Genomic DNA, 56949 nt, shown 5'->3' on the forward strand with positions numbered 1-56949 from the left:
CTTCGAAGGCGCTACGGGCGTTGCCTGTGGCGGTGACGGTTATTTCATCTGCGGCAGCAAACGCGGCGCCAGGCAGGGTGCTGACAATCGCCAGCGCCAGAAGGGACGGGCGTAAACGTTCGGTATGCAGGTGTAGCATAGCAACTCTCCATAAAGTATCGAAAGCGCTGGCTGCCTGGGGATCACCTGGGTGGCTGGCGAAAGTTTTGGTTTATTTTGTGAGGATCAGTTTTCCGGCATTCGTCTGGCGCAGCAGATACTGCTGGCCGTCATGCTCAATAATCACCCGGCCTTCCTCACCCAACAGGCTTTTGCTGTCGATGCGGCGATCGGTGGAAGCAGGGGATGGCGCTGTGTGTGTTTTTACTGGCGTTGCCGCGCTGTTATCGGTCGGTGACATAATGTTTATAAATAACAATCAATGTAACAATGATAATCATTATCAATAAACTGCAAATTCACGGCAAGCGTTTTTGTGAAAATTGTGTGACGGGATCAAATTCAGGGGAAGGAGATGCGGCCTGATGCCCTCACCCCAACCCTCTCCCACCGGGAGAGGAAGAAGGGCGCGAACCGTAGGTCGGGTAAGCGCAGCGCCACCCGACAATAACATCAGAAGCGAGAATCAACCGCAGCTGCCAGCTTCTCCAGCAGCAGCTCGCTGTCTTCCCAGCTCAGGCACGGGTCGGTGATCGACTGGCCGTATACCATCTGCTGGCCGGCAACGATTTTCTGCGTGCCTTCTTTGATAAAGCTTTCGGCCATGATCCCGGCAACGGCGGTCGAGCCGCTGCGGATCTGCTGACAGACCTCATCGCAGACGTCCAGCTGGCGGCGATGCTGCTTCTGGCAGTTGCCGTGGCTGAAATCCACCACCAGATGTTCCGGCAGGTCGAATTCGGCCAGCGTTTCACAGGCGGCAGCGATGTCTTGTGCATGGTAATTAGGCTTCTTCCCGCCGCGCATAATGATATGCCCATACGGGTTACCGCTGGTCTGGTAGATGGTCATATGGCCGTTCTTGTCCGGCGACAGGAACATATGGCTGGCACGCGAGGCGCGGATCGCATCGACCGCAATCCGGGTGTTGCCGTCGGTCCCGTTTTTGAAGCCGACCGGACAGGAGAGGGCTGAGGCCATCTCGCGGTGGATTTGGCTTTCGGTAGTGCGCGCGCCAATCGCGCCCCAGCTGATCAGATCGGCGATAAACTGCCCGGTCACCATGTCGAGAAACTCGGTGGCCGTCGGCACGCCCAGCTCGTTGACCTGCAACAGCAGCTTGCGCGCCAGCTCGATGCCGTGGTTTACGCGATAGCTGCCGTTAAGGTCAGGGTCGGAAATCAGCCCTTTCCAGCCCACCACGGTACGCGGTTTTTCAAAGTAGGTGCGCATCACAATCTCAAGGCGATGCTGGTATTTTTCCCGCAGCCCCTGAAGCCGTTTTGCATAATCCATCGCTGCATCCAGATCGTGGATGGAGCAGGGCCCAATCACCACCAGAAGACGCTTGTCTTCACCATTGAGGATTTTTTCAATGCGGCGGCGGGAGGCCGTCACATGTTCCGCGACCGCGGCGGAAACGGGGTGCCGCTCGGCCAGTTCAGCCGGGGTGACCAGACTGTCTATGCGCGCCGTGCGGAGTTCATCGGTTTTATTCATGACTTGTCTCAGAAAATTTTTGCTTCATCGGCAGACTACCGGGAAGTGATGGGCATCACATTAAACCAATCCCTGCTGATTTCAAGTTCGGGGCGACACCGCCCCGCTGTTGAAAAGGATGATACATGAATCTGAGCTAATGTACTAGCTTGTTAGTACATGCGGCGGTTAAGCCCCATGATGTCGAGAATTTTGGTGGCAATTTCTTCTACCGAATAGTTCGTGCTGTTCAGCCACGGGATCTGGTTTTTGCGGTACAGCGCTTCCACTTCGGAAACCTCCATGCGGCACTGGCGCATCGAGGCGTAGCGGCTGTTCTCGCGGCGCTCTTCGCGGATCGCCGCGAGACGTTCCGGGTTAATCGTCAGGCCAAACAGCTTGTGCTGCAGCGGCTTGAGCGCAGCGGGCAGCACCAGGTTATCCATATCGTCGGCAATAAAGGGGTAGTTTGCGGCGCGGATGCCGAACTGCATCGCCAGATAGAGGCTGGTCGGCGTTTTGCCGCAGCGCGACACGCCGAGCAAAATCACCTGCGCCTGGTCGAGGTTGCGCAGCGAGATCCCGTCGTCGTGCGCCAGGGTGTAGTCGATGGCGGCAATACGCGCGTCATATTTGGTCAGGTTGCCGGGGTTCAGCCCGTGGGTGCGGTGCGCGATAGGCGTCGGGTCAAGCTTCAGTTCGCTCTGGAGCGGGGCCACCAGCGCCTGCACGATATCCTGGCAAAAGCCTTCACTTTGCAGAATGATGTGGCGAATCTCTGGAATAACGATGGAGTAGAACACCAGCGGGCGCACGCCGGTCTGCTGGAAGATGGCGTCAATCTGGTCTTTCACCGCTTTGGCACGGCTCTCATTTTCCACAAACGGCAGCGTGATGCTGTTAATCGAAACGGGGAATTGCGACATCACCGCGTGGCCCAGCACCTCGGCGGTGATCGCCGTACCATCAGAAATATAAAAAACGTGACGATCGACAGCATTATCCATTTTACCCACCCTGAATATCATACCTAATTGTCTGAAAGCATAAATTAAAAAAGTTAATTGCACAGCAAAGAAGTTATCTGAATTTAAAATGAAATGATGTTTTTGATTTTCCTGAAAAGCGGATTTCATTTTTCAAATAGCGACTTTATTTTTGTGGTTTCTGGCTGAATATAGAGGAATCATCAGCTTATTGACTGGTGGGAAACTATCCGAAAAGTTGAAAATTTAAATTGCTTACACGATTCACCGTTTTTTTAGCGCAAATAATTATGCCAGTATAAATACGTAGTCAGGTGTTACTTACTCCGATCAAATATCACAAAAGGATTGTTTCGATGTCCAACAATGGCTCGTCACCGCTGGTGCTTTGGTATAACCAACTCGGCATGAATGATGTAGACAGAGTTGGGGGCAAAAATGCCTCCCTGGGTGAAATGATTACAAATCTGTCCGGTATGGGTGTCTCCGTACCAAACGGGTTTGCCACGACCGCCGACGCGTTTAACCTGTTTTTAGACCAGAGCGGTGTAAACCAGCGCATTTACGACCTGCTGGATAAAACGGATATTGATGACGTCACCGAGCTTGCCAAAGCCGGGGCGCAGATCCGCCAGTGGATCATCGACACACCTTTCCAGCCGGAACTGGAAAAAGCTATCCATGACGCGTACAACCAGCTCTCCGCTGACGACGCGCAGGCCTCCTTTGCCGTACGTTCTTCCGCGACCGCAGAAGACATGCCGGACGCGTCGTTTGCCGGACAGCAGGAAACCTTCCTGAACGTTCAGGGCTACGATGCGGTGCTGGTGGCGGTGAAGCACGTATTTGCTTCCCTGTTCAACGACCGCGCCATCTCCTATCGCGTGCACCAGGGCTATGACCATCGCGGCGTGGCGCTCTCCGCGGGCGTGCAGCGCATGGTGCGCTCGGACGTGGGTTCCTCCGGCGTGATGTTCTCCATTGATACCGAATCCGGCTTCGACCAGGTGGTGTTCATCACCTCCGCGTGGGGCCTGGGTGAGATGGTCGTGCAGGGCGCGGTGAACCCTGACGAATTCTACGTACACAAGCCTACGCTTGCCGCGGGCCGTCCGGCGGTGGTGCGCCGCACCATGGGCTCGAAAAAAATCCGCATGATTTATGCCCCAACCCAGGAGCATGGCAAGCAGGTTAAGATTGAAGATGTGCCGCAGGAGCAGCGCGACCGCTTCTCCCTGACCGACGCCGAAGTGCAGGAGCTGGCGAAGCAGGCGGTGCAGATTGAGAAACACTATGGCCGTCCGATGGATATCGAATGGGCGAAAGACGGGAACACCGGCAAGCTGTTTATCGTTCAGGCGCGCCCGGAAACCGTTCGCTCTCGCGGCCAGGTGATGGAGCGTTATACGCTGCACGCGCAGGGTAAAATCGTGGCGGAAGGCCGCGCCATCGGTCACCGCATCGGTGCCGGTCCGGTCAAAGTGATCCACGACATCAGCGAGATGAACCGTATTGAGCCAGGCGACGTGCTGGTGACCGACATGACCGACCCGGACTGGGAACCGATCATGAAGAAAGCGTCGGCCATCGTCACCAACCGCGGCGGCCGTACCTGCCACGCGGCGATCATTGCCCGCGAGCTGGGGATCCCGGCGGTTGTCGGCTGCGGTGACGCCACCGAGCGCATGAAGGACGGGCAGAACGTGACCGTCTCCTGTGCCGAAGGCGACACCGGCTACGTCTACGCCGATATCCTTGACTTCAGCGTGAAGAGCTCCAGCGTGGATACCATGCCGGATCTGCCGCTGAAGATCATGATGAACGTGGGTAACCCGGACCGCGCGTTTGACTTCGCCTGTCTGCCGAACGAAGGCGTTGGTCTGGCGCGTCTGGAATTCATCATTAACCGCATGATCGGCGTTCACCCGCGCGCGCTGCTGGAGTTTGACGACCAGGACGCGAAGCTGCAGAACGAAATCCGCGAGATGATGAAAGGTTACGACTCGCCGAAAGAGTTTTACGTCGGCCGTCTGACCGAAGGGATCGCCACGCTGGGTGCAGCGTTCTACCCGAAACGCGTGATCGTGCGTCTGTCTGACTTTAAGTCTAACGAATACGCTAACCTTGTGGGCGGCGAACGCTACGAGCCGGAAGAAGAGAACCCGATGCTGGGCTTCCGCGGGGCCGGACGCTACGTGTCCGACAGCTTCCGCGACTGCTTCGCGCTGGAGTGCGAGGCGGTGAAACGCGTGCGCAACGACATGGGGCTGACCAACGTCGAAATCATGATCCCGTTCGTTCGTACCGTGGATCAGGCGAAAGCGGTGGTGGACGAGCTGGCGCGTCAGGGCCTGAAGCGCGGCGAAAACGGGCTGAAGATCATCATGATGTGTGAGATCCCGTCCAACGCCCTGCTGGCCGAGCAGTTCCTGGAGCACTTCGACGGCTTCTCTATCGGCTCGAACGACATGACTCAGCTGACGCTGGGCCTGGACCGCGACTCCGGCGTGGTTTCCGAGCTGTTCGACGAGCGTAACGAGGCGGTGAAAGCGCTGCTTTCCATGTCCATCCGCGCGGCGAAGAAGCAGGGTAAATACGTCGGGATTTGCGGTCAGGGACCATCCGACCATGAAGACTTTGCCGCCTGGCTGATGGAAGAGGGGATTGACAGCCTCTCCCTGAACCCGGACACGGTAGTGCAAACCTGGCTGAGCCTGGCGGAACTGAACAAGTAACGGCAACACGATCGCAAAAAGGCGAGGATTTTATTCCTCGCCTTTTTTATTTCACCTCTAATTTGCTCCCCATCACAAATAATCTAAAAAACCAAATATCATAATTTGTCTGTTAATTAAGACAATTGTTAGTGCGCAACGCGTTGCTAATACTTGAGCCTTACTGCGCATTTCCCTTTAGATGATGCGCAACTGGTTGAAATACGTTTTAACCTGATAAAAAGGCAAATAACAATGACACTCTCCTCTGTATTGCGTACCAAAGATAAAATAGGTTATGGCTTAGGTGATATGGCCAGCGCGCTGGTCTGGCAAACGGCCACATTATTTCTTGCTTATTTCTATACCGACGTTTTTGGTTTGCCTGCCGCGATCATGGGTACCATGTTTTTAGTGGTGCGCGTGGTTGATGCGTTTGTCGACCCGTGTATTGGCGCGCTGGTTGACCGCACGCAGACGCGTCACGGCCGTTTCCGGCCCTGGCTGCTGTGGTTTGCTATTCCCTTTGGCGTAAGCTGCCTTATTACCTTCTACGTACCGGACGTCGGGCCGACGGCAAAAATTGTTTATGCCTGCGCGACCTACGCGATTTTAAGTCTGATTTACTCCGCCATTAACGTGCCTTACTGCGCCATGCCGGGCGCGCTGACGCTGGATCCGCGCGAGCGTCACTCCCTGCAGTCCTGGCGTTTTGGCCTGTCATTTATTGGCGGGTTGATCGTAACGGTTATCGCTCTGCCGCTGGTCTCATTGTTGGGCCAGGGCAACGTGCAGAAAGGCTATTTCTTTGCCATGAGCCTGATGGGGCTGCTGGGAATTGTGCTGTTCTTTTGCTGTTTCCTGATGACCCGCGAGCGTTATTCCCCGCGCAATGATACCTCCGGCTCCATGCTCACCGATTTAAAACTGCTGGCCGGTAACAGCCAGTGGCGCATTGTGTTTGTGTTTAATATTTTGCTGTTAACGGCGGTGGTGACGCGCGGCTCTGCCACCATGTATTACGTCAACTATGTACTGTTGCGCCCGGAGCTGGTTTTTGCCTTTATTGTTTCTGGCATGGTGGCCTCGTTAAGCGGCGCGTTATTATCTGAACGCCTGCTGGGGAAATTTGACCGCGTACGCGCCTATCAGTGGACGATAATGTCCTTCGTCATTTTCGGCGCGCTGATTTTCTTCCTGCCGCCTTCGCAGGTGTGGCTAATCTTTGGCCTTAACATCGTCTTTAGCTTTATTCAAAACCTCACCACGCCGCTCCAGTGGACCATGTTCTCTGATGTGGTCGACTACGAAGAGCATCGTAGCGGCCGCCGTCTGGACGGGCTGGTCTTCTCTACCGCGCTGTTCGCCATCAAGTTTGGCCTTGCGCTGGGCGGGGCGGTGGTCGGCTGGGTGCTCGGCATGGTGGATTACGCCCCGGGCCAGGCAGCCCAGGCGCCGCACGTGCTCTCCACCATCAACGCCCTGTTCACCCTTATTCCGTGCGCGCTGTTCCTCTGCATGGTGGCGCTGCTTTCCATCTACAAGCTCAACAGCCGGCTGGTGGATTCCATCGCCCGGGAGCTGGCCAGCAAGCGTGAGGTAAGACCCGACGCGGGGCAGCTCAGCCCGGCAACCCCTTCCGCACTACAGGAGTAAAATATGACTGCTATCTATAAGGACGCGGGACGTCCCGTGCACGAGCGCGTCGCTGATTTACTGGCGCGCATGACCCCGGAAGAGAAGTTCGCCCAGATGCACGCCTACTGGCTGATCCTTGATGAAAACGGCAACCACCGGGAGCGCAGCGATTTGAGCGACGAATTCGCCGGCGTCAGCCAGCAGGCGGCGCTGTGCGAACGGCTAAAACTGGGCGTCGGGCAGATCACCCGTCCGCTCGGCACCCACATCGTTGACGCGAAAACTGGGGTGCGCGCGGCTAACCGCCTGCAGCGCATGATGATGGAAGAGACGCGGCTTGGCATTCCGGCGTTGTTCCACGAGGAGTGCCTGGTGGGGCTGCTGTGCAAAGACGCCACGCTGTTCCCGTCCTCGCTCAACTACGGCTCGACCTGGGACCCGGAGCTGGTGCAGCGCGCGGCAGAGCAGATCGGTAAAGAGGCGCGTTCCGTCGGTTGCCAGCAGGGGCTGGCCCCGGTGCTGGACGTTTCCCGCGACGTCCGGTGGGGGCGAACCGAAGAGACCTTCGGGGAAGATCCCTGGCTGGTGGGCGTGATGGCAACCGCCTGGGTGAAAGGGTTACAGGGCGACAAGCGCGATCTGCTGGCGACGCTCAAGCATTACGTGGGCCACTCGTTCAGCGAAGGGGCGCGCAACCACGCCCCGGTGCATCTTGGCTTTAGCGAGCTGAACGACACCTTCCTGCTGCCGTTTGAAATGGCGGTCAAGCTGGCAAATGCCGGTTCGGTCATGCCCGCCTACCACGACATCGATAACCAGCCGGGGCACAGCGACAGCCTCCTGTTGACCACCGTCCTGCGCGAACAGTGGGGCTTCGACGGCATTATTGTGGCGGACTACGGCGGAGTCAGCCTGCTGCACCAGCACCACGGGATTTCCCACGACGCAGCGGAGTCCGCCGCGCTGGCGTTTAACGCCGGGCTGGACGTTGAGCTGCCGAAAGATGACTGCGCACGCCATCTGGCGGAAGCGGTAGAGCGCGGGCTGATTTCCATGGCGAAAGTCGATGAGATCGTGGCGCGTACGCTGACCGAAAAATTCCGTCTCGGCCTGTTTGAGAACCCGTATGCCGATGAAAACGGCATCGATCTGCAAAATGAGATGACCCGCCAGGTGGCGCGGGAGGTGGCGACAAAATCGATCACGCTGCTGGAAAACAACGGCATTCTGCCGCTGAACGGTAAACCCCGCGTGGCGGTAGTAGGGCCGACGGCAGACGATCCGCTGGCGTTACTCAGCGGGTATAGCTTCCCGGTGCATCTGATCATCAGCGATATGGTTGAGGAGACCTCGCAGGTGACGACCCCGCGCGCGGCGCTGGAGCAGTACCTGGGTGCATCGAACGTGCGCTACGCGAAAGGGTGCCACATTATTGAAAAACGGATGGCGGGCGCGCCGGTCTTCCCGGGCGACAGCGGCGGCAAGCCAATGCAGCAGTCTCCGGTGTCGCAAAGTACCGCACTTATCCCCGAGGCGGTCAGCGCCGCACAGGAGAGTGACGTGGTGGTGTCCTGCGTGGGCGATCTCGCCGGGCTGTTCCAGAGCGGCACGGTAGGGGAAGGCTCCGATACTGACTCCCTGAATTTGCCGGGCGTGCAGCAACAGCTGCTGGAGGCGCTGGTGGCGACGGGCAAACCGGTGATCGTCGTGATGACCGGCGGGCGTCCGTACAACCTTCAGGGGCTGGAGGAGAAGATTGCCGCGCTGATGATGGCCTGGGCGCCGGGACAGGAAGGGGGCTGGGCGATTGCCGATGTGTTAACTGGTCGCGCGGAGCCGCAGGGCCGGCTGGTGGTCAGCGTGCCGAAAAGCGCCGGGGCGATGCCGTTCTACTATAACCACAAGCTGAAAAGCGGCGGCACGCCGTTCGCGTTCCATTTCGGTGCGCGTTACCCGTTTGGTTTCGGCCTCGGCTGGACGCAGTTTAGCTGGGGCACTGCCCGCGTCGCTGAAAGCAGCGTGCCGGTCGACGGGGAGGTGACGCTGAGCGTGGATATCACCAATACCGGCGAGCGCAGCGGCAGCGAGGTGGTGCAGGTCTACGTGCGGGACAAGGTCGCCACCCAGGTGCGGCCGCTTCAGGAGCTTAAGGCCTTCCAGCGCGTCACGCTCTCGCCGGGCGAAACCGCCACGCTCACCTTCATGCTGCCGGTTGAGATGTTCAACTTCACCCGCCGTGACGGCAAGCGCATCGTTGAGCCGGGCGAGTTTGAACTGCAGATTGGCGCATCGTCGGCGGATATCCACCAGGCGGTGACGGTCAATGTGACGGGGGAAACGCGGGTGCTGCCTGATGAGTGGCGGATGCTCAGTACCTGTGAGGTTAAGCGCGCGTAGTCAGGATAAAAAAAAGCCCATCGTGGGAGATGGGCAAAGACTACACACAGCAATTCGTTGTTTCACTCAGGGGATTTCCATGCTTATAAATCAAGGTGTTGATTTATAACCGTGAGCTAATAGTAGGCATTGTAATTTTTAGCGTCGATCAGATTCGTCTCAATAGTTAAAGAGACGTAAAGATTTCTTGAGAATAATAGCGGACTTAGTGCTGAAATGGCGGGTCTGACCAGTGTGCAACGAATAAATACTTTAGCGGTGTTAAAGTATTGTGCGGGATAATGTAGGCCGGGTAAGCGTAAGCGCCACCCGGCAGCAAGGCTTAATGGGTATTCTTTTCTTCCAGCTCTTCCAGCTCGCTCAGAATCACGTCCGGGTCGGTACCAGGCGGCGGCACTTCATGAACCCAGGCGGAGAACAGACGCCAGGTAACGGCAAGCAGCACCGGGCCAATGAACAGACCGATCATCCCGAAAGCAATTAACCCGCCGATAACCCCGGAGAGGATCAGGATCAGCGGCAGGTCTGCGCCCATGCGGATGAGGATGGGGCGAATCACGTTATCCATGGTGCCAACCACGCAGCTCCAGACCAGCAGAACCGTTCCCCACGTGGTATCACCCGTCCAGTAAAGCCAGATAATGCTCGGAACCAGTACCAGCAGCGGCCCCAGTTGCGCAAGGCAGGTCATCAGCATGACTACGGTAAAGACGGTGGCGTACGGTACGCCGGAAATCGCCAGGCCGATACCGCCCAGCACCGCCTGCACCAGCGCCGTCACCACGACGCCCAGGGCGACCGCGCGCACGGCCTGCGCGGCCAGCAGCACCGCGGCGTCACCCCGTTTTCCCGCCAGGCGGGTGGCAAAGTGACGAACGCCTAAAGCTACCTGCTCTCCGCGCCAGTAAAGCAGGGCGCTGAAGACCAGCATCAGGGTACAGTGCATCATAAAGCGGCCGATATGTGCGGCCTGACCGACAAACCAGGTGGTGGTGGTGCCAATATACGGACGCACTTTCGCCATCAGCGCGCTGCCGCCCATCTCCAGCAGGCTATGCCAGCCGCTGTAAAGTTTAGCGCCCACGACCGGAATGCTGTTCAGCCAGCCGAGGTCCGGCAGCGTCAGGTCGCCGCTTGTCACGGCGCGGATCACCGGGCCGCTGGAGTCGACAAGGCTGTTTACCAGCAGCGCAATTGGAATAATAAACAGCAGGAACAGCAGCAGCGTCATCACCAGCACGGCCAGCCCGCGGCGGCCAAACAGCAGTTTCTGCAAGCGCAGCAGCAAAGGCCACGTGGCGACGACAACGGTCGCAGCCCAGGCGAAGCCGAGAATAAAGGGTTGAACAATCCACAGACACGCAATAATCATAAGGGCCAGGAACAGCACCGACAGCAGAATTTGCGCAACATCCCTGGGCTGGCGAAGATTGACCATAAATGAAACTTTCCTTAAAAGAACGCCAGTACCACTGGCGGGAATGGAAAACCGCGTCTCTCTTATCATTAGCGATCGCAGCGGTTTTTGACAGGCGAATTCTGCCTGTAATTCAGCAGAGATTATAAGAAAAAAATGTGATAAAACTTTTAAGATACACGCAAACGATTCCCACAACTCTAATTAGGGTCGACAGTAATGATCCCACAGATTTCTCAGGCACCTGGCGTCGTTCAGCTGGTGCTTAATTTTTTGCAGGCACTGGAGCAACAGGGTTTTACAGGTGATACCGCCACGAACTATGCCGACAGGCTGACGATGGCAACCGATAACAGTATCTATCAGCTTCTTCCCGATGCGGTCGTTTTCCCTCGTTCCACGGCCGACGTGGCGCTTATCGCCCGGCTGGCAACGCAGGAGCGGTTTGCCTCTCTGGTCTTCACGCCGCGCGGCGGTGGCACCGGAACCAACGGTCAGGCGCTGAACCAGGGCATCATTATTGATATGTCGCGCTATATGAACCGCATCATTGAGATCAACCCCGAAGAGGGATGGGTGCGGGTTGAGGCGGGCGTTATCAAAGATCAGCTTAATCAGTACCTCAAGCCTTACGGCTACTTTTTTGCCCCTGAACTCTCCACCAGCAACCGAGCAACCATCGGGGGGATGATCAACACCGATGCTTCCGGGCAGGGGTCGCTGGTCTACGGTAAAACCTCCGATCACGTGCTGGGCGTGCGGGCAGTATTGTTAGGCGGCGATATCCTTGATACCCAGCCGATGCCGGTCGAACTGGCGGAAACGCTGGGTAAAGATAACACCACCAGCGGGCGCATCTACCGCACCGTGCTGGAGCGCTGCCGCGACAACCGCCAGCTTATTCTCGACAAATTCCCCAAACTGAACCGCTTCTTAACGGGCTACGACCTGCGCCACGTGTTTAACGATGACCTGACGCAGTTTGATTTAACCCGCGTGCTGACCGGCTCCGAAGGAACGCTGGCGTTTATTACCGAGGCGCGGCTGGATATCACCCGCCTGCCGAAGGTGCGTCGCCTGGTGAACGTCAAATATGACTCCTTCGACTCCGCGCTGCGCAATGCGCCGTTTATGGTGGAAGCGCAGGCGCTGTCGGTGGAAACCGTCGACTCTAAGGTGCTGAATCTGGCGCGGGAAGATATCGTCTGGCACTCCGTGCGCGAGCTGATTACCGACGTGCCGGACAAAGAGATGCTTGGCCTCAACATCGTGGAATTTGCCGGTGATGACGCGGAGCTGATTGAAAGCCAGGTGACGACGCTCTGCCAGCGCCTGGATGAGCTGATTGCTCATGGCGAAGGCGGCGTGATTGGCTGGCAGCTTTGTCACGATCTGGCCGGTATCGAGCGTATTTACGCCATGCGTAAAAAAGCCGTGGGCCTGCTTGGCAATGCGAAAGGGGCGGCGAAGCCGATTCCGTTTGCCGAAGACACCTGCGTGCCGCCCGAGCATCTGGCGGATTATATCGTGGAGTTTCGCGCCCTGCTGGACGGCCACGGCCTGAGCTACGGCATGTTCGGCCACGTGGATGCCGGGGTGCTTCACGTGCGTCCGGCGCTGGACATGTGCGACCCGCAGCAGGAGATCCTGATGAAGCAGATCTCCGACGACGTCGTGGCCTTGACCGCCAAATACGGCGGTCTGCTGTGGGGGGAGCACGGGAAAGGATTCCGCGCGGAATACAGCCCGGCGTTCTTCGGGGAGCAGCTTTACGCGGAGCTGCGCATGGTCAAAGCGGCGTTCGACCCGGATAACCGCCTCAATCCGGGGAAAATCTGCCCGCCTGAAGGGGTGGACGCGCCGATGCTCCGGGTGGATGCCGTTAAGCGCGGTACGTATGACAGACAGATCCCGATTGCGGTGCGCTCGTCCTGGCGCGGCGCGATGGAGTGTAACGGCAACGGCCTGTGCTTTAACTTTGACGTGAAAAGCCCGATGTGCCCGTCAATGAAAATCACCAGCAACCGCATTCACTCGCCGAAAGGGCGTGCGACGCTGGTGCGCGAGTGGCTGCGTCTGCTGGCGGACCGCGGCGTCGATCCCCTGAAGCTGGAGCAGGAGCTGCCGGAAAAACGGGCCAGCCTGCGCTCGCTGATTGAGCGCACCCGCAACAGCTGGCATGCCAATAAGGGCGAGTATGATTTCTCCCATGAGGTGAAAGAGGCGATGTCCGGCTGTCTGGCCTGTAAAGCCTGCTCTACCCAGTGCCCGATTAAAATCGACGTGCCGGAATTCCGCTCGCGCTTCCTGCAGCTCTACCACACCCGCTATCTGCGCCCGGTGCGCGATCATCTGGTGGCGACGGTGGAAAGCTACGCGCCGCTGATGGCGCGCGCGCCGAAGACCTTTAACTTCTTTATCAATCAGCCGCTGGTGCGCAAGCTTTCCGAAAAGCATATCGGCATGGTCGATCTGCCGTTGTTGTCGGTGCCGTCGCTGCAGCGCCAGCTCGTCGGCCACCGCTCGGCGAACATGACCCTGGAACAGCTCGAAACGCTTACTCCTGAGCAAAAAGCGAAGATGGTGCTGGTGGTCCAGGATCCGTTCACCAGCTACTACGACGCGCAGGTGGTCGCTGACTTCATCCGCCTGGTTGAAAAACTGGGCTATCAGCCGGTAGTGCTGCCGTTCTCGCCAAACGGCAAGGCGCAGCATATTAAAGGCTTCCTGAACCGCTTTGCGAAAACGGCGCAAAAAACCGCTGATTTTCTCAACCGGATCGCCGAACTTGGGATGCCGATGGTCGGCGTCGATCCGGCGCTGGTGCTTTGCTATCGCGATGAATACAAGCAGACGCTGGGTGATAAGCGCGGCGATTTCCACGTCATGCTGGTGCACGAGTGGCTGCCGGCAGCCCTGGAAGAGAAGGCCATTCAGGAGGTGGGCGGTGAACCGTGGTATCTGTTCGGACACTGTACGGAAGTGACGGCGCTGCCCGGCGCCCCGGCGCAATGGGCGTCTATTTTTGCGCGTTTCGGCGCGAAGCTGGAGAGCGTTAGCGTGGGCTGCTGCGGCATGGCGGGCACCTACGGCCACGAGGTGAAAAACCACGCCAACTCGCTCGGCATCTATGAGCTGTCGTGGCATCAGGCGATGCAGCGATTGCCAAGAAACCGCTGCCTGGCGACGGGCTACTCCTGCCGCAGCCAGGTGAAACGGGTTGAGGGTAACGGCGTACGCCACCCATTACAGGCTTTACTGGAGATAATTGGATGATCTGGAAACGTGCCGTCACGCTGCAGGCGCTAAACGCCATGGGCGAGGGGAATATGGTGGGGCTGCTGGATATCCAGTTCACCCGCATTGGGGAAGACGATCTGGAGGCGACGATGCCTGTCGATAGTCGCACCCATCAGCCGTTTGGCCTGTTGCACGGCGGGGCTTCCGTCGTGCTGGCGGAAACCCTGGGCTCCGTCGCGGGATATCTCTGCACCGAAGGCGAACAGAAGGTGGTCGGGCTTGAGGTGAATGCCAACCACATTCGCTCGGTGCGCAGTGGGCGCGTGCGCGGTATCTGCCGCGCGCTGCACGCTGGCAGCCGCCACCAGGTGTGGCAGATTGATATTCTCGACGAGCAGGACCGCCTGTGCTGCTCGTCGCGTCTGACGACGGCGGTCGTGTAAAGTTTTCAGATGAATTGCCTTTGGTCAAAAACTAGCCAGCATGTTGTGATATACTGGTCAGGATTTGTACATAAGCGAGGACATCATGGATACTGAAATAACCCCAACACAGCTGGCAATTGAATATTTACGTCGCGATAAGAGCAACCTGTCTCCGGCGCAGTACCTGAAAAAGCTGAAACAGCTTGAGCTGGAGTTCACGGATCTGCTGGCGCTCTCTTCGAATGAACTAAAAGAAGAGATCTACTTTGCCTGGCGGTTGGGCGTTCACGTCCATTGAGTGAGTGATGTTGAACAGGCCGCGAGTGCGGCCTTTTTTGTGTCTGACATTCAGTATTTAGCGGGAAGCTTGTTGATTTTAATAAGCCTGCCTTCTTCCATTTCGATAAATCCGCCGGTTTTTAAATCCGCCAGAATGCGCATCACGCCGCTGCGGGAGAGCTGGGTTTTCTCCCGAATATACCTTTCCGCCGTTACGCTGCTGCGATAACTTTCATCTTCCTCCATCAGCTTTATGAGCTGCTGGCGAATCATCTCATACGCCGTCGGTGCGCCCTGCGGCATCACGTTGTTATAAAGCCGGCTATAGACAAACATCAGTTGTCTGGAGAGCAGGCCCCATAGCCCTTTTTCTTTGATAATGTCAGCCACCTGTTCAGTAGGGATACTGCCAATCAGGCAAGGGCTTACCGTGACGAGGTAATCATTGAAATAGATGTCCGTCAGGTTAGCAAGACCAAACAGGGCAGGGCTGCGGGCGGTAGAAAGCATCATGCTATCGCTGCTGCGGTAGATGGCAATCGTCCCCTCCAGGATTAAATAACAGAGCCCCTGACCGTTAACCTCAAGGTTAAGTCGTTCACCGCGGCCCGTTCGACGCACGGTGCAATAAGGCTTCAGATGCGCGATCAGTTCCTGGGCGTAAGGGGAGCCGCGAGACGATTTATCTGTAGAGGACATAGCCGTAAACCTGGAAGATAATCTTATGCTTATAGTTTCGCTCTTCTCTCGCGCTATCTCCAGATATTATTGTGCTTTCAGTACTTCCGGGGTAAATGGTTAACTTCTATCAGCACGCCACGGTCCATGGTGATGTATTTCCCCGTACGCAGTTCTGCCAGAATCCTCATAATTCCGCTGCGGGAAAGGTAGGTACGGCTTTTAATGTAAGCCGCTGCGGTGATGTTTTGTCGAATTGCCTCAGGCTCCTGCATTAATTCAACCAGCTGAAAGCGGATGATATCGTAGGCGGACATCTGTGATATTTGCGCGCAGTGCTCGTACACCCGCGATGCCGTGTAGATCAGCAATTTAGAAAAGTGTTCCCAGAGATCGTGCTGTGCAACCACGTTGTTAAACGTTTCCAGCGGTACGCTTGCTAATTCGGATGTCTCCAGCGCCCTAACGTAAAGATGTTCCGATGAAAACTGACTGCTGACACCCAGTATAAAAGGCGCTGATTCTGAATTTAACACAATGCCGTCGCCGCGGCGGTGCAGCGCCACGCTGCCGTGTAACAGCATAAAACATTGGCGTTCGTCATTTCGGTAATATTGTACGACTTCGCTTTTCGAAAGAATGATTTTCTCTGCACCAGGAAGGACATTATCAATTATACGCTCTATGTGCCTTAAGGGTTTTAATCCCAGCACTGACGATTTCTCATTGTCTAATACGGCTGCAATTCGCGTGTTCATAATATACCTCACTTCAACAGATGCGATCGTTTTTCAATCAGCGTGGAGAATTATCTTAAAAAGCAGCGAAGCAGGGAATAATACTCGGAAGTCTAATAATAGACCGGAAGGGTTGAGTATCTTAACGTTATGAATTTTATCGTTAAAGGGCGAAAGTCTAAAAGTAGACTGGCGATAAAGTGAACGATCTAAATGTTTGTTTTTTGTTAAACTCCAGTCTACAGCTAGACCTGAAAATAGATTGTCTCGCACAAAAGAGTTGTATAAATTTTGACTCGTCGACAGAAACACCCATCTGAAACGCTCGACACGATGAGAGTGATATTTTGTTTCTGATGGCCTCTAAAAAAAGAATGGCAGAATGAGGAACGTCTGTTTTGCCTGAATATCAGTAATAAATAAAGTAATACAGGAAATGGCTTTATGAAAAAGAAAATTATTGTTGCCATGTTTGCGGCAGGCTCTGCATTGACAATGACTCAGGCTTTCGCGGCGGCAGGTACGGTTAATTTTAACGGTAATATTTTGGATAATGCCTGCGATGTGGATGTGGCATCCCAGAATCAGGTTGTGGTCCTCGGCGATTATTACAAAACGGAATTCCCGACAACGGGTTCCCGAACCGCAGCGACGCAGTTCAATATCGTACTGAAAAACTGCCCGGTGACCGTTACCTCCGCGAAGGTGCGTTTTGACGGCACGCCAGATTTAACCAACGCAAGCCTGCTGGCGATTGATTCCTCCGTTGTGGGAGCAGCAACGGGCGTGGCCATCAACCTGATGACGGCGGATAAGGCCGATCTGCCGCTGCATGGTAGCAACAGCTATACCTATGCGCTGAGCAGCACCGCTGATAATACGCTCAACTTCTATGCCCAGTATATTTCGACTGCGGCATCAGTGACCGCGGGCCCGGCTAACTCGGTTGCTAACTTCTCTGTGATTTATAACTAAGTCTTTTGCAGTAATCAGTATGGGGCCACCCGGCCCCTTTGTTTTATGAGGTATTCAATGCGTTTTATCACAACAATCGGTCTGGCCGCAGCAGCGTTACCGCTGACATTTTCAATCGCCAATGCCGGGGTCATTATTGGCGGCACCCGCGTTATTTTCGACGGTGCAAAAAAAGAAGCAACCATTAGCGTGGACAATGCCGATAGCGCGCCCTTTTTAATTCAGTCGTGGATTGATGCGCCGGAGGGAAAAACAGATAAAGCGCCTTTTATCATTACGCCTCCGCTTTATCGACTGGATGGTGGCCAGAAAAATATCGAACGCATTGTTATGACTGGTTCACTCCCTCAGGAACAAGAAAGTTTATTCTGGCTCAATATAAAAGCCATTCCTTCTGCAACGAAACAGGCTAACGCACTGCAAATTGCGGTGAAAACGCGTATCAAGTTGATTTATCGCCCGGCTAATCTTCACGCGTCAACGCCTGAAGGTCAGGCCGGAAAATTAACGTGGCAACGCAACGGGAATGAAATTCAGGTTACGAATCCGACACCTTATGTCATCAATTTTAATGAAATATCTGTGGGCGGAAAAAAGCTGGATGATGTTTCGTATGTATTACCTGGCGCGTCGGCCCGGTTCCCGTTACCTCATGGAACCAGCGGAAATACGTTGACGTTTAAAGTTATCAACGATTATGGAAGCCCCGGCGCGTTGCATCAAGCCAGTTTGTGATTTTGACAAACGGTAATACCCGCATTACTCAGGTTATCAGCAATGAAAATACAGCAATATAAAGTACGTCCTCGACGCCTGGCGACACTCATCGCCCTGGCAATGACGGGGTCTTCTCCCACGCTTTATGCCAGCGAAACGTTTAATACCGAACTGGTCGAGCTGGATAACCCAGGGATGGGGAAAGCCGATTTATCCGCATTTGAATCAGGCTCTCAGGCACCGGGGACGTACCATGTTGATATTATTCTTGACGATCAGCTCATGGAGACCCGAGATATTACCTTTGCCGCAGCAAAAACGCCTGATGGAAATGACGTATTACAGCCATGCCTGAGCATTGAACAATTAAAACAGTGGGGCGTTAAGACAGCGCTCTTTCCAAAGCTGGTCTCAGCGAAAAGCGACTGTGCCAATCTTAAGGCCATTCCACTGGCCTCGACGGATTTCCAGTTCAACGCGCAGCGTCTGGTTATCAGTATTCCGCAGGCGGCTATTGATATACCGGCGCGTGGCTATGTGCCACCAGAAATGTGGGACGAGGGCATCAATGCCGCCATGCTCAATTACAGCCTGAGCGGGGCCAACTCCTGGGCGAAGACCGGAGGGGCTGACAGAACGGACAGCCAGTATGCCAACCTGCGTCCGGGGATCAACATTGGGCCGTGGCGCCTGCGCAACTACACCACCTGGTCCCGGGATGCGTCGGGTCAGGATAAATGGGACACCGTTTACACCTATGCGCAGCGGGCCGTTATTCCCCTGAAAGCGCAGCTGACGCTCGGCGACAGCTCCTCCCCGGCTGACGTGTTTGACAGTATCCCTTTTCGCGGCGGCCAGCTGGCGTCCGACGATGACATGCTGCCGGATTCCCTGAAAGGCTACGCGCCCGTGGTTCGCGGTATTGCGCGCACGAATGCGCAGGTGGTGGTGCGCCAGAATGGCTATCAGATCTACCAGAGCTACGTCGCCCCGGGGGCGTTCGAGATAACAGACATGTACCCGACGGGCGGTGCCGGGGATCTGGATGTGACAATCAAAGAAGCGGATGGAAGCGAACAGCATTTCACCCTGCCTTACGCCTCTCTGCCGGTGCTGCAACGCGAAGGGCGTCTGAAGTATGCCATCACGGGTGGCCAGTATCGCGCCTATAACAGCAGCGTGGAAAAGACGCCTTTCGGGCAACTGACCGGTATTTATGGTCTCCCGCAGGGCCTGACGCTGTACGGCGGCGTGCAGGGATCGGGCAAGTACCGGTCGCTCGCCGTTGGGGTGGGTAAAAACATGGGGGATTTTGGTGCGATCTCCACCGACGTAACCCAGGCCTGGTCTACGCCGGATAACACGGCCAAAACCAGCGGCCAGTCCTGGCGCGCGCGGTACAGCAAGAACTTTATTGATACCGGAACAAACTTTTCGATTGCGGGGTATCGCTATTCGACCAGCGGCTACTACGGAATGCAGGAAGTGCTGGACTCCTGGGGAGACAGTACCGCGCTGCAGGACAGGCGGCGTAACCGCGCCGAATTGACCATGAGCCAGACGCTGGGCGGGGATTTGGGGTCCCTGACCCTCAGCGCCGCGCGGGAAGACTACTGGAATTCGGGCAAATCAATGGCGTCCTGGAGCGTCGGGTATAACAACTACTGGCATAACATCAGCTATGGCGTGACCTGGACATACAGCAAAAACGCCAGCGCAGCCTCGTATGGCACCGGGAGCAGTAAAACGTACGACCACGACCAGCTTCTGGCATTTAACGTCGGCGTGCCGCTGGAGAAATTCCTCCGGCAGACGTGGGCGAACTATGGCATGAACGCCAGCAAGAATAACGGCACTACGCACAGCCTGGGCATGAACGGCGTGGCCCTGGAAAACAACGCCCTTAACTGGAACGTGCAGCAGGGCTACGGCACGGACGGCGTGGGATATACCGGCAACATGAACGGGGATTACAAAGGGACCTACGGCGAAGTGACGGCGGGCTATGGCTACGACAGGAACAGCGAGCGTCTGAACTACGGCCTGCAGGGGGGCATCCTGGCCCACGCGGACGGCATCACCTTTTCCCAGCCGCTGGGGGAAACCAATGCCCTGATTAAGGCACCCGGCGCCCACGGGGTGGATATTCGAAACCAGTCCGGTATGCGAACGGACTACCGGGGCTATACGGTGGTGAGCAACCTCTCCGTGTACCGCAAAAACGACCTCACGCTCGATCCGGAAAATATGCCTGACGACGTGGAACTGGAGATCAATACGCGCACGGTGACGCCAACGCGAGGCGCGGTGGTCAGGGCTGATTACCTCTCTAAAGTGGGGCGCAAGGTGCTGATGACCCTGATGGACGACGGTCGATTCGTTCCATTTGGGGCGATGGTGACGCTCGCCGGAGACGGTCACAGTAGTTTTATCGTCGGCGATCGCGGACAAGTCTATTTAACCGGCATGAGCGAGCAGGGGACGCTGATCGTGGCGTGGGGAAATCAGTCCGGCCAGCAGTGTCGCGCGGATTTCACGCTGCCGAAACAGGCCACCTATGGTGGCGTCACCCTCGTTAACGCCCTTTGTCGTCGGGAACATTAAGATGAAAACGATGAAATTTTTGCTGTTGCTCTGTTTATTGGCGGGCTGGAATGGTGCCTGGGCCGGGACGTGCACGACGATCGTGCCGCAAACGTCTTCGCTGTCGGTGGGCACCCTCAACGTGCAGCGCGATGCGCCTGTGGGAACGGTGATATTCTCCGGTGCGGCGTCAAATACGGGGTCCTATCTGACCGGCTGCAGCAATCCATTAATGCTGGGTTTTAGCATGCGGTATAACGGCGCCACGCTCAGCACCTATGGGAATCATGTTTACAATACCAACGTCAGCGGGATTGGGATTCGATTTTCATCGAACAACTATTTTGATAACCCGAGCAATACCTTCTCATACAACGCGCAAACCTCCTACGTCGACTGGTATGGCGGAAAAATTGAACTGGTGGTGACCGGGCCGGTTTCATCCGGGGCGCTCACGCCCGGTGTCATCGGCGTGGTAACCCTTCAGGGCAGCGACGCTATTTATCGCGATGGCCTGACAACGCAGTTGACCAGCGGCACGATCAATGCCCTGGCGTGTACGATTAATACGCCACAATTAACCTTCGCCATTGGAAATATACCCGCCTCTTCCTTTACTGGCGGTGTGGGAACGTCGCCGGCAGGCGCGCAAAATACGCAGAACCTCGGATTAAACTGCAGCGCCGGGACCAATATAAACGTCACGTTGAGCGGCATTCAAAATCCGGATAGCGGCAATACGAGCGTGATGGCCCTGACGGGGCAGGGTAATCCAGGAACGGCAAAAGGGGTGGGCGTTCAACTCATCTATAACGGTACGCCGCTGGCCATGAACAGTCGCCTGCTATTAAAACAGTCCGCGGGAGGAGTCGAAACGCTCCCGTTAACGGCCCGTTATTATCAAACGCTGGGGACCGTTCAGTCGGGAACGGCCAACGCCTCGGCCACGCTTAATATAACCTACCAGTAGCAGGTGAGAAGATGAAAATAGCGCACAAAAAAACGCTCCTGCTTGCCCTGTTGAGTTGGAAGGTGTTTTCCGCCGATGCGGTCAATATCGGCGTAACGGGGAATATCGTGGCATCGCCCTGCATATTTAATGGCGGGAATACGAATCTGGATATTAACCTCGGCAATATTCAGGCTTCCAATATGGCGACGCCAGGATCCACGTCCGATCCGGTTGCGTTCAATCTGCTCTTTACAAGCTGTCCGCTGGGAACCCGCAGCGTCACGGTGACGTTCGCAGGTAACCCGGATCCCACAGCAGGTGCGGACTATTACATGAACAGCGGAACAGCCACTGGCGTTGCCGTCGCCATGAGTGACGCCGCTACCGGCTCGCTTAAAGGGACGGGCTCCAGTATCACAAAGGCTATTGCGGCAGACAGCACTGCCACGATGCCCATGCAGGCCTGGGTCAAATCCGCTTCAGGCGGTGTTACGCCCGGAAGCATCAGTGCCGTTGTTGTGATGACCATGCAGTACAACTAAATGACAGTGATACGTATCTATTAAAGACGTTGGTAGGAACTATGTTAAATATCCTGATTCAGGAAACGGATCTGTTTTTTCAGGCTGGGCTACAGAACTTTTTAGAGAATTTTTTTAAGCAAAACTTTAATTGCGTCATCACCTTTAATCTTGACCTGACCCATGAAAACGTCAGTCAGGCCGATATTATTGTTCTGTCATTGTGTCAGGGTGAAACACTGACCTGTTTTCCCGAGTTACTGGCCCGGAAAAAAGGGATTGTGATAGGCTTCGTCGACGATGAGCTGCGATTTTCAGCGTCGCCCTCCTGCTTTCAGGACATCATTTTTCTCTCTCGCCGTGCATCGCTTGATCGTATCAGTGGTGAACTGTTTCTCGCGTGGTTCAGGACACAACTACCGGGTTACAAGTGGACTAAAAGGAGCTGTTTCGACTGCCAGCATAAAGGTTTATCCCGGCAACAAATTCGCATTATGGTGAATTTTTACAGAGGGCTGTCGGTTGTGCAGATCGCGCACGCGCTGGAGATGAGCGAGAAAACGGTCTTTACCCATAAATATATGATGATGCAAAAATTTAATTTGCGCAGCGATTACGAGCTGATCGTATTGCTGAGAAGGTTGATGGAGAAAAAGAGCCAACCCAACCAGCTTCGCGATTTCCTGGAAAACGATTATGTATAACCTGGCAATGCTCAATCAAAATTTTTCAGGCAACTTAATAATATTAAGTAACACACCTCTTTGCATGTCGATATAGCCCCCTTCTTTTAATGCCGAGAGTATACGCATCACGCCACTCCGGGACAGGTGGGTTTTATCTCTGATATAACTTTCAGCAGTAACACTGAGCCTGAACGAGGGTTCTTCGTTTGAGAGCGCATAAAGTTGGGCGATGACAATATCATAAGCGGAAGGGCCCGTTAAATCTTCATAACTGTGAAAGAGCTTACCTGCCAGGCTCATCAGATGATATGCCAGGGGCTCCCAAAGGTTATGACGCTTAACCGTCTCATTAACAAAATCCATTTTAAGGATGACGATGTCACAGTTATTGAATGTCTTGATATAGCCGCGCATCTGGGTCTGATACAAATTGCTGAGGCCGATCACCGCGGGCCCTTGAACCGTAGCCATCGCTAAATCGTGGTTGCTACGGTGTATCATGACACGTCCTTTGAGCAATACATAACAGAGACGCTCATTGCCAACCACAAAATTTAATCGACGGCGTGGCAGCACTTTTTTTAAATCTGAACCATGTTGAAGATAATCGATCAGCAAATTTGTCGCTGATGAAGGATCACTTACCCATTTTGTGGAGAACTCATCGAGCATACGCGCGCCTGTCCGTCAAACCTTCCAGTAGTCATGGGGTTCAGTATAGCGTGGATCCTGCCGAGTCTCCCTAAGCGCGCGTTTTGTTCAGTATTTCAAAGGTAAGTGATTGATAGAAATCAGGATACCGCGTTTAAGTTCAACGCATCCCGCATCCCGAAGTTCTGCAAGGATCCGCATTATGCCGCTACGAGAAAGATACGTTCTGCTTTGGATGTAATTCGCTGCGGTAATATTGCTGCGGATACGCTCCGATTCGTTCATCAGTTCAAGCAACTGGAACCGGATTATCTCATATGAGGACATCTGTGAGATCAATGTGCAGTGCTCGTAAACGCGAGAAGCGGTGTAAATCACTAACTTGCACAAACTCTCCCACAGTCCAAAACTCTCAATCAGCAGATTGAAACGTTCCAGAGAAAGGCGGCTCATCACAGCATTTTCATTCACTCTGACGTACAGGTTTTCGGTCTGTGAGAACTGATTACTGATACCCATAATGAAAGTCGCTTGTTCAGAGTTAAGCACCATACCATCCCCTCGTCGGTTCAGCGTGACACCCCCTTGATGAAGTATATAGCAGGTTCTTTTTTTACCGGAATGATAGCGCAGGACTTCGCCTTTATTCGCATTAAAACGCGTGGCAAAGGGAGCGATTTGTTCAATAATTTTATTGATATCATCAACGGGCTTAAATGCATGCGCAGGAGTAACCTCAGTGATTTCTCCCGTTGACATTTTAGTATTCATATTAATCCCTCCAGACGCTCTTTATGTTTGTCAAAAGATGCGTCAGAGATTATCTATCCGAGGGGAGTATAAATAAATAATAGGTTGATTTCATAATGGACTCGACCATTAACAAATATTTAATAATTTGAAATGGCCCAATTAAACAAATTTTACGTGTTAAAGAATAGTTAAGATTAAAGTCTACTGTTGGGCTAAAAACCAATTGTCGAAAAAATTAAACTTCTGTAAATTTCGCTTCAGCAAGTGAGAGGGTGAAAACAAAGTTATCGAATAAATATCTTTGCGTTCTGCTTACTGCACGTTGGAAATGAGATATCTGGCGCAAAAAATAAATGGCCTAAATCCATCTGGATGTTGCTGCCTAAATTTCGGTAATTTATAAAGTTATTAAGGAAATCAAATCATGAAAAAGAATATTATTGCTGCTGCTTTCGCTGCGACTGCTGCTCTGACCATGTCTAATGCATTCGCTTCTGCTGGTACCGTTAATTTCACCGGTGAAATCATCGATGCAGCGTGCACCGTTGACGCGGGTTCTGTAAACCAGACCGTTGATCTGGGCCGTTACAGCAAATCTGAATTTACCGCTGCTGGCGATAAAACTGCTGCGACTAAATTCTCAATCGTGCTGACCGACTGCCCGGCAACCGTAACAGGCGCAACCATCAAGTTTGACGGCTCTGCGGACCCAGCAAACTCCAACCTGCTGGCTGTAACCGGTGGCGCAACGGGCGTTGCTATTAACCTGATGACGGCTGACAGCCAGGACCTGCCGCTGGCGGGCGTTAACTCCCACGTTTACAGCCTGGCTGAAACTGTACCAAACACGCTGGACTTCTTTGCTCAGTACGAAGCAACGTCTGCAACTGTTGGCGTAGGTCCAGCAAACGGTGTAGCGAACTTCTCCGTTAGCTACCAGTAATCTTCCTGACCGGAAAAATATATGAGGGCCGGTATACGGCCCTTTTTTATCGAGGTGTAAAATGAATTTTCTTAGCAAAACTTTAATTGCCTGCGCAGTGATTTCAGCAAGCGTGTCCGCCGCCAATGCGGGTGTTATTATTGGCGGAACGCGTGTCGTCTATGATGGCAATAAAAAAGAAGCTTCCATTGATGTTAACAACCCGGATAAGACGCCGTATCTTATTCAGTCATGGGTTGAGACATTAAATGGTGGCGCTGAGAAAGCTCCTTTTATTATTACCCCTCCGTTGTATCGACTCGATGGCGGTCAGCAAAACATTGAGCGTGTCGTGGTGACCGGCAACTTGCCGCAGGATAAGGAAAGTCTCTACTGGCTGAATATTAAAGCGATACCGTCAGCGCCCAAAAAAGATAATACGCTGCAAATAGCGATTAAAACGCGCATTAAGCTGATATACCGTCCTGCAGGCTTAAAGTCTCAGCAGCCGCAGGAGTTGAGTCATCAGTTAACCTGGCGTCGAAATGGTAATCAACTTCAGGTTACCAACCCAACCAGCTATGTCATTAACTTTAATGAAATCAGTCTGGGCGGTAAAAAAATTGAAAATGTTTCGTATGTACTTCCTGGGGAATCAATGAATTTCACGCTACCTGCTGGCGCTAACTCAACCTCTGTTAATTATAAAGTCATTAATGATTATGGAGCGGTGAGTGACGTGCAAAGCGCAAGCTTGTGAAAATAATTGGTTTTGGAATGTCGTTTCCAAGGTGACGTGAATGATGATAGTAAGGGAATATAATAATTTTAAACCTGCGCGATTGGCTTTACTGATTGCATTTGCCCTTGCTGGCTCAATGCAGAATGCCATGGCGCGTGATTACTTCAACCCGGACCTGGTTGAGCTCGATAATCCGCAAAATGGAGGTAAAGCCGATCTCGCTGCGTTTGAAGCGGGCTCGCAGGCGCCGGGAACTTATCACGTCGATGTGATGCTGGATAACGAACTTGTTGATACGCGCGATATCGAATTCAAAACCTCTGGTGCTCCCAATGATGAGGGGAAATTAGAACCTTGTCTGACCGTGGAGCAGCTTAAAGAGTGGGGCGTAAAAACCGAGCTTTTTCCGGCGCTTGCGGTGAACAACGAACGTTGTTCAAACCTGCACGCGATACCTTCCGGATCCACTGAATTCCAGTTTGGCGCACAGCGTCTGCTTATCAGCATCCCGCAGGCGGCCATTTCTCGTCAGGCGCGTGGATACGTTCCACCAGAACAGTGGGATGAAGGAATCACGGCTGTGCTGCTCAACTACAGCCTGAGTGGCGCCAACAACCGCTCGCGCAACGGGAGCAGTGATATCAGCAACACGCAGTACGCTAATTTGCGTCCGGGAATCAATATCGGGCCATGGCGTCTGCGCAACTACACGACCTGGTCACGTGATGAAGATGGCAAGGACAAATGGGACAGCGTTTACACCTACGCCCAGCGCGCGATCGTTCCGTTAAAAGCGCAGATGACCCTCGGGGACAGCACTGCGCCTGCTGATGTTTTCGACAGTATGCCGTTCCGCGGTGCGCAGCTGGCCTCCGATGATGATATGCAACCCGACTCCCTCAAAGGGTACGCACCCGTCGTGCGTGGTATCGCGCGTACCAATGCGCAGGTCATTGTTCGTCAGAATGGGTATGAGATTTACCAGACCTACGTTGCGCCTGGCGCCTTCGAGATCACGGATATGTATCCGACCGGGGGGGCAGGCGATCTGCAGGTAACAATTAAAGAGGCTGACGGTAGCATTCAACAATTCACCGTCCCTTATGCCTCACTGCCCGTACTGCAGCGAGAAGGGCGATTTAAGTACGCCGTCACGGGTGGGCAATATCGTTCCTATAACGGTAGCGTAGACAAGACACCGTTTGCGCAAATTACGGGCATCTATGGCTTACCGTATGGCTTAACGGCGTACGGCGGTGGTCAAACGTCGAGTCACTACCAGTCGATCGCTGCCGGTATGGGCAAGAATATGGGTGACCTCGGCGCAGTTTCTGTCGACGTCATTCAGGCATGGTCTAGCCCGCAAAATCTGCCGAGCGATAGCGGCCAGTCCTGGCGCGCGCGCTACAGTAAAAACTTTGTCGAAACAGGCACTAACTTTGCTATTGCAGGCTACCGCTATTCGACCAAAGGCTTTTACGGTATGCAGGAAGTGCTTGATTCCTATGGCGATACGGGTGTGATGCAGAACCGGCGTCGCAACCGTATGGAGCTGACTATGAACCAGTCTCTGGGTGGGTCATTAGGCTCGATTATGGCCAGCGCCGTTCGCGAAGATTACTGGAACTCCGGGCGAGCGATGGAGTCCTGGAGTCTGGGGTATAACAATTTCTGGAACGGCATCAGCTACGGTTTGACGTATACCTCAACGCGTAACGGGACGCCTGGTACATACGGTAACCCTACGAGCTATGACAAAGATCGGATGGTGGCATTTAACATCAGCGTGCCGCTGGATAAATTCCTGCCGCAGACGTGGGCAAACTACAGCGTCAATAACAGTAAAAATAGCGGAACGACCCATACGGTTGGCATCAACGGCACCGCTCTGGAAAACAATGCCCTGAACTGGAACGTTCAGCAGGGCTATGGCAGCGATAATGTCGGATACAGCGGCAACGTAAACGGTGATTACAAGGGTACCTATGGTGAGGTGACGGCAGGGTACAGCTACGACCAGAATAATGAGCGTCTGAACTATGGTATTCAGGGTGGCGTCATCGCGCATGCTGACGGTGTGACGTTATCGCAACCGCTGGGTGAAACGAACGTCCTGGTTAAAGTGCCTGGGGCGAAAGGTCTGACGGTGCGAAACCAAACGGGCGCGAAAACGGACTATCGGGGATATACAACGGTAAATAACGTCAACGTCTACCGTAAAAACGATATCGTAATCGACCCAGAAAGTATGTCCGATGATGTAGAACTGGATCTCACGACCCGGACCGTTGTGCCGACTCGCGGAGCTATTGTTCGCGCTGAATATACTGCCAACGTTGGTCAGCGTGCATTGTTTACGTTATTGCGCGGTAACGGACAGCCCATTCCCTTTGGGGCGATTGTCAGCGTGGGTGGTATTAAAAATAGCGGCTTTATTGTCGGCGATAATGGGCAGGTTTATCTCACAGGCTTAGGCGAGAAGGTCGACCTTATCGCGCAATGGGGTGAGGGTAGTGATAAGCAGTGTAAAGCCTCATACGTTTTAAAACCTTCCGATGTTAAAAATAACATTGCGGTTGTCAGTACTGTTTGTCGATAGGAAACAAAATGAATCTGCTTAAAATTTTTTTGCTGTTGATTTTGACGTTAATATCCGTAGAAAGCTTTGCTGGCTGCACAAACAATATCTCTGCGCAAAACTTTAATTTAAATTTTAGTAACATTACTGCGCAGCGCGATGTGGCGCCGGGAACGGTTGTTGCTGCACAATCGGGTATTTACAATGTGAATTACTCATGTACTGATTCTGCGAATACTTACCAGGAAGCGATGAGCGGTAGTTCTCTGGGGAACAGCCTCTATGATATAGGCGTGAGTGGCTATGGTGTGCGTGTTTCAGAAAATGATACAGGCGGCGGTTTCCACCACTACTTTCCAATGTCGTTCACTATTGGCAGCTATAGTGCGTCTTATATGTATAAAGTTGAGTTGGTAAGGACAACCGCTCCCGCTGTATCCGGTGCACTTCGCAGTGGACAAATTGCTAACGTATCTATTTCGAACCAATTTTTCATCGCGACATGGAATATTACTGGAGGGAGCATTACAACACTTGCTTGTAGTACTTCTTCGGGATCGCTGAGTTTCCCAATAGGTAATATCCCCGCGACAAGCTTTGGTTCAACAGTAGGTACTACGCCAGCCAATGCTCAGGTTACCCAGACTCTCGGACTAACGTGCAATCCTGGAGCAAATATCAATATTTCTTTGAGTGGACAGCAAAATCCTGATGAGGTCAATACAAGTGTTTTAGCCTTATCGGGTCAAGGGGGGCCGGGAGTAGCGCAAGGTGTCGGGGTGCAAATATTATATGGAGGTACACCTCTCAATCTTAATAATACTGTTTTCCTTAAGCAATCTGGCGGTGGGTTGGAGTCATTCCCAATCGTGGCACGTTATTATCAGACTAAATCAGCTGTTTTACCCGGAACAGCAAATGCAACAGCAACGTTGAACATTACCTATCAATAAGGGGATAAATGTGAATATTAAATGTTTAGTCCTGAGCTTGTCCGCAATGATACCGATTTTGTCTTATTCAGCAGATGCGGTAAATATTAACGTGACTGGTAATATCGTGGCGTCACCCTGTATTGTCAACGGAGGAGCAAACAGCCTTTATGTTGATTTAGGTAATATTCAGGCAACAGCACTCGCAGCTCCTGGCTCATCATTTACTGCAGTGCCGTTTACATTGACAGTCACAAACTGCCCAACAGGCACAAGTACTGTCAGAGCAGATATTGGTGGTCTTGCATCCCACGACTCACCTAACCTTTATGAGAATTCAGGTACGGCAGGGAATGCCTCTGTTGTTTTGTATGATGGCGTAACTGGTGATTATTTAGGTCCTGGCACTACAGTCTTTAAAACTGTCCAGAGTGACCGTACAGCATCGATGGCGTTTAAAGTTGGCGCATATTCTCTTCATGGTAATACAACGCCTGGTTCAATTAATACGGCGATAGTTATTACAATGAGTTATCAATAAAGACTAGATCATATGAATAATAAACTCTTTTTATTTGCCTTCCTCCTGAGTTCAGCCCCTTTAATTACCTGCGCTGATACCACTATCATTGTTACTGGCCAGGTCATTGCCAGCCCGTGTGTCGTTGACACGGGCACCGTTTCTAAAGTGGTCAATCTGGGGGAAGATACAAAGCAAAATCTCATCAATGCCGGTGACGGTGGCGTCTGGTCTGACTTTGATCTGCTGGTGCAAAATTGTCCCACAGGCACCAGCAGCGTAACGGCCAAATTTACCGGTAATGCAGATACGCAAGATCCCACGGCGTGGAAAAACAGCGGGACCAGCAACAATGTGGCATTACGTATTGCCAGCAGGGATCATGCGACAGCATATAGCGTGAACAGCACAATGCAGGTGAATGTCGACAGCAGCACGCGCAGTTCGACATTCCCGTTGTCAGCGAGAATGTTTACGCCACAAGGAAATTCCACTGCCGGAACATTCCAGGCAGTAATGAATGTAGATTTTACTTATCAGTAACGGCTGAAATATCTTTTTTAAAATAATAAGTTTGAGACATCCATGTTGATTAATTCCATGCTTGAGCATGCTATATGCGGTGTTCGGTTCCAGCCTATCTATTCTTCACAGGAAAAGAAGATAAAGGCTTGGGAGATGCTAAGTACCTTACGTCAGGGAATTGATTGCGAAACGTTTTTTGAAAAGATGTCTTTAAGTGCAAGCTCTCGTTTGCTGCGCTGGCAGTTGCGTATAATTCCTCTGTGTGAAGAGGAGGGTGACTATTTTATTAACGTCCCCGCAAGATTATTATGCCAATCAGAATTGCTCAGTGAAATATTGCCCAGCCTGCGTTCTGGTATCGTTATTGAGGTACAAGATCCGTGCAATTTTATTTTGCTAACAAATGAAGAGCGAGAGAGTTTTGATATAATGCATCAGAGAATAAAAAAAACAGGTGCAAAGATATGGTTGGATGATGTTAGAAGTGAGCATTTAGCGTCGCTGGGTGAACGTATTTGCATATTTGATGGTGTTAAAGTAGATAAAAAGAGCCTGTGGGAAAACAGATTGACACCCCGGGCCTTACAATCAATGATAGCCTACTGCGCTATGATGGTAGATCAGGTGCTTATTGAAGGCATCGAAAATAACGAACTGTTTTCTTTGGCTCAGAATACTGGATGCAATTTAATGCAGGGATTTCTTTGGCCTGAAAAAAAGTTGAATGTCGATTATGTCTCGGTCTGATAAATGATAAATGTTTTAATTAAAGAAGATGATTTTTTATATCACCATAGCCTCAGGTCATTTGTTGAAGATTTTTTTAACAATGAATGTACAAAAAAAGTCAATTTTCTCAATGGCTATGATGTGGAGAATATTGCTCGGGCGGGAATAATCGTTTATGCGTTCAGCAAGGGCGAACATTATACCTGTTTCCCGGAATTAAAATGCGCGCGTAAATGCGTCATAATTGGTATTATCGAAGCGGAAGAGCCATCGTCATCGTTTTTACCGCTCTGCATTCAGCAGACCTTTTTTGTGTCGCGCTCAGCGTCACTCTATCTGTTGAAGAGGGTATTGCGCCAGGCCTGGAGTGCATACAGTGCGCCTGTTATCCCTGTCCTTTCAAAAGCCTGTTTAAGCTGTAAGCATAAAACGTTATCACAGCGTGAGCTCAATATTATGGCCGGTCTTTTCAAGGGGGAATCCGTCAAAAACATAGCCAGGGAGATGATGCTTACGCCAAAGACGATCTATGCCCATAAGTATGCGGTTATGCATAAGTTTAACCTGAGCAGTGAGCATGAGTTGCTGGAGCTCCTGAACCGCTTGCTTGAAAAGCGCTGTAACCCCAATTTGTTTCGTGATGCATTAGATCTGTTTCATTAGGGAATTACCCGGCCAAAAAAATGATCATTCTGGTGCCGGGTAAACCTGATGCTATTTACGCTGTTCCTCAGCCGTTCGACGCGCTCATCAGCCGCGACTTCATGGACTGATACGCCGACGCCGCATAGTCCTCCGCCCAGCGCTGATCCTCAATCGCCTCCAGCTGCACCGCACAATATTTTGTCTCCGGCGTTTTTGATACGGGGTCGAGATTATCCTGCGTCAGCTCGTTGCAGGCCCCGATCCACCATTGATAGGTCATATAGACCGCCCCGGCGTTGATGCGCTCGCTAATGCTGGCGCGGGTGATCACTTTACCCCGGCGCGAACTTACCCAGACCAGTTGACCGTCGCTAATACCTAGTCTGTCCGCATCGGTAGGATTCACCTGCACCCGTCCCGGCTCATCGGCGAGGCTTTGCAGCGCGGCGCAGTTCCCGGTCATGGAGCGGCAGGAGTAGTGCCCAACTTCGCGTACCGTGCAGAGTACCAGCGGATAATCATCATCGGGCGTCTCGGCCGGCGCGCGCCACGGTGCGGCAAAGAGCTGCCCTTTACCGCTCAGGGTATCGAACTGATTATCTTTGTAGAGGTACGGCGTGCCGGGGTGATCGAGCGTCGGGCACGGCCACTGCACGTGGCCCATCTCGCCCATTTTTTCATACGTCACGCCGTAAAAGAGCGGGCACAGCTCGCGCATTTCATCCCAGATCTGCTGGTTATCGTCGTAATGCATCGGATAGCCCATCTCGGTGGCGAGCAGGCTGATGATCTCCCAGTCGCGCTTCACGTTGCCTTTGGCCTCAATAGCCTGGCCAAAACGCTGGAAACCCCGGTCGGCGCAGGTAAAAACGCCGCCGTGTTCGCCCCATGAGGTGGCAGGGAGCAGAACGTCCGCCACTTCCGCCGTTTTGGTCATAAAGATGTCCTGAACCACCACGAAGTCAAGCGCCTCGAAACCGCTACGCACCAGGCCGAGATCGGCTTCCGTCTGCAGCGGATCTTCCCCCATGATGTAATAGGCTTTGACCTTGCCTTCCAGCGCAAGGTGAGGCACTTCGGTAATGCGCGTCCCAACGCGATCGTCCATGTTATTCACGTCGATCCGCCAGGCATCGGCGAACTTCTGCCGGACAGCCGGATCGGTCACATCCTGATAGCCGGGGAACATATTCGGCAGAACGCCCATATCGCAGGCGCCCTGAACATTGTTTTGCCCGCGGACGGGACCGACACCGACGGCAGGGCGGCCGAGGTTGCCGGTCAGCAGTGCCAGGCTGGAAAGCCCTTTGACGACATCGACGGCCTGGCCAAACTGGGTCACGCCCATTCCCCACATTACGGTGGCGGAAGGGGCCGCCGCGAAGGTGCGCATTGCCTGACGAACGTCGCGGGCGGGGATGCCGGTGAGGTGTTCTACGCGCTCAGGGGCATACTCTTTCACCGTCTGCCGATAGGCCTCAAGTCCTTCGGTAAACCGCGCGACGTAGTTCTTGTCGTACAGCTCCTCTTCCAGAAGCACATAGCCAAAGGCGTTCACCAGCGCCATGTTGCTACCGTTCTTCAATTGCAGATGCTGATCGGCAATGCGCGCCGTTTCGATGCGGCGCGGGTCGCAGACAATGATTTTCGCGCCGTTTTCACGGGCTTTTAGCACGCGCCGGGCGACGATAGGGTGGGAGTCTGCGCAGTTATAGCCAAATACCAGCAGGCATTTGGAGTGTTCAATATCGTTGATAGAGTTGCTCATTGCACCGTTGCCGAGGGTCTCCTGAAGTCCGGCGACGGAAGGACCGTGACAAACGCGCGCGCAGCAGTCGACGTTGTTGGTGTGCAGCACCGCGCGGGCAAATTTTTGCATCACGTAGTTGGTTTCATTCCCGGTGCCGCGGGAGGACCCGGTGGTCATAATCGAACGCGGGCCGAACTGGGCTTTTATGCTGCTGAGCTTCCGGGCGGTGTAGCGGATAGCCTCCTCCCAGGTTACGGGAGTGAATGTCTCTCCCTTGCGGTAGCGGATCATCGGCTGGGTCAGGCGTGGGGTGAGCAGGCGGGTATCGTTAAGGAAGTCCCAGCCGTAAAATCCTTTCAGGCATAGCGTGCCCTGGTTTGTGGCCCCCTCTGCCGCTTCGGCACGGATGATACGGTTATTCTCAACGACAAGGTTTAGTTTGCAGCCTGCACCACAGTAAGGGCAGACGCTGGCGATTTTTTTCATCAATAACAGACCTGTTAAGAAATGAAGCACAATGACTGGTAAGCCCAGTCCCGTAACAGGGAGTAAGCAGAAACCATGCCATCTTTATAACGCTTCTTTACAGGGGGTTATGAAGAGAGGGAGGTGTCATCGTCAGCATGTTCGACAATTCTGACGATGACACGATCGCTGAATGACAGGGCGTTTAAACGTCATCCATGGTGTAGCCCACAACGATTTCCAGCGTCTTGCGAATCACATCCGCCTGAACCACGTCGTGAGTGGCTTCCAGCGTTTGAATGAGCCAGAGGATGATGGCTTTATTGGAAATATGACCTTCGGAGGCCAGAACACAGCGTACTGCAGTAGAAAAAATAGCGGACTCTTCAGCAAAACGATCGCCTGCGTGACGGAAATATTCCGCCAGCGCACTGTCTAAAAAAGCAGAGTGGTATTCGGGTTGAAGCTGAATATTTTGTCTCATTTGTTCTCACCGTAGCTGTTAAAATGCAGTCAATGTATTTTTTTGGGATCGGACGGCTTTCCCTTTCCAAACAACGACACAACATTGCCTCTGTTATCATTGAGAGGTCCCTCTCTGCTTATTCGTCCTTGCGCGGTTCTGCGACGTTTTAATCCGAGGCTTTTTGATCCGATATCGGCAATCGCCTTCGCCAGTGTCTCCCGCCGCCGGGGATTCTTTTCATGTGTTTTCATCTGCCGCAGACGCTGAACCAGAGCTTCAGTTGTAACGGGGCCACGCTCTCTCAAAAGAGAAAGAACGGCTTCGCCAATCAGCTGATCGGTCAGTTTGTCTGCGTCACTGCGGTTCATCACGTTATCGTTCGAAGAGCAAACCAAGCAGCATATGGTAATGCTGTTCCTCTTCGGGGCCCTCGGCCCTTTCAAGGCGACTTAACAGTTTGGTACAGAGCGATTTGCGATTGAGATTTCGCCCGTCGCTAAGGATCTCAACAACGACCTGACCCAGCGTTTCCTGTTGGGTGGGAAGCGTGGCTTTTTCGAAGTACTGTGCGATCGCTGCTGCGGAATCTGCGACGTAACCTTTCTGCTGCATGTTTCGCTCCTGTAAAATTTTGTAATCAGTAACGTTACATTTAAGGTATACACTTTTTCCAAATCTGTACATTAAAAATGTACAAATTTTTAATAAAATCAGAATATATTTCATAAAAACTCTATTTTTCAATTAGTTGTTTGTTGTTCATGAAACGGTAATGCTACAGAATATATTGTACAAAACGCACGGCCGCTGTTAAGTTGTACAATACTTGTGAGAGTGCCATTAGCGGGCGTAAATGATTGAGATGTAAATTATTTATGAGGCAATTAATGTGCTATAAGAGAAGTCTCTCCACATGTTTTTGTGGTCAAAACCCTTAACCCCCAGGAATCGCATGCTTACAACCATCATTTACCGCAGTCATATCTGCGAGGACGTTCCAGTGAAAGCACTGGAAGCTATGGTCGCTGCTGCAAATAATAAAAACCGGCAAGCCAACGTCACGGGGATCTTGTTGTTTAACGGCACACATTTTTTTCAGTTGCTTGAGGGGCCAGTGGAGCATGTTTCTGCTATTTATGAGGAGATCTGCAACGACCCGCGACACCATAACGTAGTCGAGCTGATGCGCGATCACGGCCCCGTCCGGCGTTTTGGCAAGGTGGGGATGGAGCTTTTTGATTTGCGCCAGTTCGACAGGAATGAGGTGCTGCAACAGGTGCTGAACAAGGGAACAACACGCTATCAGCTGACTTACAATGACCGTCCGCTGCAGTTTTTCCGTACCTTTGTCGAGGCCACGGAAAAAGCGAACTATTTTGAACTGCCGCCTGCGGATTCCTGGGAGTTCGTTCGCGAAGAAACACGCTTGTCAGCGCAACCCGAGGTAATCGCGAAAGGAGCGGATTGCAGCTTTGCTTTCCAGCCGATAGTCGATCCGTTTATGCAGCAGGTTGTCTCCTGGGAGGCGCTTCTCCGCACGCCTGACGGCGGCGCTCCGGGGATCTACTTCGCCAATCTGCCGCGTGACGACGTGTATACCTCTGATTTGCACAGCAAGCAGGTAGCACTCTCAATGGCCAGTGCACTCGGGTTGCAGAACCAGACGTTATCCCTCAACCTGCTGCCTATGACGCTGGTTAACATTCCTAATGCCGTTGATTTCTTGCTCACCGCAATTGAAGCAAACGGTTTTGTCCCTGAGCAAATTGTGGTGGAATTCACCGAGAGCGAAGCCATTTCCCGTTTTGATGAATTCACGGATTCGGTCAGACAGCTAAAAAGTGCAGGCATCAGCGTGACGATCGATCACTTTGGTGCCGGCTTTGCGGGACTACAGCTACTGGCCCAATTCCAGCCCGACAGAATTAAGATTAATCGCGATCTCGTCGCGAACGTGCATAAAAGTGGCCCTCGACAGGCCATCATTCAGGCGATTATCAAATGCTGTTCCTCGCTTGAAATTCAGTTCTGCGCGGTCGGCGTGGAGAAGGCAGAAGAGTGGATGTGGCTGGAATCTGCGGGCATTTCCCAGTTCCAGGGCCATCTGTTTGCAAGCCCCCGGCATGGCGGAATTCCGGCGATTGCATGGCCGGAGAAGAAATTCGATTTTTGATAAAGCTGTACAAAATTCGGCAGACTTAGCTGTACGAGAAGCAAACTTTAGACAACAATGTATTAACAGGTGAAGGGAGAACGACCCCTTTCACCTGAGCAAAATGCGGTCTTAGTTATACAAATGGTTTGTACAATCTGATAAGGTTGGTGTAGTTAGGTATGGAAGTTCTGAGCGTGAGGGAGTTAATGGCCTATTACAGTATCGGCGAAGTGGCCGAACGATGCGGTATCAACCCCGTTACGCTGCGTGCCTGGCAGCGACGTTATGGATTGTTGAAGCCGCAGCGCAGCGAAGGGGGTCATCGTCAGTTTGACGATGAAGATATCCTGCGTATTGAAGAGATCAAACGCCTGATGAAAAGCGGCGTTTCGGTCGGAAAAGTAAAAGCCTTGCTGGAAAATAAAGAAGTCCTGACTCAGGGTAACTGGGTCTCGTTCCAGGAAGAGATGATGACCGTTCTGCGTTATGCCAGCCCGGCAAAGCTGCGCGCCAAAATCGGTGAGTTCCGCCGGGAGCATGCCATGGATGCGCTGATTGATAACATCATTTCCCCCGTCCGCCAGCGAATGAATCAGGATCAAAATACTGTACGCCACATGGCGAGCATGCTTGACGGCGTCCTGATTGAATTCGCGGTTCTAAGCCTGGCGGAGTCGCGCAAGAAAGCGGGTAAAGATGCGTTGCTTATCGGCTGGGAATGCGATGACCGTACCCATCTTTGGCTTGAAGCCGCGCGGCTGGCGCAGCAAGGCTGGCACATTGATGTGCTGGCGGACCCGATTGATTCTCCGCGTCCTGAACTTTTCCCGGGGCAAAAAATCTTCGTCTGGACGGGAAAAACGCTAACACCGCGTCAGCAGGAACAGCTGGATCACTGGCGTGAGCAGGGTTTTAGCGTTTCATTTCACCAATAATAATCAGAGGCCTTGAGGGCCTTTTATTGTTTTAGACACTCCCAGAACAAAAGCTATCTCAAAAATAGGCATTTCCGATACATATTTTACTTTTCCTCTCTTCGCTGTTTTCTACAACAGATAATCCATTAATTTTCAAAGTATTGAACAATTAAATCCATCCCGCCCGCATCTTCTGACAGGGTCTATGCTTAATAAAAGTAGACAAAAAGGGCGGTTTAGCCGAATGCCCCTGCTGACAGAGGGTTGAAGTGATAATCGTTATCACTAACATGGTGTTATGCCCTGATGGCTAATCAGATGAGGTGGACCTATGGAACTGCATTCAGAAACCTTCAATCCTGCCGATTTTGCCTGGCGAGGATTAACGCTCACGCCTGCGGCGGCGGCGCATATCCACGAGCTGGTGGCAAAAAATCCCGACATTCTCGGCGTGCGCTTAGGCGTTAAGCAGACCGGCTGCGCGGGCTTTGGCTACGTGCTGGATACCGTCACCGCACCGGAAAAAGATGACCTGGTGTTTGAAACCGACGGCGCAAAGCTGTACGTCGCGCTGCAGGCTATGCCGTTTATCGATGGAACCGAAGTGGATTACGTGCGGGAAGGTTTAAACCAGTTATTCAAATTTCATAACCCGAAAGCCCAGAACGAATGCGGCTGCGGCGAAAGCTTTGGGGTATAGGCGGTACTATGTCTCGTAATACTGAAGCAACGAGTGATGTAAACACCTGGAGCGGCGGACACCTCAACTATAAAGAAGGTTTTTTCACGCAGCTGCAGACCGACGAGCTGGCGAAAGGCATTAATGAAGATGTGGTGCGCGCCATTTCGGCCAAACGTAACGAGCCCGAGTGGATGCTCGAATTTCGCCTGAGCGCGTTCCGCGCCTGGCTGGAGATGGAAGAGCCGCACTGGCTGAAAGCCCACTACGACAAGCTGAACTATCAGGATTACAGCTACTACTCCGCGCCCTCCTGCGGCAGCTGTGACGATACCTGCGCCTCGCAGCCCGGCGCGGTCCAGCAGACCGGTGCCGAGAACAGCTTCCTGAGCAAAGAGGTTGAAGAGGCGTTTAACCAGTTGGGCGTGCCCGTGCGCGAGGGGAGAGAGGTGGCGGTGGACGCCATTTTCGACTCCGTCTCGGTGGCGACCACCTACCGTGAAAAGCTGGCCGAGCAGGGGATCATTTTCTGCTCCTTTGGCGAAGCCATTCATGACCATCCCGATCTGGTGAAAAAGTACATCGGCACAGTGGTACCGAGCAACGATAACTTCTTCGCCGCGCTGAATGCCGCGGTAGCCTCTGACGGCACCTTTATCTACGTGCCGAAAGGCGTGCGCTGCCCGATGGAGCTCTCCACCTATTTCCGCATCAACGCCGAAAAAACCGGACAGTTTGAACGCACCATTCTGGTAGCGGACGAAGGCAGCTACGTCAGCTATATCGAAGGGTGCTCCGCCCCGGTGCGCGACAGCTACCAGCTGCACGCGGCGGTGGTAGAGGTCATCATTCACAAAGACGCCGAGGTGAAATACTCCACGGTGCAGAACTGGTTCCCCGGCGACGGCAATACCGGCGGTATCCTGAACTTCGTCACCAAGCGCGCGCTGTGCGAAGGCGAAAACAGCAAAATGTCCTGGACGCAGTCGGAAACTGGCTCCGCTATTACCTGGAAATACCCGAGCTGTATTCTGCGCGGGGATAACTCCATCGGTGAGTTTTACTCGGTGGCGCTGACCAGCGGGCATCAGCAGGCCGATACCGGCACTAAGATGATCCACATTGGGAAAAACACCAAATCGACGATTATCTCGAAGGGGATCTCCGCCGGGCATAGCCAGAACAGCTATCGCGGGCTGGTGAAAATCATGCCGACGGCCACCAACGCGCGCAACTTCACCCAGTGTGATTCAATGCTGATCGGTGCCGACTGCGGGGCGCATACCTTCCCGTACGTCGAGTGTCGCAACAACACGGCTCAGCTGGAGCACGAGGCGACCACGTCGCGCATTGGGGAAGATCAGCTCTTCTACTGCCTGCAGCGCGGCATCAGCGAAGAAGATGCCATTTCGATGATTGTGAACGGCTTCTGTAAGGACGTGTTCTCTGAACTGCCGCTGGAATTCGCCGTTGAAGCACAAAAACTCCTCGCCATTAGTCTTGAACACAGCGTCGGTTAAGGAAAGCACATGTTAAGTATTAAAGATTTACAGGTTAGCGTGGAAGAGAAAGCGATCCTGCGCGGTCTCAATTTTGACGTCAAGCCGGGTGAAGTTCACGCCATCATGGGGCCAAACGGCTCCGGGAAAAGTACGCTTTCAGCGACGCTGGCGGGACGCGAAGATTACGAAGTGACAGGCGGCTCGGTCGAATTTAACGGCAAAGATCTTCTGGAGATGTCGCCGGAAGACCGCGCGGGTGAGGGCATTTTTATGGCCTTCCAGTACCCGGTGGAAATTCCGGGTGTAAGCAATCAGTTTTTCCTCCAGACGGCGCTGAATGCGGTGCGCAAGTATCGCGGCCAGGAGGCGCTGGATCGCTTCGACTTCCAGGATCTAATGGAAGAGAAGATCAAACTGCTGAAAATGCCGGAAGACCTGCTGACCCGCTCGGTCAACGTCGGCTTTTCCGGCGGCGAGAAAAAGCGTAACGATATCCTGCAGATGGCGGTGCTGGAGCCCGAGTTGTGCATTCTGGATGAGACCGACTCCGGTCTGGATATCGACGCCCTGAAGATTGTCGCCGATGGGGTGAATTCCCTGCGCGACGGCAAGCGCTCGTTCATTATTGTCACCCACTACCAGCGCATTCTGGACTACATCAAGCCGGACTATGTCCACGTGCTTTACCAGGGACGTATTGTGAAATCCGGTGATTTTACGCTGGTTAAACAACTGGAGGAGCAGGGCTATGGCTGGCTTACCGAACAGCAGTAATGCGCTCCAGCAGTGGCACCGGCTGTTTGAGGAGCAGGGTAATACGCGCTCCGAGCAGGCGCAGCAGCACCTGCAGCAGATGCTGCGCCTCGGCCTGCCGACGCGGAAGCATGAGAACTGGAAATACACCCCACTCGACGGCCTGCTGAACGGCGAGTTTGTGACGCGTCTGGCGGAGATTGACCCGGCCCGGCGCGACGATCTGGCGCTGACGGTGGATGCGGTGCGTCTGGTCTTTGTCGACGGCGTCTGGCGTCCAGAACTGAGTGATGACGCCCGGGATAGCGGGTTCGATATCGTCATTAACGACGACCGCCAGAGACTGAGCACCCCGGTTCAGCCGGAAGTTTTCCTCCACCTGACCGAGAGCCTGGCCCGCAGCGTGACGCATATTCAGGTCAAGCGTAACCAGCGTCCGGCAAAACCGCTGCTGCTGATGCACATCACACAGGGCGTGGAGGGCGATGAGATCAACACCGCGCACTATCGCCATCACCTTGAGCTGGCGGAGGGGGCGGAGGCCACGGTAATCGAACATTACGTCAGCCTCAACGAGACCCGCCACTTTACCGGATCGCGGCTGACGATGAACGTTGCCGCCAATGCGCAGCTTTACCATATTAAGCTGGCGTTTGAGAATCCGCAGAGCCACCATTTTGCCCATAACGATCTTCTGCTGGGCCAGGATGCCGCGGCGTACAGCCACAGCTTCCTGCTCGGCGGCGCGGTGCTGCGCCACAACACCAGCACGCAGCTTAACGGTGAAAACACTACGCTGCGCATCAACAGCCTGGCGATGCCGGTGAAGGCAGAAGTGTGCGACACGCGCACCTGGCTTGAGCACAACAAAGGCTACTGCAACAGCCGACAACTGCACAAAACCATCGTCAGCGATAAAGGGCGGGCGGTGTTTAACGGCCTGATTAACGTGGCCCAGCACGCCATCAAAACCGACGGGCAGATGACCAACAACAATCTGCTGCTGGGGCGCCTGGCGGAAGTGGACACCAAGCCGCAGCTGGAGATCTACGCCGACGACGTAAAATGCAGTCACGGCGCGACGGTCGGTCGGATCGACGACGAGCAGATGTTCTACCTGCGCTCGCGAGGCATCGACCAGCAGGCGGCGCAGAAAATGATCATCTACGCCTTCGCGGCGGAGCTTACGGAAGCGCTGCACGATGGCGTATTGAAGCAGCAGGTGCTGGCCCGCATTGGTCAGCGTCTGCCCGGAGGCGAAGCATGAGTTTTCCCGTAGAGAAAGTGCGGGCCGATTTCCCGGTTCTGACCCGTGAAGTGAACGGCCTGCCGCTGGCCTATCTCGATAGCGCGGCCAGCGCGCAGAAGCCGAATCAGGTGGTGGATGCGGAAGCCGAGTTCTACCGCCACGGCTACGCCGCCGTGCATCGCGGTATTCATACCCTGAGCGCCGAGGCGACCCAGCGCATGGAAAACGTGCGCACGCAAATTGCAGCCTTCCTCAATGCACGCCTGCCGGAAGAGCTGGTATTTGTGCGCGGCACAACCGAGGGGATTAACCTCGTCGCCAACAGCTGGGGCAACGCCCAGGTGCGCGCGGGGGATAACATCATCATCACCCAGATGGAGCACCACGCCAATATTGTGCCGTGGCAGATGCTCTGCGAGCGTGTCGGCGCGCAGCTGCGGGTCGTTCCGTTGAACGACGATGGCACGCTGCAGCTGGAGCAGCTTGACGCCCTGCTGGACGATAAAACGCGGCTGGTGGCGGTCACCCAGGTCTCTAACGTGCTGGGCACCGAAAACCCGGTGACAGAGATTATCGCAAAAGCCCATCAGGCCGGCGCGAAGGTGCTGATTGACGGCGCGCAGGCGGTAATGCACCACGCGGTGGACGTGCAGGCGCTGGACTGCGATTTCTACGTATTCTCCGGGCATAAGCTCTACGGCCCGACCGGGATTGGCGTGCTGTATGTGAAAGAGGACATCCTGCAGGCGATGCCGCCGTGGGAAGGGGGCGGATCGATGATCGCCACCGTCAGCCTGACGGAAGGGACGACCTACGCCCGCGCGCCCTGGCGTTTCGAGGCGGGCACCCCCAACACTGGCGGGATTATCGGCCTGGGGGCGGCGGTGTCTTACGTCACCGCAATCGGCCTCGACGCCATTCAGGAGTACGAACAGCTGCTGATGCACTACGCGCTGCAGGAGCTTGCCAGCGTGCCTGACCTTACCCTGTATGGCCCTGCTGACCGACAGGGCGTGATTGCCTTTAACCTGGGGAAACACCACGCCTATGACGTGGGCAGCTTCCTCGATAACTACGGCGTGGCCGTCCGTACCGGGCACCACTGCGCCATGCCGCTGATGGCTTTTTACCAGGTGCCGGCAATGTGCCGCGCATCGCTGGTGATGTATAACACAATGGAAGAGGTCGACAGGCTGGTGGCGGGGCTTAAGCGCATTCACCAGCTGCTGGGCTAAGAAGAGGCAAAAGATGGCAGAACTGCCGGACAGAGACAAATTGCTGCGCAACTTTGGACGCTGTGCAAACTGGGAAGAGAAGTACCTTTATATCATTGAGCTGGGGCAGCGTCTGCCACCGCTCGGTGAAGAGGCGCATAACCCGGAAAACATTATTCAGGGCTGCCAGAGCCAGGTGTGGATTGTGATGGAGCAGTCTGACGACGGCACTATCGCCCTGCACGGCGACAGCGATGCGGCCATTGTAAAAGGGCTGATTGCGGTCGTCTTTATTCTTTACCACCGGATGTCGGCGCAGGATATCGTCGCGTTCGATGTCCGCCCGTGGTTTGAAAAAATGGCCCTGACCCAACACCTCACCCCGTCCCGCTCCCAGGGGCTGGAAGCGATGATTCGCGCCATTCGCGCCAAAGCTGCAATCCTTAGCTAGACTTACAGAACAGCATTCATTCTGTTTCGCGAGGTGGTTCCCGCCTCGCTGGTTTTTCAGCTTTCTGGCATCCTGCCAGTGAATAAGGAATCTCAGCATGAAGCGCGCGTCTCTAATAACTCTATTACTCCTTAGTTCGCTCGGTACGTTTAATTCGGCCCGCGCGATGGACTATCCGTTGCCGCCTGCAGGCAGCCGTCTGATTGGGCAAAATCAAACCTACACGATACAGGAAGGAGATAATAAGCTTCAGACTATCGCCCGTCGGTTTAATACGGCGGCGCAGGTGATCCTTGAAACGAACAATACCATTGCGCCAGTAAACCCGGCACCGGGTACCGTTATCACCATCCCGTCGCAGATGTTGCTGCCGGATACCCCGCGCGAAGGCATTGTGGTTAACCTGGCCGAGCTTCGGCTCTACTACTTCCCGCCGGGAGAAAATATTGTCCAGGTATTCCCGCTCGGCATCGGACAGTTGGGGCTGGAAACGCCGGTGAGCACCACCCGCGTCAGCCAAAAAATCCCTAATCCAACCTGGACGCCAACGGCGGGCATCAGAGCACGTTCCCTGGCCCAGGGAATTAAATTGCCACCCGTCGTCCCGGCGGGGCCAAATAACCCGCTGGGGCGCTATGCGCTGCGTCTGGGAATTGGTAATGGGGAATATCTTATTCACGGCACCAGCGCGCCGGACAGCGTAGGTCTGCGCGTCAGTTCCGGCTGTATGCGAATGAACGCCCCGGATATTAAAGCCCTGTTTGAACAGGTGCGGGTCGGCACGCGGGTACAGATCATCAACGAGCCGGTGAAATTCTCGGTTGAGCCGGACGGTAAGCGTTATATTGAGGTCCACCGTCCGCTGGCGCAGGTGGAGGGTGAGAACCCGCAGATTTCGCCCATTACCCACTCGGCAGACTTTGCCACCTTTGTTTCTCAGGCCGGAAGCGATAAGGTGTTAATTGATAAAGCCCTGGCGCGCCGTGCCGGGATCCCGGTTGTCGTATCCGCGGGTAGCGGCCCGTCGGCCAGCAATAGCGTGTTGTCAGTGCAGAACAGCCGGGTGTCTGCTGCGGTAGCAGAAGAGGAAGGGGAAAAGGTAACGCAGTAGCAGTTTGACGCAGGCAAAAAAAATGGCGCACAATGTGCGCCATTTTATTAACAGGTACTATTACTTACGGTATTTAGTAGCCTGGTTGTCCAGACGCTGGTTAGCGCGAGCTGCGTCGTCTTTAGCAGCCTGAACGTCGGAACGCATTGCGTTCACGTCGTTGCTCAGCTGGTCAACTTTAGCGTTCAGAGTCTGAACGTCAGAAGACAGCTGATCGATTTTAGCGTTGCTGGAGCAACCAGCCAGCAGAGTAGAACCCAGGATTACCGCGCCCAGTACCAGTTTAGTACGATTCATTATTAATACCCTCTAGATTGAGTTAATCTCCATGTAGCGTTACAAGTATTACACAAACTTTTTTGGGTTGAGAATATTTTTTTGATGGGAATACGCCTATTTTTGATCGTTCGCTCAAAGAAGCATCGAATCAGTGCGTTTTGAGTAAAAAGCTATGTAAAAAAAGGCATTTTTCATCGGATTCATCTTAGATAAATCGCATTTAAATAGAAAAACCCGATTTGCTTTTTGAATGAATTTGGCTAATGCCGGGAATAAAAAAAGCGCCCATTGGGCGCTTTTTATCAAATTTAATTCGTTCGTGAATTATTACAGCACGTGAACGGAGGCAGTATTGGTTGTTCCGCTTGGTACCAGAGCACCAGAAACCATTACAACCACGTCGCCCTTCTGCGCCAGACCGCTTTCCAGAGCCATTGCTTTACCCTGAATGTAGAAATCGTCAGTCGAGGCGATCTCTTTGACCAGGTGCGCAACCACGCCTTTGCTCAGCACCAGCTGACGTGCGGTGGTTTCGTTGGTGGTCAGGGCCAGGATGGTGGCATCCGGGAAGTATTTACGCACTGCGCGCGCAGATTTACCGCCCTGGGTCGCAACAACAATCAGTGGCGCTTCCAGTTTCTCAGCGGTTTCTACCGCACCGCGGCATACTGCTTCAGTGATGCGCAGCTTGCGGCTGTCGTTGTTGAAGTCCAGACGGCTGGTCATCACGCGGTCAGTACGTTCGCAGATGGTCGCCATGATGCCGACCGCTTCCAGAGGGTATTTCCCTTTCGCGGATTCACCGGACAGCATTACTGCATCGGTACCGTCGAGGATGGCGTTCGCCACGTCGCCTGCTTCAGCGCGGGTAGGGCGTGGGTTTTTGATCATGGAGTCCAGCATCTGCGTGGCGGTGATAACCACTTTACGCGCGCGAACACATTTCTCGATCATCATCTTCTGCGCGAAGATCACTTCTTCAACCGGGATTTCAACGCCCAGGTCGCCACGAGCAACCATGATGCCGTCAGACGCTTCGAGGATTTCGTCGAAGTTGTTCAGGCCTTCCTGGTTTTCGATTTTGGAGATGATCTGGATCTTCTCGCCGCCGTGGGCTTTCAGGTGCTCACGAATTTCAACCACGTCGGAACGCTTACGGATGAAGGACGCCGCAACGAAATCAACGCCTTGTTCGCAGCCGAAGATCAGGTCCTGTTTGTCTTTCTCCGCCAGTGCTGGCAGCGCGATAGAAACGCCCGGCAGGTTAACGCCTTTGTTTTCGCCCAGGTCGCCGTTGTTCAGCACTTTACAGATAACCTTGTTACCTTCGATAGCGGTGACTTCCATACCGATCAGACCATCGTCGACCAGCACGGTGTTACCCACGGACAGATCGCTGGTGAAGCCTTCATAGGTGACCGCAACGATTTCGCTGTTACCAATAACGGATTTGTCGGTAGTGAAGGTGAAGGTCTGGCCCGCTTTCAGAGAGACGTCGTTACCGCCTTCCAGTTTGATGGTACGGATTTCCGGACCTTTGGTGTCGAGCAGGATCGCCGCTTTTTTACCGGTCTTGCTCATCACGTTGCGCAAGTTCTGGATACGCTGACCGTGTTCTGCGTAGTCACCGTGGGAAAAGTTCAGACGCATCACGTTCATGCCGGCGTCCAGCATTTTGCTCAGCATCTCTTCGGATTCGGTTTTCGGGCCGATAGTACAAACAATTTTCGTCTTTTTCATGACAGTCTTAGTCTTTAAGTTGGGAAGGATATGGAAATCTCGCTCCGGGGGCGCACCGCCGCGGAGTCAAACCTGTGTTGCAAAAGAGTATATGACACGCACTAAGGATAGGAGACATCAAATGAGCGTGCAGAAGAAAGTGTGCCTGAGTGACAGCCCAACGAAGGAGAGGAGAAGTTGTACGTTGTTTTTTGTATTCCAAGCGCTGAAACCATTCACCAGGGATTTGGCGCGCATTATACGCTAATTTTAAGATAAAAGGAAAATGGAAACGGTGTTTCAGAATTAATCAATGCCGTTTCACATAATATTGTTATCAAGGCGTTAAGCCATGATGACAACTTTTGGCGGCAGGTGAGCGACCTGCCGCCGTTTGCTTATTTTTGCAGCGCCTGGCTGAGGTCGGCAATCAGGTCTTTTGGATCTTCAATGCCTACCGAGAGGCGGATCAGCTGCGGCACAATACCGTTTGCCAGCCGTTGCTCCAGCGGAATCGAGGCGTGCGTCATGCTGTAAGGCTGGCTCACAAGGCTCTCCACCCCGCCCAGGCTTTCCGCGAGGGTGAACAGCTTCAGGTTGCGAATCACCTCGGTGGCGCGTTGCGCATCGCCTTTTACCACGACGGAAATCATGCCACCGGGCAGCGCCATCTGCGTGCGGGCTAGTTGGTACTGCGGATGTGATTCCAGGCCGGGATAGAATACCTTTTCGACCAGAGGATGCTGCGCCAGCCATTGCGCAATCTCCAGCGCGTTGCTGCTGTGCTTTTCTACCCTCAGCGCAAGCGTGCGGATACCGCGCAGGGTCAGGAAGCTGCTGAACGGATCCAGGACACCACCGACCGCATTTTGCAGATAGCCAAGCTGGTCCGCCAGCGCCGGATTATCTCCCACCACTGCCAGCCCAGCCACCACGTCAGAGTGGCCGTTAAGGTATTTGGTGGCGGAGTGCACCACGATATCGAAACCGGACGCCAGCGGACGGTGGATCACCGGCGATGCGAACGTGTTATCCGCCACGCTGATGACGTTATGACGACGGGCGATCGCCGCAATGGCCGCCAGATCCGCCAGCTTCAGCAGCGGGTTGGTCGGCGTTTCGACCCACACCATGCGGGTCTCCGGGCGAATGGCGGCCTCAAGCCCGGCCAGGTCGTCCGGCTTAACCCAGCTGACCTGCAGGCCGGTGCTGCGTTTGCGCACGTTTTCAATCAGGCGGTACGTCCCGCCGTAAACGTCATCAATGGCGACGATATGGCTGTCTTTATCCAGCAGCTCGAGCACCGTGGAGATGGCCGCCAGACCGGAAGCAAAGGCGTAGCCGCGCGTGCCGCCTTCCAGTTCGGCGATGGCGGTTTCCAGCGCATGGCGCGTTGGGTTGCCGCTGCGGGAATACTCATAGCCGGTATGCTCGCCCGGTGACGGTTGCGCAAACGTCGACGTGGCGTAAATCGGCGGCATGACGGCGCCGTGCGGGTCGTTGAATGCGCCGCTGTGGACGCTCAGGGTTGCCAGGTTTTTCATCGTTTAATCCTTTATTGCTGTAGACGATTGCGCCACGCGGTCAGGACGTCGCTGCGCGTAATCAGACCGAGAAAACGGTCATTGTCGTTAATGACGGCCACCAGACCGCGGTCGAAGATGGCGTGCAGGGCACTCTCCGTGGCACGTTTATCGAGAAATTCCACCTGACGGGTCATGGCCGCCGTGACCGGCAGGGCAAAGCGGTCGCCGTCGCCGCCGATATGCCGCAGCAGATCCCACTCGTCGATAATGCCCACCACCTTGCCGTTCTCCAGGACCGGCAACTGAGAGATGTCATACAGACGCATGCGTGCCAGTACGGTGGAAAGCGTATCGTCCGGCGCGGCGGTGACGGTAGCGCCTTCATCATGGCGCAGGGCAATGTAGTCAGAGAGGTCGCCCGCCTGAGGGCGCGTGATAAGCCCCTGCTGGCGCATCCAGTCGTCGTTAAACATCTTCGAGAGATACTTATTGCCGCTGTCACAGGCAAAGGTCACCACGCGCTTCGGCGTGGTCTGCGCCTGGCAATACTTCAGCGCCGCCGCCAGCAGCGTGCCGCTGGAGGAGCCCGCCAGAATGCCTTCCGTTTTCAGCAGCTCGCGCGCGGTGGCGAACGCTTCGCGGTCGGAGATGCGCCAGGCGCGATTCACCCCTTCGATGTGGGCCAGCGGGGGAATAAAGTCTTCGCCAATTCCCTCTACCAGCCAGGAGCCCGCGTCGTGGTAGCGTCCGGTTTCCACCTGGTCAGCGAGAACGGATCCGGCCGGGTCAGCCAGGACAAACTCGGTGTGCGGAGAGTGCTCGGCGAACCACGCCTGCAGGCCACCGAGCGTACCACCTGAGCCGACGCCGACGACGATGGCGTCAATTCTGCCGTCAAGCTGCTCGTACAGCTCCGGTGCCGTGGTGGTGCGGTGCGCCAGCGGGTTGGCCACGTTATTGAACTGGTCGATGTAAAACGCGCCCGGCAGCTCGTTAGCCAGACGCCGGGCGTAATCCTGGTAATAGGCGGGGTGGCCCTTATTCACGTCCGAGCGGGTCAGCACTACCTGAGCACCCAGCGCGCGCAGGTGGAAAATCTTTTCGCGGCTCATTTTGTCGGGCACTACGAGGATCAGCGAGTAGCCTTTCTGGGCGGCGATCAGCGCCAGGCCGAGGCCGGTATTGCCCGCCGTGGCCTCAATAATCGTGCCGCCCGGCTGCAGCTGGCCGGTACGCTCCGCTTCGTTAATCATCGACAGCGCAACGCGGTCTTTAATCGAGCCGCCGGGGTTCTGGTTCTCCAGCTTCAGAAACAGTGAGCAGGGACCGGTATCAAGCTTATGCAGCTGGATCAGCGGCGTGCGGCCAATCAGTTCGGTGACGGAGTGGTAAATCGTCATGATGTTTTCCTTTCGGGATGTCATGACGGGATGATAGGGCGATGAAATTTTCTCAATAAAGAACCATTCACTGCCGTTTAGAACAGAAAGGAATATAAATACCGTTTTTGGATGTCAGGACAGCAAGACGTAAAGTTGTCTGGATGTGGGGATGGCTATATCGGGATAAAATGCTGCAAAAATGACCGTTTTTTACGCGCGTCCGCCAGCAGATATGCATCCGGCAGATAATCATTGCTGAAATTGGTCTAAATGCTTCCCACCCGGTAAATCCGGTGTTTATTTCCGAAAGTTATAACACATTCTTTTTTGTTCATTTAAAAGCTGATAACGCCTGTTTACTATCGTTTGGACATCCATACTTCTAAACCGCCGAGGGCGGCACGGATAACGAATAAGAATGATTGTACTGAGCAATATTTCGAAGGTTTTTGACAACGGAAAGGTGGCACTCACAGCCGTTGATAACGTCAATTTGACGATAGAGCAGGGACAAATATACGGCATTATCGGTTACAGCGGCGCCGGGAAAAGCACGCTGATTCGCCTGCTGAACGGTCTGGAGAAACCCAGCGCCGGGAGCGTCACCATTAACGGGCAGGATATCTCCGCCGCAAAAGGTGAAGCGCTGCGCCAGGCGCGCCTGAAAATCAGCATGGTGTTTCAGCACTTCAACCTGCTGTGGTCGCGCACGGTGAGTGAGAACATTGCTTTCTCTATGCAAATTGCCGGTGTGCCAAAAGCGAAGATTAAGGCGCGCGTCGCCGAACTGGTGGAGCTGGTTGGCCTGAAAGGACGCGAAAATGCGTATCCGTCGCAGCTGAGCGGCGGGCAAAAGCAGCGCGTGGGGATTGCGCGCGCGCTGGCCAACAACCCCGACGTGCTGCTCTGCGATGAGGCTACGTCCGCGCTCGACCCGCAGACCACCGATCAGATCCTCGATCTGCTGCTGGACATTAACCGCCGCTTCAAACTCACCATCGTGCTGATCACGCACGAGATGCACGTGGTGCGCAAAATCTGCGACCGCGTGGCGGTGATGGAGAACGGCAAAGTGGTGGAAGAGGGCGACGTGCTGAGCGTCTTTACCCATCCACAGCAGCCGATTACGCAGCAGTTTGTCCGCCAGGTGAGCCAGTACGCCGAGGAAGAGACCTTCAATACCGAACTGGCAAGCGATCTGGAAGGCACGGTGATCAGGCTGACCTTTACCGGACACAGCACGCACAAGCCGATTGTCGGGGAACTCACCCTGCGCTACGGCCTGCCGTTTAACATCCTGCACGGAAAAATGACGCAGACCGCCCACGGTGTTTTCGGGCAGCTCTGGGTCCACGTGGCGGCATCCGATGAACAACTGAACAATATCCTCGCCGACCTGCAGCACAGCGATATTGAAGGCGAGGTAATTAAACATGTCTGAGAATCTCTTTCCGCATCTCAAGTGGGATCAGCTCTGGGCTGCAACGCTGGAGACGCTGTACATGACCGCGCTTTCCGGCGTGGCGACCTTTGTGCTGGGCATCGTGCTGGGGCTGGCGCTGTTTTTAACCGCGCGCGGTGGCTTGTTCCACAACCGCACGGTCTACAGCGTCATTTCGATAGTGGTGAACGTGTTCCGCTCGATTCCGTTCATCATTCTCATCGTTCTGCTGATCCCGTTCACCAAGACCGTCGTCGGCACCATTCTTGGTGCCAACGCGGCGCTGCCGGCGCTGATCGTGGGTGCCGCACCGTTCTACGCACGCCTGGTGGAAATTGCCCTGCGTGAAGTGGATAAAGGCGTGATAGAAGCCACGCGCTCGATGGGCGCACGGCTTAGCACGCTCGTGTTTCGGGTTTTACTGCCGGAATCATCACCTGCACTGGTATCAGGTATTACGGTGACGCTAATTGCGTTGGTGAGCTACAGCGCCATGGCGGGGGTGATTGGTGCCGGCGGTTTAGGAAATCTGGCTTATCTGGAAGGATTCCAGCGCAACCATGGTGACGTCACGCTGGTGGCAACGGTGACCATTTTAATCATCGTTTTCATTATCCAGTTCTGCGGCGATGTCATTACTTCACTGTTAGATAAACGCTAATAAATACACACAGGAACCACATCATGAAAAAGACACTGACACTGATCGCCGCCGCAACCCTGAGCGCCCTGAGCTTCGCCTCCTGGGCCGACACCCTGACCGTGGGCGCATCCAACACGCCGCACGCCGAAATTCTGGAGCAGGCAAAGCCGATTCTGGCGAAGCAGGGTATCGACCTGGAGATTAAACCGTTCCAGGACTACATTCTGCCGAACACTGCGCTGGCGGGTCATGACATCGACGCGAACTATTTCCAGCACATTCCTTACCTGAACAGCGTGCTGAAAGATCATGCGGGCGATAAAGACTACGATTTTGTCAGTGCGGGCGCGATCCACATTGAGCCAATCGGCATCTACTCAAAAAAATACAAATCCCTGAAGGATCTGCCGGAAGGCGGCAAGATCATCATGCGTGATGCGGTTTCCGAGGAAGGCCGTATTCTCTCCATCTTCGAAAAAGAGGGCGTGATCAAGCTGAAGCCGGGCATCGACAAAGTGACGGCGCGCATCAGCGATATCGTTGAGAACCCGAAAAAACTGAAGTTCACGCCGAACGTGGAAGCGTCCCTGCTGCCGCAGATGTATAACAACGACGAAGGCGACGCGGTGGTGATTAACGCCAACTATGCGATAGACGCCGGTCTGGATCCGGTTCACGACCCGATTGCGGTAGAGAGCGGTGAAAACAACCCGTACGCCAACATCATTACCGTGCATCGCGGTGACGAGAAGAAGAAAGACATCGTCGCGCTGGTGAACGTGCTGCACTCCAAAGAGATTCAGGACTGGATCCGCACCAAATACAAAGGCGCGGTCATTCCAGTAAACAACTAATTATTTGATTTTCCAGATGAAGCCCGGCGAGATCCTCGCCGGGCTTCTTTTTTGTATCCGGCGGGAGAATCATTTAAGCTCAACGTTTAACAGGCAATGGAGTGATGACGATGGGTAACGTGACCAAAGATGAAGCGCTGTACCAGGAGATGTGCCGGGTGGTCGGAAAGGTGGTGCTGGAGATGCGTGATTTAGGGCAGGAGCCGAAGCATATTGTCATTGCGGGCGTGCTGCGCACGGCGCTGGCGAACCAGCGCATCAAGCGCAGCGCACTGACAACCGAAGCGATGGAAACGGTGGTTAAGGCGCTGGCCGGCTAACGCGCCAGCGTTTCGCGACCTGTTCAAGCGAGCAGCAGAGCAAGTAATAGACCGCACCCGTAAAGATAAAGATGGCCGCCGGGTAGATTTGCACCCGGTTATTGACCTGTCCCGCCACCGTTGTCAGCTCCGGGACGTTGACGATGAATGCCAGCGACGTATCCTTCAGCAGGCTGATAAAAATTCCCACCAGCGACGGCAAAATATTTCTCAGCGTCTGCGGCAGTAGCACGCGCCACAGGGTTTGCTGCGTGCTGAACCCCTGAGACAGCGCGGCCTCGTTTTGACCCGCTGGGAGCGCCCTGAGCCCGGCAAAAACCGAATGCATCACCGATGCCGCCGTAAACCAGGCCAGCGCCAGCGTCACGGTCAGCGCCCCCGGCAGATCCCCTCCGGTGATCAGCGGCAACAGATACCACATCCAGAAAATCACAAAAATCAGGGGAATACCGCGAATCAACTCCGCCCACAGAAAAAGCCCCCTGCGCACCAGCCCAGGATAGCGCCAGGCGAGGCACGCCAGCGTCACGCCGCCGGGAAGCGCAAGCAGGGCGGCCCCTGCGGCCATCAGCAGCGAAAGCAGTACGCCGCCGGGTTCACCCGCTGCCGTTCGTCCCCACAGCAGATAATCCAGGTTTTCGACAATAACGTTAAATCCTGTAACCATCTTTTTTCCTCCCTGAATGCGGACCGACGCGCACCAGCACCATCCCCATGACAATGCCGGTAAGCAAATAGAGCACCGTACCGACGATAAACGCCTCCATGGCGTGGGCGTTGTAACTTTCAATCTGCCGGACCTGGTAGGTTAGCTCAGCGAAGCCAATCCCGCTGGCGAGCGAGGAGAGCTTCATCAAATTGAGGTACTGGCCGACAACGGGCTGCCAGGCGTTGGCGAGCCCCTGCGGCAGAAGGATGTAGCGAAATAAACGCCACGAGGAGAACCCTTGCGCCAGCGCCGCTTCCTGCTGTCCGGCAGGAACAGAACGCAGTCCCGATGCCGCTTCCTCAATTAAAAACGCCGAAGTAAAAACGCCCAGCCCCCAGGCAGAACATAAAAACTCAGGGGTAAACCACCAGACGTCGCCGGGCAGAATTGACCAGCTGTGATCCGCATTCACCGCGTCTCGAAAGCCCTGCGGTAACCCGTTCCAGGCGGCGAAATACCAGAACAGCAGCTGGACCAACAGCGGCGTATTGCGAAACAGCGATACCCAGCCGCTGACGACCGCATTCCCGATGCGTCCACCGGAAAGACGCAGGAGCAAAAAGAACGGTGCAAGCAGGCTGGCGATCAGGCCCCCCGCCAGCGTCACCCACAGGGTGGTGAGAAATCCGGAGAGTATCCACTGCAGAGGCTGTCCGGCCAGCACGCCCTGCCAGTCGAGGGCGGGCATCAGAGGTGCTCCTGGTGCAGCGGGTTCAGCACTTTTTGCAGGAAACGCTGCGCCCGGGGATGCGACGGTTGACGGAAAAATTGCCCCGGCGGCGCGGTTTCAAGAATCTGCCCGCCGTCGATAAAGACAATCCGGTCGGCAATTTCCCGGGCGAACTGCATCTCATGAGTCACGACAATCATGGTGATCCCGCTATGGGCAAGGGCTTTCATGACGAATAACACTTCGCCAATCATCTCCGGATCGAGCGCCGACGTCGGCTCGTCGAAGAGGATGATCTGCGGCGACGAGGCCAGGGCGCGGGCAATCGCCACGCGCTGCTGCTGGCCGCCGGAAAGCTCAGCGGGGAGGTGGTGAGCCTTTTCCTGCATTCCGACCTTCTCCAGCAGTGCCAGCGCGCGCTCCTGAGCTGGCTGCGGCTTCCAGCCGTGCACATGCTCCAGTGCGAGGGTGATGTTCTGGCTGGCGGTGAGGTGGGCATACAGATTGAACTGCTGAAACACAAATCCAACGCGGCTGCGCAGCTGACGCAGCCTGCTGCCGGAAAGCTGCCCGGTCGGCTTGCTGTCGACCAGGATTTCCCCGCCGCTCAGGGTTTCAAGCTGATTGATAAGACGGATCAGCGTTGATTTACCCGAACCGGAAGGGCCGAGAATAGCAACCACTTCACCGGGCGTGATGGTGAGGTTAATGTCGCGTAAAACCTGATGGTCGCCGTAGCGTTTGTCCACGTGACGAAACTCAACGCTGGCCTGTTCCAGATGTGAAAAATCCGCGGCACCGGCCGCGGAGTGGGAAAATAAACCTGAGAGCATAATTACCTGGCTTCTATTTTAAAGGCGCGAGGCTGTGGAGCGGGCGTATTTGGGCCAAACCAGACGTCATAGATTTTTGCCGCCTGACCGTTCTTCTCGAGATTAACCAGCTCATCGTTGACGGCTTTCAGCAGCGCCGTTTCACCTTTCTTCACCCCGACGCCAATTTCTTCTTTACTGAGCAGATCGGGCAGGATTTTGAAGTTCGCTTTATCCGGAGCCTGTGCCAGCAGGCCTGCAAGAATTGTGCTGTCCTGGGTAATGGCCTGCACGTTGCCGTTGCGCAGCGCCGTCAGCGCCAGAGGAATGTCGTCATAAGCCAGCACGCGGGACTGCGGGAAACGCTGGTGGAGCGCCTGTTCACCCGTGGTGCCTTTGACCGCGCCAATGCGCGCCCGGCTGTATTCATCCAGCTTATCGGGCGATTTGGCGGGAACCAGGAACTGTTGTCCGGTCACGAAATAGGGGGTGGAGAAATCAATCACCTGCGCGCGTTCCGGGGTGATGGTGATATCCGCTACGATCAGGTCTGCTTTACCGGACTGAAGCAGCGGAATTCGGTTGGCCGGATTGGTGGCAACCAGTTCAAGCTTCACGCCGAGTGATTTTGCCAGTGCTTTGGCAAAGTCCACGTCGTAACCCACGATCTCGTGCGTTTTTGCATCAATTGAGCCAAACGGTGGGTTGGCGTCAAACGTGGCGACTTTCACCACCCCCGCGGCCTTAATATCCTCCAGCCGATCGGCCAGCGCCTGCGCTGAAAACAGGCTCCCGGCGGCCAGTAATCCCAGAACTGCCGTCCCTTTTTTAAACCTTTTCATCTTTGCTGCCATAGTCATCGTTCGTCCCGTTGTTTTTGTTTTGCACCGTTACGCTCCCATAAGCAAAAGCTATCGCCAAATAAGAAAATGTTCTTTGCTCTATACAAAAAAGCATTAGTGAACAGTGTGTTACCGGCAGGTAAATGTAAGGAGCTATTTGCACTTCCTGCACATTGACTGCCGGAATTGATATTTCCGCGGCCAGGAAACGCGTGCTTAACTCAGGGCTGGTGAAGCGAGAGGGGTAAAGGCAATGAAAAAATGGATCGGCACGCTACGGCGGTTTTTTGCGACCCGGCCAGCGAATGCGGAGAACAGCGCGCAGCGTGTTCTGGAGTCAATACTGCCTGTTGCCAGCCTGTATGGCGTGGACGTCGCTAACATCGACCCGGAGTGGTTCCATGATAAAACGTCACGCTGAACTTCGCCGCACGCGCGAAACGTACTGGAATGAACTGTGCGTGATCCGTGTAAAGCAGGGATGAACGGAAAAATACGCGGGCAAATCCTCGGTAAACCCTGGCCGTTTTGATACCAATATCTCCTTTCTCAGAAGGAGATGATAATGAAACGGACAGTATTAACCCCGGCACTTTCTGCCACCGCACTACTGATTGCCATGCAGGCGGCGCACGCTGCGCCACAGGCGCACGTCGTCTGCGGTTACTCCCACACGCTCGGCGACGATGCCATTATGATGCACGGCATGCCCAACGAGGCCATGCTGCACGATTTTTTTGGCAACGTGCAAACGGATGCCTTCTCCAGCCGTGAATCGCTGCGTAAAGATGAAAAGACCACCTGCGATAACAAAGCAGACAGCTCGGCCTACTGGGCACCCTCTCTGAAATTGCCTGACGGAACGGTGGTCAAACCCGCCTATCAAAAAACCTATTATCAGGCATCGAACGTCGACACCTGGCCGCTGCACCCGTTCCCGGCGGGGCTGTCGCTGCTGGCGGGCGATCATCACGGCACCGCGCCGAATCCACATATCACCTTCCTGTGCGCTAACGGCAAGGGCTACACCACCAAAACGGGTGAGGTCTGCGGCTTACGCAAGGCGAACGATGCCGTGCAGTTTAATATCGGCATTCAGTTTCCGAACTGCTGGGACGGGGTAAATCTTAAGCCCGCTCACGGTCTGGCCAACGCCACCTACGACACCAAAGGGCAGTGCCCGTCCGACTTCCCGGTGAAAATTCCCACTGTGAACATGAACATTGCGTACGTGCTCCCGACGATTAGCTCGCTCGATACCAGCAAAGCGCAGCTTTCTCTCGACCCCATCATGCACGGCAACGAGCGTGAAGAGCGGTGGGGGAGCCTGTATACGGCGCATGCTGATTTTATGAACGGCTGGACGGAAGACGCCGCGCGCTTTATGACCGATCTGTGCATGAACCGCGGTCTGGACTGCGGCACCACCGTTCCGTATGGTTATTCAAAAGCGAAGGCCA

At 54.3% G+C, this 56949-nt stretch carries 56 protein-coding genes and 1 other RNA gene (2 of these 57 cut by a window edge); 35 read left to right on the forward strand and 22 right to left on the reverse strand.

Features of this window, described 5'->3' with window-relative positions; genetic code table 11:
* From IM303_RS02210 to IM303_RS02225, 4 genes are all read right to left on the reverse strand, one after another.
* Window positions 1-139: the 5' portion of a TonB-dependent hemoglobin/transferrin/lactoferrin family receptor gene (locus IM303_RS02210; protein WP_193359544.1), read on the reverse strand. The gene continues 1844 nt to the left of window position 1, outside the view; 139 of the gene's 1983 nt are visible here — the first part of the coding sequence; its start codon is at window positions 137-139; its stop codon lies off the left edge, out of view.
* Window positions 140-211: 72 nt separating this feature from the next.
* Window positions 212-400, reverse strand: a complete 189-nt coding sequence (hemP, locus tag IM303_RS02215) for a hemin uptake protein HemP (RefSeq protein ID WP_028012833.1) — start codon at window positions 398-400, stop codon at window positions 212-214.
* A gap of 212 nt (window positions 401-612) precedes the next feature.
* A complete protein-coding gene (gene aroH / locus IM303_RS02220; RefSeq protein WP_028012834.1) occupies window positions 613-1659 on the reverse strand; it encodes a 3-deoxy-7-phosphoheptulonate synthase AroH in 1047 nt (348 codons plus the stop codon).
* A 152-nt stretch (window positions 1660-1811) separates the two neighbouring features.
* Window positions 1812-2645, reverse strand: coding sequence for a pyruvate, water dikinase regulatory protein (locus IM303_RS02225; protein WP_028012835.1), 834 nt, complete (start codon window positions 2643-2645; stop codon window positions 1812-1814).
* Between the two features lie 335 nt (window positions 2646-2980).
* Here IM303_RS02225 and ppsA point away from each other — a divergent pair, with 335 nt between their 5' ends.
* From ppsA to IM303_RS02240, 3 genes are all read left to right on the forward strand, one after another.
* A complete protein-coding gene (gene ppsA, locus IM303_RS02230; RefSeq protein WP_028012836.1) occupies window positions 2981-5359 on the forward strand; it encodes a phosphoenolpyruvate synthase in 2379 nt (792 codons plus the stop codon).
* 234 nt (window positions 5360-5593) lie between these two features.
* A complete protein-coding gene (locus IM303_RS02235) occupies window positions 5594-6994 on the forward strand; it encodes an MFS transporter (protein WP_045261569.1) in 1401 nt (466 codons plus the stop codon).
* A 3-nt stretch (window positions 6995-6997) separates the two neighbouring features.
* Window positions 6998-9373 (forward strand): glycoside hydrolase family 3 N-terminal domain-containing protein, encoded by a 2376-nt coding sequence (locus tag IM303_RS02240; RefSeq protein ID WP_193359545.1) that lies wholly within the window; start codon window positions 6998-7000, stop codon window positions 9371-9373.
* Between the two features lie 5 nt (window positions 9374-9378).
* On the opposite strand, the gene rprA is transcribed toward IM303_RS02240, so the two are convergent.
* An RNA gene (gene rprA, locus IM303_RS02245) (antisense sRNA RprA) lies at window positions 9379-9486 on the reverse strand.
* A gap of 209 nt (window positions 9487-9695) precedes the next feature.
* The gene (gene ydiK / locus IM303_RS02250) at window positions 9696-10811 is read right to left on the reverse strand and encodes an AI-2E family transporter YdiK (protein ID WP_041910407.1); all 1116 of its coding nucleotides are present in this window, start codon (window positions 10809-10811) and stop codon (window positions 9696-9698) included.
* A gap of 198 nt (window positions 10812-11009) precedes the next feature.
* On the opposite strand from ydiK, the gene IM303_RS02255 reads away from it, so the two are divergent.
* From IM303_RS02255 to IM303_RS02265, 3 genes are all read left to right on the forward strand, one after another.
* Window positions 11010-14066 (forward strand): FAD-binding and (Fe-S)-binding domain-containing protein, encoded by a 3057-nt coding sequence (locus tag IM303_RS02255; protein WP_193359546.1) that lies wholly within the window; start codon window positions 11010-11012, stop codon window positions 14064-14066.
* Window positions 14063-14473 carry a 1,4-dihydroxy-2-naphthoyl-CoA hydrolase gene (gene menI / locus IM303_RS02260; RefSeq protein WP_028012841.1) on the forward strand — a complete coding sequence of 137 codons (411 nt, stop codon included), beginning with the start codon at window positions 14063-14065 and terminating at the stop codon, window positions 14471-14473. Before IM303_RS02255 ends, menI begins: the two co-directional genes overlap by 4 nt.
* An 85-nt stretch (window positions 14474-14558) precedes the next feature.
* Window positions 14559-14753, forward strand: coding sequence for a YdiH family protein (locus IM303_RS02265; protein ID WP_003857766.1), 195 nt, complete (start codon window positions 14559-14561; stop codon window positions 14751-14753).
* A gap of 50 nt (window positions 14754-14803) precedes the next feature.
* On the opposite strand, the gene IM303_RS02270 is transcribed toward IM303_RS02265, so the two are convergent.
* Together IM303_RS02270 and IM303_RS02275 are read right to left on the reverse strand one after the other, a co-directional pair.
* A complete protein-coding gene (locus tag IM303_RS02270; protein ID WP_045261565.1) occupies window positions 14804-15433 on the reverse strand; it encodes a helix-turn-helix domain-containing protein in 630 nt (209 codons plus the stop codon).
* A 77-nt stretch (window positions 15434-15510) separates the two neighbouring features.
* Window positions 15511-16170 (reverse strand): winged helix-turn-helix transcriptional regulator, encoded by a 660-nt coding sequence (locus IM303_RS02275; RefSeq protein ID WP_049000776.1) that lies wholly within the window; start codon window positions 16168-16170, stop codon window positions 15511-15513.
* Between the two features lie 423 nt (window positions 16171-16593).
* On the opposite strand from IM303_RS02275, the gene IM303_RS02280 reads away from it, so the two are divergent.
* From IM303_RS02280 to IM303_RS02305, 6 genes are read left to right on the forward strand one after another with little or no spacing between them, the layout of a single operon-like run.
* Window positions 16594-17124 (forward strand): fimbrial protein, encoded by a 531-nt coding sequence (locus IM303_RS02280; RefSeq protein ID WP_028012844.1) that lies wholly within the window; start codon window positions 16594-16596, stop codon window positions 17122-17124.
* Window positions 17125-17181: 57 nt separating this feature from the next.
* Window positions 17182-17859, forward strand: coding sequence for a molecular chaperone (locus tag IM303_RS02285; RefSeq protein ID WP_192986006.1), 678 nt, complete (start codon window positions 17182-17184; stop codon window positions 17857-17859).
* Window positions 17860-17901: 42 nt separating this feature from the next.
* Window positions 17902-20445, forward strand: a complete 2544-nt coding sequence (locus IM303_RS02290) for a fimbria/pilus outer membrane usher protein (protein WP_193359547.1) — start codon at window positions 17902-17904, stop codon at window positions 20443-20445.
* A gap of 1 nt (window position 20446) precedes the next feature.
* Complete coding sequence (locus IM303_RS02295; RefSeq protein WP_049000783.1) at window positions 20447-21394, forward strand: fimbrial protein; 948 nt, start codon at window positions 20447-20449, stop codon at window positions 21392-21394.
* Window positions 21395-21405: 11 nt separating this feature from the next.
* On the forward strand, window positions 21406-21918 hold the full coding sequence (locus IM303_RS02300; RefSeq protein WP_192970950.1) for a fimbrial protein: 513 nt from the start codon (window positions 21406-21408) through the stop codon (window positions 21916-21918).
* A 41-nt stretch (window positions 21919-21959) separates the two neighbouring features.
* The gene (locus IM303_RS02305; protein WP_192970951.1) at window positions 21960-22601 is read left to right on the forward strand and encodes a LuxR C-terminal-related transcriptional regulator; all 642 of its coding nucleotides are present in this window, start codon (window positions 21960-21962) and stop codon (window positions 22599-22601) included.
* 15 nt (window positions 22602-22616) lie between these two features.
* Here the strand turns inward: IM303_RS02305 and IM303_RS02310 are convergent, their stop codons facing one another.
* Together IM303_RS02310 and IM303_RS02315 are read right to left on the reverse strand one after the other, a co-directional pair.
* Window positions 22617-23255 carry a helix-turn-helix domain-containing protein gene (locus tag IM303_RS02310; protein WP_082221669.1) on the reverse strand — a complete coding sequence of 213 codons (639 nt, stop codon included), beginning with the start codon at window positions 23253-23255 and terminating at the stop codon, window positions 22617-22619.
* Between the two features lie 87 nt (window positions 23256-23342).
* Window positions 23343-24005: a winged helix-turn-helix transcriptional regulator gene (locus IM303_RS02315; RefSeq protein ID WP_028012851.1), complete on the reverse strand. Its 663-nt coding sequence runs from the start codon at window positions 24003-24005 to the stop codon at window positions 23343-23345.
* Window positions 24006-24411: 406 nt separating this feature from the next.
* Between IM303_RS02315 and IM303_RS02320 the strand changes: the two genes are divergently transcribed.
* The 8 genes from IM303_RS02320 (at window position 24412) to IM303_RS02355 (ending at window position 31598) form a co-directional block, all read left to right on the forward strand.
* Window positions 24412-24930, forward strand: a complete 519-nt coding sequence (locus IM303_RS02320; protein WP_028012852.1) for a fimbrial protein — start codon at window positions 24412-24414, stop codon at window positions 24928-24930.
* Window positions 24931-24991: 61 nt separating this feature from the next.
* A complete protein-coding gene (locus IM303_RS02325; protein ID WP_028012853.1) occupies window positions 24992-25669 on the forward strand; it encodes a molecular chaperone in 678 nt (225 codons plus the stop codon).
* A gap of 40 nt (window positions 25670-25709) precedes the next feature.
* On the forward strand, window positions 25710-28250 hold the full coding sequence (locus IM303_RS02330) for a fimbria/pilus outer membrane usher protein (RefSeq protein ID WP_227014105.1): 2541 nt from the start codon (window positions 25710-25712) through the stop codon (window positions 28248-28250).
* A gap of 8 nt (window positions 28251-28258) precedes the next feature.
* Complete coding sequence (locus tag IM303_RS02335) at window positions 28259-29182, forward strand: fimbrial protein (RefSeq protein ID WP_193359548.1); 924 nt, start codon at window positions 28259-28261, stop codon at window positions 29180-29182.
* Between the two features lie 10 nt (window positions 29183-29192).
* Window positions 29193-29702, forward strand: a complete 510-nt coding sequence (locus IM303_RS02340) for a fimbrial protein (RefSeq protein ID WP_127334662.1) — start codon at window positions 29193-29195, stop codon at window positions 29700-29702.
* Window positions 29703-29714: 12 nt separating this feature from the next.
* Window positions 29715-30224, forward strand: coding sequence for a fimbrial protein (locus IM303_RS02345; RefSeq protein WP_049000792.1), 510 nt, complete (start codon window positions 29715-29717; stop codon window positions 30222-30224).
* Between the two features lie 57 nt (window positions 30225-30281).
* Complete coding sequence (locus IM303_RS02350; RefSeq protein ID WP_049119885.1) at window positions 30282-30953, forward strand: EAL domain-containing protein; 672 nt, start codon at window positions 30282-30284, stop codon at window positions 30951-30953.
* A 3-nt stretch (window positions 30954-30956) separates the two neighbouring features.
* Window positions 30957-31598 carry a LuxR C-terminal-related transcriptional regulator gene (locus IM303_RS02355; RefSeq protein ID WP_049000795.1) on the forward strand — a complete coding sequence of 214 codons (642 nt, stop codon included), beginning with the start codon at window positions 30957-30959 and terminating at the stop codon, window positions 31596-31598.
* A 67-nt stretch (window positions 31599-31665) separates the two neighbouring features.
* On the opposite strand, the gene fdhF is transcribed toward IM303_RS02355, so the two are convergent.
* The 4 genes from fdhF to ycgZ all read right to left on the reverse strand — a co-directional run bounded on the left by fdhF (window position 31666) and on the right by ycgZ (window position 34873).
* A complete protein-coding gene (fdhF, locus tag IM303_RS02360) occupies window positions 31666-33816 on the reverse strand; it encodes a formate dehydrogenase subunit alpha (protein WP_193359549.1) in 2151 nt (716 codons plus the stop codon).
* 184 nt (window positions 33817-34000) lie between these two features.
* Window positions 34001-34279, reverse strand: coding sequence for a biofilm/acid-resistance regulator YmgB/AriR (locus tag IM303_RS02365; RefSeq protein WP_028012859.1), 279 nt, complete (start codon window positions 34277-34279; stop codon window positions 34001-34003).
* Window positions 34280-34308: 29 nt separating this feature from the next.
* On the reverse strand, window positions 34309-34629 hold the full coding sequence (locus tag IM303_RS02370) for a hypothetical protein (RefSeq protein WP_028012860.1): 321 nt from the start codon (window positions 34627-34629) through the stop codon (window positions 34309-34311).
* 4 nt (window positions 34630-34633) lie between these two features.
* Window positions 34634-34873, reverse strand: coding sequence for a regulatory protein YcgZ (gene ycgZ, locus IM303_RS02375; RefSeq protein ID WP_028012861.1), 240 nt, complete (start codon window positions 34871-34873; stop codon window positions 34634-34636).
* A 340-nt stretch (window positions 34874-35213) separates the two neighbouring features.
* Between ycgZ and IM303_RS02380 the strand changes: the two genes are divergently transcribed.
* The 9 genes from IM303_RS02380 (at window position 35214) to IM303_RS02420 (ending at window position 44292) form a co-directional block, all read left to right on the forward strand.
* Complete coding sequence (locus IM303_RS02380) at window positions 35214-36434, forward strand: diguanylate phosphodiesterase (protein WP_028012862.1); 1221 nt, start codon at window positions 35214-35216, stop codon at window positions 36432-36434.
* A 188-nt stretch (window positions 36435-36622) separates the two neighbouring features.
* Window positions 36623-37351 carry a MerR family transcriptional regulator gene (locus tag IM303_RS02385; RefSeq protein ID WP_049000802.1) on the forward strand — a complete coding sequence of 243 codons (729 nt, stop codon included), beginning with the start codon at window positions 36623-36625 and terminating at the stop codon, window positions 37349-37351.
* A 313-nt stretch (window positions 37352-37664) separates the two neighbouring features.
* Window positions 37665-38033, forward strand: coding sequence for a Fe-S cluster assembly scaffold SufA (gene sufA, locus IM303_RS02390; RefSeq protein WP_041910386.1), 369 nt, complete (start codon window positions 37665-37667; stop codon window positions 38031-38033).
* Window positions 38034-38041: 8 nt separating this feature from the next.
* A complete protein-coding gene (sufB, locus tag IM303_RS02395; RefSeq protein WP_028012865.1) occupies window positions 38042-39532 on the forward strand; it encodes a Fe-S cluster assembly protein SufB in 1491 nt (496 codons plus the stop codon).
* Between the two features lie 9 nt (window positions 39533-39541).
* On the forward strand, window positions 39542-40288 hold the full coding sequence (sufC, locus tag IM303_RS02400; protein WP_041910384.1) for a Fe-S cluster assembly ATPase SufC: 747 nt from the start codon (window positions 39542-39544) through the stop codon (window positions 40286-40288).
* Complete coding sequence (gene sufD, locus IM303_RS02405) at window positions 40263-41534, forward strand: Fe-S cluster assembly protein SufD (protein ID WP_049000810.1); 1272 nt, start codon at window positions 40263-40265, stop codon at window positions 41532-41534. Before sufC ends, sufD begins: the two co-directional genes overlap by 26 nt.
* Window positions 41531-42751, forward strand: a complete 1221-nt coding sequence (gene sufS, locus IM303_RS02410; protein WP_193359550.1) for a cysteine desulfurase SufS — start codon at window positions 41531-41533, stop codon at window positions 42749-42751. The genes sufD and sufS overlap by 4 nt, the downstream gene beginning before the upstream one ends.
* Window positions 42752-42764: 13 nt before the next feature.
* Entirely contained in the window at window positions 42765-43181 is a 417-nt protein-coding gene (gene sufE, locus IM303_RS02415) for a cysteine desulfuration protein SufE (protein ID WP_028012869.1), read from the forward strand.
* A 97-nt stretch (window positions 43182-43278) separates the two neighbouring features.
* Window positions 43279-44292, forward strand: a complete 1014-nt coding sequence (locus IM303_RS02420; protein ID WP_049000814.1) for a L,D-transpeptidase family protein — start codon at window positions 43279-43281, stop codon at window positions 44290-44292.
* Between the two features lie 60 nt (window positions 44293-44352).
* Here the strand turns inward: IM303_RS02420 and lpp are convergent, their stop codons facing one another.
* From lpp to IM303_RS02440, 4 genes are all read right to left on the reverse strand, one after another.
* Complete coding sequence (gene lpp, locus IM303_RS02425) at window positions 44353-44589, reverse strand: murein lipoprotein Lpp (RefSeq protein ID WP_001082307.1); 237 nt, start codon at window positions 44587-44589, stop codon at window positions 44353-44355.
* Window positions 44590-44898: 309 nt separating this feature from the next.
* A complete protein-coding gene (pykF, locus tag IM303_RS02430) occupies window positions 44899-46311 on the reverse strand; it encodes a pyruvate kinase PykF (RefSeq protein WP_049000817.1) in 1413 nt (470 codons plus the stop codon).
* 377 nt (window positions 46312-46688) lie between these two features.
* Window positions 46689-47834 (reverse strand): PLP-dependent aspartate aminotransferase family protein, encoded by a 1146-nt coding sequence (locus tag IM303_RS02435; RefSeq protein ID WP_048960384.1) that lies wholly within the window; start codon window positions 47832-47834, stop codon window positions 46689-46691.
* Window positions 47835-47845: 11 nt separating this feature from the next.
* Window positions 47846-49216, reverse strand: a complete 1371-nt coding sequence (locus IM303_RS02440; RefSeq protein ID WP_049000820.1) for a cystathionine beta-synthase — start codon at window positions 49214-49216, stop codon at window positions 47846-47848.
* Between the two features lie 400 nt (window positions 49217-49616).
* Between IM303_RS02440 and IM303_RS02445 the strand changes: the two genes are divergently transcribed.
* The 4 genes from IM303_RS02445 (at window position 49617) to fumD (ending at window position 52456) form a co-directional block, all read left to right on the forward strand.
* A complete protein-coding gene (locus IM303_RS02445) occupies window positions 49617-50639 on the forward strand; it encodes a methionine ABC transporter ATP-binding protein (RefSeq protein ID WP_045630167.1) in 1023 nt (340 codons plus the stop codon).
* Complete coding sequence (locus IM303_RS02450) at window positions 50632-51300, forward strand: methionine ABC transporter permease (protein ID WP_028012874.1); 669 nt, start codon at window positions 50632-50634, stop codon at window positions 51298-51300. Before IM303_RS02445 ends, IM303_RS02450 begins: the two co-directional genes overlap by 8 nt.
* Before the next feature lie 23 nt (window positions 51301-51323).
* On the forward strand, window positions 51324-52136 hold the full coding sequence (locus tag IM303_RS02455; protein ID WP_028012875.1) for a MetQ/NlpA family ABC transporter substrate-binding protein: 813 nt from the start codon (window positions 51324-51326) through the stop codon (window positions 52134-52136).
* Between the two features lie 110 nt (window positions 52137-52246).
* On the forward strand, window positions 52247-52456 hold the full coding sequence (gene fumD, locus IM303_RS02460) for a fumarate hydratase FumD (RefSeq protein WP_028012876.1): 210 nt from the start codon (window positions 52247-52249) through the stop codon (window positions 52454-52456).
* Here fumD and IM303_RS02465 read toward each other — a convergent pair.
* From IM303_RS02465 to IM303_RS02480, 4 genes are read right to left on the reverse strand one after another with little or no spacing between them, the layout of a single operon-like run.
* Window positions 52437-53123 carry an amino acid ABC transporter permease gene (locus IM303_RS02465; RefSeq protein WP_028012877.1) on the reverse strand — a complete coding sequence of 229 codons (687 nt, stop codon included), beginning with the start codon at window positions 53121-53123 and terminating at the stop codon, window positions 52437-52439. The two genes, fumD and IM303_RS02465, sit on opposite strands and share 20 nt — an antisense overlap.
* Window positions 53107-53853, reverse strand: a complete 747-nt coding sequence (locus IM303_RS02470; protein ID WP_049000823.1) for an amino acid ABC transporter permease — start codon at window positions 53851-53853, stop codon at window positions 53107-53109. Before IM303_RS02470 ends, IM303_RS02465 begins: the two co-directional genes overlap by 17 nt.
* Window positions 53853-54668: an amino acid ABC transporter ATP-binding protein gene (locus IM303_RS02475; RefSeq protein ID WP_049000826.1), complete on the reverse strand. Its 816-nt coding sequence runs from the start codon at window positions 54666-54668 to the stop codon at window positions 53853-53855. Before IM303_RS02475 ends, IM303_RS02470 begins: the two co-directional genes overlap by 1 nt.
* 2 nt (window positions 54669-54670) lie before the next feature.
* Complete coding sequence (locus IM303_RS02480) at window positions 54671-55501, reverse strand: ABC transporter substrate-binding protein (protein WP_071993779.1); 831 nt, start codon at window positions 55499-55501, stop codon at window positions 54671-54673.
* Between the two features lie 241 nt (window positions 55502-55742).
* On the opposite strand from IM303_RS02480, the gene IM303_RS02485 reads away from it, so the two are divergent.
* Window positions 55743-55910 carry a hypothetical protein gene (locus IM303_RS02485; RefSeq protein ID WP_032644868.1) on the forward strand — a complete coding sequence of 56 codons (168 nt, stop codon included), beginning with the start codon at window positions 55743-55745 and terminating at the stop codon, window positions 55908-55910.
* 144 nt (window positions 55911-56054) lie between these two features.
* On the forward strand, window positions 56055-56949 hold the 5' portion of the coding sequence (locus tag IM303_RS02490) for a DUF1996 domain-containing protein (RefSeq protein WP_049000829.1). The gene runs 512 nt beyond the window's last position; only the first 895 of its 1407 coding nucleotides appear in the window; its start codon is at window positions 56055-56057; the stop codon falls past the right edge of the window.

It is taken from the genome of Enterobacter cloacae complex sp. P38RS (assembly GCF_014930775.1).
Lineage (GTDB): Bacteria > Pseudomonadota > Gammaproteobacteria > Enterobacterales > Enterobacteriaceae > Enterobacter > Enterobacter bugandensis.

Excerpts from the sequence above, each read along its gene's own strand:
- hemP (WP_028012833.1), bottom strand. The coding sequence starts at position 400 with ATGTCACCGACCGATAACAGCGCGGCAACGCCAGTAAAAACACACACA.
- aroH (WP_028012834.1), bottom strand. The coding sequence starts at position 1,659 with ATGAATAAAACCGATGAACTCCGCACGGCGCGCATAGACAGTCTGGTC.
- IM303_RS02225 (WP_028012835.1), bottom strand. The coding sequence starts at position 2,645 with ATGGATAATGCTGTCGATCGTCACGTTTTTTATATTTCTGATGGTACG.
- ppsA (WP_028012836.1), top strand. The coding sequence starts at position 2,981 with ATGTCCAACAATGGCTCGTCACCGCTGGTGCTTTGGTATAACCAACTC.
- IM303_RS02235 (WP_045261569.1), top strand. The coding sequence starts at position 5,594 with ATGACACTCTCCTCTGTATTGCGTACCAAAGATAAAATAGGTTATGGC.
- IM303_RS02240 (WP_193359545.1), top strand. The coding sequence starts at position 6,998 with ATGACTGCTATCTATAAGGACGCGGGACGTCCCGTGCACGAGCGCGTC.
- ydiK (WP_041910407.1), bottom strand. The coding sequence starts at position 10,811 with ATGGTCAATCTTCGCCAGCCCAGGGATGTTGCGCAAATTCTGCTGTCG.
- IM303_RS02255 (WP_193359546.1), top strand. The coding sequence starts at position 11,010 with ATGATCCCACAGATTTCTCAGGCACCTGGCGTCGTTCAGCTGGTGCTT.
- menI (WP_028012841.1), top strand. The coding sequence starts at position 14,063 with ATGATCTGGAAACGTGCCGTCACGCTGCAGGCGCTAAACGCCATGGGC.
- IM303_RS02265 (WP_003857766.1), top strand. The coding sequence starts at position 14,559 with ATGGATACTGAAATAACCCCAACACAGCTGGCAATTGAATATTTACGT.
- IM303_RS02270 (WP_045261565.1), bottom strand. The coding sequence starts at position 15,433 with ATGTCCTCTACAGATAAATCGTCTCGCGGCTCCCCTTACGCCCAGGAA.
- IM303_RS02275 (WP_049000776.1), bottom strand. The coding sequence starts at position 16,170 with ATGAACACGCGAATTGCAGCCGTATTAGACAATGAGAAATCGTCAGTG.
- IM303_RS02280 (WP_028012844.1), top strand. The coding sequence starts at position 16,594 with ATGAAAAAGAAAATTATTGTTGCCATGTTTGCGGCAGGCTCTGCATTG.
- IM303_RS02285 (WP_192986006.1), top strand. The coding sequence starts at position 17,182 with ATGCGTTTTATCACAACAATCGGTCTGGCCGCAGCAGCGTTACCGCTG.
- IM303_RS02290 (WP_193359547.1), top strand. The coding sequence starts at position 17,902 with ATGAAAATACAGCAATATAAAGTACGTCCTCGACGCCTGGCGACACTC.
- IM303_RS02295 (WP_049000783.1), top strand. The coding sequence starts at position 20,447 with ATGAAAACGATGAAATTTTTGCTGTTGCTCTGTTTATTGGCGGGCTGG.
- IM303_RS02300 (WP_192970950.1), top strand. The coding sequence starts at position 21,406 with ATGAAAATAGCGCACAAAAAAACGCTCCTGCTTGCCCTGTTGAGTTGG.
- IM303_RS02305 (WP_192970951.1), top strand. The coding sequence starts at position 21,960 with ATGTTAAATATCCTGATTCAGGAAACGGATCTGTTTTTTCAGGCTGGG.
- IM303_RS02310 (WP_082221669.1), bottom strand. The coding sequence starts at position 23,255 with ATGCTCGATGAGTTCTCCACAAAATGGGTAAGTGATCCTTCATCAGCG.
- IM303_RS02315 (WP_028012851.1), bottom strand. The coding sequence starts at position 24,005 with ATGAATACTAAAATGTCAACGGGAGAAATCACTGAGGTTACTCCTGCG.
- IM303_RS02320 (WP_028012852.1), top strand. The coding sequence starts at position 24,412 with ATGAAAAAGAATATTATTGCTGCTGCTTTCGCTGCGACTGCTGCTCTG.
- IM303_RS02325 (WP_028012853.1), top strand. The coding sequence starts at position 24,992 with ATGAATTTTCTTAGCAAAACTTTAATTGCCTGCGCAGTGATTTCAGCA.
- IM303_RS02330 (WP_227014105.1), top strand. The coding sequence starts at position 25,710 with ATGATGATAGTAAGGGAATATAATAATTTTAAACCTGCGCGATTGGCT.
- IM303_RS02335 (WP_193359548.1), top strand. The coding sequence starts at position 28,259 with ATGAATCTGCTTAAAATTTTTTTGCTGTTGATTTTGACGTTAATATCC.
- IM303_RS02345 (WP_049000792.1), top strand. The coding sequence starts at position 29,715 with ATGAATAATAAACTCTTTTTATTTGCCTTCCTCCTGAGTTCAGCCCCT.
- IM303_RS02350 (WP_049119885.1), top strand. The coding sequence starts at position 30,282 with ATGCTTGAGCATGCTATATGCGGTGTTCGGTTCCAGCCTATCTATTCT.
- IM303_RS02355 (WP_049000795.1), top strand. The coding sequence starts at position 30,957 with ATGATAAATGTTTTAATTAAAGAAGATGATTTTTTATATCACCATAGC.
- fdhF (WP_193359549.1), bottom strand. The coding sequence starts at position 33,816 with ATGAAAAAAATCGCCAGCGTCTGCCCTTACTGTGGTGCAGGCTGCAAA.
- IM303_RS02365 (WP_028012859.1), bottom strand. The coding sequence starts at position 34,279 with ATGAGACAAAATATTCAGCTTCAACCCGAATACCACTCTGCTTTTTTA.
- IM303_RS02370 (WP_028012860.1), bottom strand. The coding sequence starts at position 34,629 with ATGAACCGCAGTGACGCAGACAAACTGACCGATCAGCTGATTGGCGAA.
- ycgZ (WP_028012861.1), bottom strand. The coding sequence starts at position 34,873 with ATGCAGCAGAAAGGTTACGTCGCAGATTCCGCAGCAGCGATCGCACAG.
- IM303_RS02380 (WP_028012862.1), top strand. The coding sequence starts at position 35,214 with ATGCTTACAACCATCATTTACCGCAGTCATATCTGCGAGGACGTTCCA.
- IM303_RS02385 (WP_049000802.1), top strand. The coding sequence starts at position 36,623 with ATGGCCTATTACAGTATCGGCGAAGTGGCCGAACGATGCGGTATCAAC.
- sufA (WP_041910386.1), top strand. The coding sequence starts at position 37,665 with ATGGAACTGCATTCAGAAACCTTCAATCCTGCCGATTTTGCCTGGCGA.
- sufB (WP_028012865.1), top strand. The coding sequence starts at position 38,042 with ATGTCTCGTAATACTGAAGCAACGAGTGATGTAAACACCTGGAGCGGC.
- sufC (WP_041910384.1), top strand. The coding sequence starts at position 39,542 with ATGTTAAGTATTAAAGATTTACAGGTTAGCGTGGAAGAGAAAGCGATC.
- sufD (WP_049000810.1), top strand. The coding sequence starts at position 40,263 with ATGGCTGGCTTACCGAACAGCAGTAATGCGCTCCAGCAGTGGCACCGG.
- sufS (WP_193359550.1), top strand. The coding sequence starts at position 41,531 with ATGAGTTTTCCCGTAGAGAAAGTGCGGGCCGATTTCCCGGTTCTGACC.
- sufE (WP_028012869.1), top strand. The coding sequence starts at position 42,765 with ATGGCAGAACTGCCGGACAGAGACAAATTGCTGCGCAACTTTGGACGC.
- IM303_RS02420 (WP_049000814.1), top strand. The coding sequence starts at position 43,279 with ATGAAGCGCGCGTCTCTAATAACTCTATTACTCCTTAGTTCGCTCGGT.
- lpp (WP_001082307.1), bottom strand. The coding sequence starts at position 44,589 with ATGAATCGTACTAAACTGGTACTGGGCGCGGTAATCCTGGGTTCTACT.
- pykF (WP_049000817.1), bottom strand. The coding sequence starts at position 46,311 with ATGAAAAAGACGAAAATTGTTTGTACTATCGGCCCGAAAACCGAATCC.
- IM303_RS02435 (WP_048960384.1), bottom strand. The coding sequence starts at position 47,834 with ATGAAAAACCTGGCAACCCTGAGCGTCCACAGCGGCGCATTCAACGAC.
- IM303_RS02440 (WP_049000820.1), bottom strand. The coding sequence starts at position 49,216 with ATGACGATTTACCACTCCGTCACCGAACTGATTGGCCGCACGCCGCTG.
- IM303_RS02445 (WP_045630167.1), top strand. The coding sequence starts at position 49,617 with ATGATTGTACTGAGCAATATTTCGAAGGTTTTTGACAACGGAAAGGTG.
- IM303_RS02450 (WP_028012874.1), top strand. The coding sequence starts at position 50,632 with ATGTCTGAGAATCTCTTTCCGCATCTCAAGTGGGATCAGCTCTGGGCT.
- IM303_RS02455 (WP_028012875.1), top strand. The coding sequence starts at position 51,324 with ATGAAAAAGACACTGACACTGATCGCCGCCGCAACCCTGAGCGCCCTG.
- fumD (WP_028012876.1), top strand. The coding sequence starts at position 52,247 with ATGGGTAACGTGACCAAAGATGAAGCGCTGTACCAGGAGATGTGCCGG.
- IM303_RS02465 (WP_028012877.1), bottom strand. The coding sequence starts at position 53,123 with ATGGTTACAGGATTTAACGTTATTGTCGAAAACCTGGATTATCTGCTG.
- IM303_RS02470 (WP_049000823.1), bottom strand. The coding sequence starts at position 53,853 with ATGCCCGCCCTCGACTGGCAGGGCGTGCTGGCCGGACAGCCTCTGCAG.
- IM303_RS02475 (WP_049000826.1), bottom strand. The coding sequence starts at position 54,668 with ATGCTCTCAGGTTTATTTTCCCACTCCGCGGCCGGTGCCGCGGATTTT.
- IM303_RS02480 (WP_071993779.1), bottom strand. The coding sequence starts at position 55,501 with ATGGCAGCAAAGATGAAAAGGTTTAAAAAAGGGACGGCAGTTCTGGGA.
- IM303_RS02485 (WP_032644868.1), top strand. The coding sequence starts at position 55,743 with ATGAAAAAATGGATCGGCACGCTACGGCGGTTTTTTGCGACCCGGCCA.